This window comes from Pseudomonas sp. WC2401 (genome assembly GCF_041200115.1).
Lineage (GTDB): Bacteria > Pseudomonadota > Gammaproteobacteria > Pseudomonadales > Pseudomonadaceae > Aquipseudomonas > Aquipseudomonas fragi.
Genome location: NZ_CP165623.1, coordinates 3,233,838 through 3,291,508, shown reverse-complemented (window position 1 = coordinate 3,291,508; position 57,671 = coordinate 3,233,838). Strand labels below are relative to the sequence as shown.

47 protein-coding genes (2 of these 47 cut by a window edge) are annotated in these 57,671 nt (G+C 59.1%); 29 read left to right on the top strand and 18 right to left on the bottom strand.

All coding sequences use genetic code 11. The features are described 5' to 3' along the window. Nucleotides 1-613, bottom strand: the 5' portion of a protein-coding gene (locus AB3G35_RS15015; RefSeq protein WP_106115871.1) for an endonuclease. The gene continues 353 nt to the left of window position 1, outside the view; 613 of the gene's 966 nt are visible here — the first part of the coding sequence; the start codon lies at nucleotides 611-613; its stop codon lies beyond the left edge, outside the window. Between the two features lie 135 nt (nucleotides 614-748). Then, entirely contained in the window at nucleotides 749-2,572 is a 1,824-nt protein-coding gene (locus AB3G35_RS15010; protein ID WP_369781707.1) for an NAD(P)/FAD-dependent oxidoreductase, read from the bottom strand. Between the two features lie 244 nt (nucleotides 2,573-2,816). On the opposite strand from AB3G35_RS15010, the gene AB3G35_RS15005 reads away from it, so the two are divergent. From AB3G35_RS15005 to AB3G35_RS14995, 3 genes are all read left to right on the top strand, one after another. Beyond that, on the top strand, nucleotides 2,817-4,712 hold the full coding sequence (locus AB3G35_RS15005; protein WP_369781706.1) for a sigma-54-dependent Fis family transcriptional regulator: 1,896 nt from the start codon (nucleotides 2,817-2,819) through the stop codon (nucleotides 4,710-4,712). Between the two features lie 223 nt (nucleotides 4,713-4,935). Beyond that, entirely contained in the window at nucleotides 4,936-6,306 is a 1,371-nt protein-coding gene (locus tag AB3G35_RS15000) for an amidohydrolase family protein (protein WP_369781705.1), read from the top strand. Between the two features lie 27 nt (nucleotides 6,307-6,333). Further along, nucleotides 6,334-6,981 carry a glutathione S-transferase family protein gene (locus tag AB3G35_RS14995; RefSeq protein ID WP_169870128.1) on the top strand — a complete coding sequence of 216 codons (648 nt, stop codon included), beginning with the start codon at nucleotides 6,334-6,336 and terminating at the stop codon, nucleotides 6,979-6,981. A gap of 98 nt (nucleotides 6,982-7,079) precedes the next feature. Here the strand turns inward: AB3G35_RS14995 and AB3G35_RS14990 are convergent, their stop codons facing one another. From AB3G35_RS14990 to AB3G35_RS14980, 3 genes are read right to left on the bottom strand one after another with little or no spacing between them, the layout of a single operon-like run. Next, complete coding sequence (locus tag AB3G35_RS14990) at nucleotides 7,080-8,663, bottom strand: aldehyde dehydrogenase (NADP(+)) (protein ID WP_369781704.1); 1,584 nt, start codon at nucleotides 8,661-8,663, stop codon at nucleotides 7,080-7,082. A gap of 12 nt (nucleotides 8,664-8,675) precedes the next feature. Further along, nucleotides 8,676-9,668 carry an AraD1 family protein gene (gene araD1, locus AB3G35_RS14985; RefSeq protein ID WP_369781703.1) on the bottom strand — a complete coding sequence of 331 codons (993 nt, stop codon included), beginning with the start codon at nucleotides 9,666-9,668 and terminating at the stop codon, nucleotides 8,676-8,678. 16 nt (nucleotides 9,669-9,684) lie between these two features. Beyond that, the gene (locus tag AB3G35_RS14980; protein ID WP_016780975.1) at nucleotides 9,685-11,007 is read right to left on the bottom strand and encodes an MFS transporter; all 1,323 of its coding nucleotides are present in this window, start codon (nucleotides 11,005-11,007) and stop codon (nucleotides 9,685-9,687) included. Between the two features lie 189 nt (nucleotides 11,008-11,196). On the opposite strand from AB3G35_RS14980, the gene AB3G35_RS14975 reads away from it, so the two are divergent. The 8 genes from AB3G35_RS14975 (at nucleotide 11,197) to AB3G35_RS14940 (ending at nucleotide 21,162) form a co-directional block, all read left to right on the top strand. After that, nucleotides 11,197-12,933, top strand: coding sequence for an IlvD/Edd family dehydratase (locus tag AB3G35_RS14975; RefSeq protein WP_095003772.1), 1,737 nt, complete (start codon nucleotides 11,197-11,199; stop codon nucleotides 12,931-12,933). 107 nt (nucleotides 12,934-13,040) lie between these two features. After that, a complete protein-coding gene (locus AB3G35_RS14970; protein ID WP_016780973.1) occupies nucleotides 13,041-13,754 on the top strand; it encodes a FadR/GntR family transcriptional regulator in 714 nt (237 codons plus the stop codon). Nucleotides 13,755-14,038: 284 nt separating this feature from the next. Next, nucleotides 14,039-15,526: an MFS transporter gene (locus AB3G35_RS14965; RefSeq protein ID WP_369781702.1), complete on the top strand. Its 1,488-nt coding sequence runs from the start codon at nucleotides 14,039-14,041 to the stop codon at nucleotides 15,524-15,526. Between the two features lie 164 nt (nucleotides 15,527-15,690). Then, the gene (locus AB3G35_RS14960) at nucleotides 15,691-16,179 is read left to right on the top strand and encodes a GNAT family protein (RefSeq protein ID WP_315246259.1); all 489 of its coding nucleotides are present in this window, start codon (nucleotides 15,691-15,693) and stop codon (nucleotides 16,177-16,179) included. Nucleotides 16,180-16,709: 530 nt separating this feature from the next. After that, nucleotides 16,710-17,135: an N-acetyltransferase gene (locus AB3G35_RS14955; protein WP_134048509.1), complete on the top strand. Its 426-nt coding sequence runs from the start codon at nucleotides 16,710-16,712 to the stop codon at nucleotides 17,133-17,135. Further along, nucleotides 17,132-17,644, top strand: a complete 513-nt coding sequence (locus tag AB3G35_RS14950) for a MepB family protein (RefSeq protein WP_340079108.1) — start codon at nucleotides 17,132-17,134, stop codon at nucleotides 17,642-17,644. Before AB3G35_RS14955 ends, AB3G35_RS14950 begins: the two co-directional genes overlap by 4 nt. A 332-nt stretch (nucleotides 17,645-17,976) precedes the next feature. Beyond that, entirely contained in the window at nucleotides 17,977-18,495 is a 519-nt protein-coding gene (locus AB3G35_RS14945) for a cysteine hydrolase family protein (RefSeq protein WP_016780967.1), read from the top strand. A 246-nt stretch (nucleotides 18,496-18,741) separates the two neighbouring features. Further along, complete coding sequence (locus AB3G35_RS14940) at nucleotides 18,742-21,162, top strand: glucose/quinate/shikimate family membrane-bound PQQ-dependent dehydrogenase (RefSeq protein WP_369781701.1); 2,421 nt, start codon at nucleotides 18,742-18,744, stop codon at nucleotides 21,160-21,162. Nucleotides 21,163-21,384: 222 nt separating this feature from the next. Here AB3G35_RS14940 and AB3G35_RS14935 read toward each other — a convergent pair whose 3' ends face one another. After that, complete coding sequence (locus AB3G35_RS14935; protein WP_169846004.1) at nucleotides 21,385-22,935, bottom strand: TerC family protein; 1,551 nt, start codon at nucleotides 22,933-22,935, stop codon at nucleotides 21,385-21,387. Between the two features lie 261 nt (nucleotides 22,936-23,196). Beyond that, on the bottom strand, nucleotides 23,197-24,093 hold the full coding sequence (locus tag AB3G35_RS14930; protein WP_016780964.1) for a LysR substrate-binding domain-containing protein: 897 nt from the start codon (nucleotides 24,091-24,093) through the stop codon (nucleotides 23,197-23,199). 156 nt (nucleotides 24,094-24,249) lie between these two features. Between AB3G35_RS14930 and AB3G35_RS14925 the strand changes: the two genes are divergently transcribed. Both AB3G35_RS14925 and AB3G35_RS14920 read left to right on the top strand, forming a co-directional pair. Continuing rightward, nucleotides 24,250-25,551, top strand: coding sequence for an FAD-binding oxidoreductase (locus AB3G35_RS14925; protein WP_169885056.1), 1,302 nt, complete (start codon nucleotides 24,250-24,252; stop codon nucleotides 25,549-25,551). Between the two features lie 50 nt (nucleotides 25,552-25,601). Continuing rightward, a complete protein-coding gene (locus AB3G35_RS14920) occupies nucleotides 25,602-26,690 on the top strand; it encodes a polyamine ABC transporter substrate-binding protein (protein ID WP_369781700.1) in 1,089 nt (362 codons plus the stop codon). Between the two features lie 145 nt (nucleotides 26,691-26,835). Here the strand turns inward: AB3G35_RS14920 and xerC are convergent, their stop codons facing one another. After that, the gene (xerC, locus tag AB3G35_RS14915; RefSeq protein ID WP_369781699.1) at nucleotides 26,836-27,804 is read right to left on the bottom strand and encodes a tyrosine recombinase XerC; all 969 of its coding nucleotides are present in this window, start codon (nucleotides 27,802-27,804) and stop codon (nucleotides 26,836-26,838) included. Nucleotides 27,805-28,073: 269 nt separating this feature from the next. Here xerC and AB3G35_RS14910 point away from each other — a divergent pair, with 269 nt between their 5' ends. Further along, nucleotides 28,074-28,550 carry a hemerythrin domain-containing protein gene (locus tag AB3G35_RS14910; RefSeq protein ID WP_016780960.1) on the top strand — a complete coding sequence of 159 codons (477 nt, stop codon included), beginning with the start codon at nucleotides 28,074-28,076 and terminating at the stop codon, nucleotides 28,548-28,550. A gap of 21 nt (nucleotides 28,551-28,571) precedes the next feature. Here the strand turns inward: AB3G35_RS14910 and AB3G35_RS14905 are convergent, their stop codons facing one another. Further along, nucleotides 28,572-29,210 (bottom strand): LysE family translocator, encoded by a 639-nt coding sequence (locus tag AB3G35_RS14905; protein WP_106115885.1) that lies wholly within the window; start codon nucleotides 29,208-29,210, stop codon nucleotides 28,572-28,574. 129 nt (nucleotides 29,211-29,339) lie between these two features. On the opposite strand from AB3G35_RS14905, the gene AB3G35_RS14900 reads away from it, so the two are divergent. Beyond that, nucleotides 29,340-30,743 (top strand): PLP-dependent aminotransferase family protein, encoded by a 1,404-nt coding sequence (locus AB3G35_RS14900; protein ID WP_340079103.1) that lies wholly within the window; start codon nucleotides 29,340-29,342, stop codon nucleotides 30,741-30,743. On the opposite strand, the gene AB3G35_RS14895 is transcribed toward AB3G35_RS14900, so the two are convergent. Next, the gene (locus tag AB3G35_RS14895) at nucleotides 30,730-31,365 is read right to left on the bottom strand and encodes a response regulator transcription factor (RefSeq protein WP_086797158.1); all 636 of its coding nucleotides are present in this window, start codon (nucleotides 31,363-31,365) and stop codon (nucleotides 30,730-30,732) included. The genes AB3G35_RS14900 and AB3G35_RS14895 overlap by 14 nt on opposite strands. A 2-nt stretch (nucleotides 31,366-31,367) precedes the next feature. Beyond that, nucleotides 31,368-33,173 carry a PAS domain S-box protein gene (locus AB3G35_RS14890; protein ID WP_169910209.1) on the bottom strand — a complete coding sequence of 602 codons (1,806 nt, stop codon included), beginning with the start codon at nucleotides 33,171-33,173 and terminating at the stop codon, nucleotides 31,368-31,370. 180 nt (nucleotides 33,174-33,353) lie between these two features. Here AB3G35_RS14890 and AB3G35_RS14885 point away from each other — a divergent pair, with 180 nt between their 5' ends. Together AB3G35_RS14885 and AB3G35_RS14880 are read left to right on the top strand one after the other, a co-directional pair. Next, nucleotides 33,354-34,976, top strand: a complete 1,623-nt coding sequence (locus tag AB3G35_RS14885) for an acyl-CoA synthetase (RefSeq protein WP_369781698.1) — start codon at nucleotides 33,354-33,356, stop codon at nucleotides 34,974-34,976. Between the two features lie 138 nt (nucleotides 34,977-35,114). Then, on the top strand, nucleotides 35,115-36,887 hold the full coding sequence (locus tag AB3G35_RS14880; RefSeq protein WP_369781697.1) for an acyl-CoA dehydrogenase C-terminal domain-containing protein: 1,773 nt from the start codon (nucleotides 35,115-35,117) through the stop codon (nucleotides 36,885-36,887). A gap of 66 nt (nucleotides 36,888-36,953) precedes the next feature. On the opposite strand, the gene AB3G35_RS14875 is transcribed toward AB3G35_RS14880, so the two are convergent. Next, nucleotides 36,954-37,250 (bottom strand): putative quinol monooxygenase, encoded by a 297-nt coding sequence (locus AB3G35_RS14875; protein WP_083369520.1) that lies wholly within the window; start codon nucleotides 37,248-37,250, stop codon nucleotides 36,954-36,956. Nucleotides 37,251-37,276: 26 nt separating this feature from the next. Next, nucleotides 37,277-37,513 (bottom strand): YdcH family protein, encoded by a 237-nt coding sequence (locus AB3G35_RS14870; protein ID WP_016780952.1) that lies wholly within the window; start codon nucleotides 37,511-37,513, stop codon nucleotides 37,277-37,279. 542 nt (nucleotides 37,514-38,055) lie between these two features. On the opposite strand from AB3G35_RS14870, the gene bcsE reads away from it, so the two are divergent. Genes bcsE through bcsC form a run of 9 tightly spaced genes read left to right on the top strand, consistent with a single transcriptional unit; the run spans nucleotide 38,056 to nucleotide 51,914 of the window. Next, nucleotides 38,056-39,603 carry a cellulose biosynthesis protein BcsE gene (bcsE, locus tag AB3G35_RS14865; RefSeq protein ID WP_134048491.1) on the top strand — a complete coding sequence of 516 codons (1,548 nt, stop codon included), beginning with the start codon at nucleotides 38,056-38,058 and terminating at the stop codon, nucleotides 39,601-39,603. Beyond that, nucleotides 39,600-39,800, top strand: coding sequence for a cellulose biosynthesis protein BcsF (gene bcsF, locus AB3G35_RS14860; protein ID WP_016780950.1), 201 nt, complete (start codon nucleotides 39,600-39,602; stop codon nucleotides 39,798-39,800). Before bcsE ends, bcsF begins: the two co-directional genes overlap by 4 nt. Beyond that, nucleotides 39,787-41,433, top strand: coding sequence for a cellulose biosynthesis protein BcsG (gene bcsG, locus AB3G35_RS14855; RefSeq protein ID WP_169885068.1), 1,647 nt, complete (start codon nucleotides 39,787-39,789; stop codon nucleotides 41,431-41,433). Before bcsF ends, bcsG begins: the two co-directional genes overlap by 14 nt. Then, nucleotides 41,403-41,639, top strand: a complete 237-nt coding sequence (gene bcsR, locus AB3G35_RS14850) for a cellulose biosynthesis protein BcsR (protein WP_020467787.1) — start codon at nucleotides 41,403-41,405, stop codon at nucleotides 41,637-41,639. The genes bcsG and bcsR overlap by 31 nt, the downstream gene beginning before the upstream one ends. Further along, nucleotides 41,636-42,358, top strand: coding sequence for a cellulose biosynthesis protein BcsQ (bcsQ, locus tag AB3G35_RS14845; protein ID WP_095041173.1), 723 nt, complete (start codon nucleotides 41,636-41,638; stop codon nucleotides 42,356-42,358). Before bcsR ends, bcsQ begins: the two co-directional genes overlap by 4 nt. Next, a complete protein-coding gene (gene bcsA, locus AB3G35_RS14840) occupies nucleotides 42,355-44,955 on the top strand; it encodes a UDP-forming cellulose synthase catalytic subunit (protein WP_106115894.1) in 2,601 nt (866 codons plus the stop codon). The genes bcsQ and bcsA overlap by 4 nt, the downstream gene beginning before the upstream one ends. Beyond that, nucleotides 44,952-47,279: a cellulose biosynthesis cyclic di-GMP-binding regulatory protein BcsB gene (gene bcsB / locus AB3G35_RS14835; protein WP_134048489.1), complete on the top strand. Its 2,328-nt coding sequence runs from the start codon at nucleotides 44,952-44,954 to the stop codon at nucleotides 47,277-47,279. Before bcsA ends, bcsB begins: the two co-directional genes overlap by 4 nt. A gap of 4 nt (nucleotides 47,280-47,283) precedes the next feature. Next, nucleotides 47,284-48,396: a cellulose synthase complex periplasmic endoglucanase BcsZ gene (bcsZ, locus tag AB3G35_RS14830; protein WP_369782747.1), complete on the top strand. Its 1,113-nt coding sequence runs from the start codon at nucleotides 47,284-47,286 to the stop codon at nucleotides 48,394-48,396. Then, on the top strand, nucleotides 48,384-51,914 hold the full coding sequence (bcsC, locus tag AB3G35_RS14825; protein WP_369781696.1) for a cellulose synthase complex outer membrane protein BcsC: 3,531 nt from the start codon (nucleotides 48,384-48,386) through the stop codon (nucleotides 51,912-51,914). The genes bcsZ and bcsC overlap by 13 nt, the downstream gene beginning before the upstream one ends. A 103-nt stretch (nucleotides 51,915-52,017) precedes the next feature. Here the strand turns inward: bcsC and gorA are convergent, their stop codons facing one another. Together gorA and galU are read right to left on the bottom strand one after the other, a co-directional pair. After that, nucleotides 52,018-53,376, bottom strand: a complete 1,359-nt coding sequence (gorA, locus tag AB3G35_RS14820) for a glutathione-disulfide reductase (RefSeq protein WP_369781695.1) — start codon at nucleotides 53,374-53,376, stop codon at nucleotides 52,018-52,020. Between the two features lie 134 nt (nucleotides 53,377-53,510). After that, nucleotides 53,511-54,350, bottom strand: a complete 840-nt coding sequence (gene galU, locus AB3G35_RS14815) for a UTP--glucose-1-phosphate uridylyltransferase GalU (RefSeq protein WP_016780941.1) — start codon at nucleotides 54,348-54,350, stop codon at nucleotides 53,511-53,513. A 226-nt stretch (nucleotides 54,351-54,576) separates the two neighbouring features. Here galU and AB3G35_RS14810 point away from each other — a divergent pair, with 226 nt between their 5' ends. Together AB3G35_RS14810 and AB3G35_RS14805 are read left to right on the top strand one after the other, a co-directional pair. Further along, nucleotides 54,577-54,759, top strand: coding sequence for a hypothetical protein (locus AB3G35_RS14810; protein ID WP_016780940.1), 183 nt, complete (start codon nucleotides 54,577-54,579; stop codon nucleotides 54,757-54,759). 31 nt (nucleotides 54,760-54,790) lie between these two features. After that, nucleotides 54,791-55,072: a hypothetical protein gene (locus tag AB3G35_RS14805; protein ID WP_016780939.1), complete on the top strand. Its 282-nt coding sequence runs from the start codon at nucleotides 54,791-54,793 to the stop codon at nucleotides 55,070-55,072. Between the two features lie 41 nt (nucleotides 55,073-55,113). Here AB3G35_RS14805 and AB3G35_RS14800 read toward each other — a convergent pair whose 3' ends face one another. From AB3G35_RS14800 to AB3G35_RS14790, 3 genes are all read right to left on the bottom strand, one after another. Continuing rightward, a complete protein-coding gene (locus AB3G35_RS14800) occupies nucleotides 55,114-56,037 on the bottom strand; it encodes a c-type cytochrome (protein ID WP_369781694.1) in 924 nt (307 codons plus the stop codon). Further along, a complete protein-coding gene (locus AB3G35_RS14795) occupies nucleotides 56,034-56,684 on the bottom strand; it encodes a cytochrome c (RefSeq protein ID WP_169844289.1) in 651 nt (216 codons plus the stop codon). Before AB3G35_RS14795 ends, AB3G35_RS14800 begins: the two co-directional genes overlap by 4 nt. A 173-nt stretch (nucleotides 56,685-56,857) precedes the next feature. Continuing rightward, nucleotides 56,858-57,211, bottom strand: coding sequence for a hypothetical protein (locus AB3G35_RS14790; protein WP_016780936.1), 354 nt, complete (start codon nucleotides 57,209-57,211; stop codon nucleotides 56,858-56,860). Between the two features lie 209 nt (nucleotides 57,212-57,420). On the opposite strand from AB3G35_RS14790, the gene AB3G35_RS14785 reads away from it, so the two are divergent. After that, on the top strand, nucleotides 57,421-57,671 hold the 5' portion of the coding sequence (locus AB3G35_RS14785; RefSeq protein WP_016780934.1) for a DUF1883 domain-containing protein. The gene runs 52 nt beyond the window's last position; only the first 251 of its 303 coding nucleotides appear in the window; its start codon is at nucleotides 57,421-57,423; its stop codon lies beyond the right edge, outside the window.

Below are 57,671 nucleotides of genomic sequence, written 5' to 3'. Positions count from 1 at the left end.
TGTCCCAGGCCATCAGTAGCTGTTGCTGCTGACGAGACATACTCAGCCGGTATCTGTCGAACATGTAAAAGGTGGTTCTGGCGACCAGTCCCTTGACCTCGTCACGCGGCTCCGCAGCACGTTGATCGAAATCAACCCGCGTCTTGCATTGCCCATACTGTGGCGCTACCCCGGTGGCCATGCCGTAGTTGAAATTACTGCGATCGCCGTTCACCTCGCCAACAGAGGGGTAGAGGTTGAACAGATCGGCTTCCATCGCCCGGAATACGGGATCATCATCCACGCACTGTTTTCGCCCACCGTTCTGCCAGCATTGGCGTTGGTTACCGAAAGTCCAGGCAGGAACGATATGCTCCCATTCTGTGCGTTGCGCGCGGCTTTGTTGTTTCCTGGTTTGATAGCCGCAAGACTCGGCATCGATTCGGCCACCTGACTTGCCTACCCATGTCCATTTGCAGCCGCAATACAGCTCACCCGTAGCACTGTTGGCCTGGTCGAGGTAGATCTTCTGCTTTGCGATGACCTTGGCTTCGGAAAATGTCGATGGAGGGCTTGAAAAGGCAGGGGTAATGACCGCGAGGGACAGCGCTACTACAGCAAGCAGTTTTTTCATTGGACAGCTTAAGTGTTTGAGAGAAAACACATTATACGCACGACTACATTGCCACCGATGGACAACGAGAGGGCCTGGATGCGCTGTCCGAGGTATTGTGCAGAGGCGCCCGGCCACGGTCGGGCGCCATTTGATTCACCCCGTGTGGTGGCTCTTGGCAAGACCGTAGACGCAGGGGTTGAGCCCTTCGAAACGCGCTTTTAACTGCAACGCCAGATACAGCGAATAATGCCGTGACTGATGCAGGTTGCCACCGTGGAACCAGAGGTTTGCCTGCTGCGTCGGCTTCCACATGTTGCGCAGTTCGCCCTCGTAAGGGCCGGGATCATTCGTGGTTCCAGAACCCAGGCCCCAGCAACGGCCGACCTTGTCCGCTACTTCCCGGGAAATCAGCTTCGCCGCCCAGCCATTCATTGAACCGTAGCCCGTGGCGTAGACGATCAGGTCTGCCGGCAGTCGACTGCCATCGGTGAGTACGACGGCATCGGCTTCGATACATTCGACGCCAAGGCCAGGTGCGCTCTTGAGCTTGATCGTACCGTCAGCAATCAGTTCGCTGGCGCCGACATCGATGTAGTACCCGGAACCACGGCGTACATATTTCATGAAAAGCCCGGACTCGTCGTCACCGAAATCTAGCATAAAGCCAGCCTTGGTCAGGCGCTCGTAGAAGTCCTTGTCGCGCTCCTTGATCGCGGCAAAGATGGGTTGATGAAAGCCTGGCATCACCTTGTAAGGGATCGAGGCGAACAGCATGTCGGCCTTGTCCGTGGTCAAACCCGATTCCAGGGCATCTTCCGAGTAGAGCCCGCCGAACACCAGTTCCATCAAGCTGTCGGAGCGTACGATATGGGTGCTGGAGCGTTGCACCATGGTCACCTCGGCGCCGTTCTCCACCAGGTCGGCGCAGATGTCGTGAGCCGAATTGTTCGCGCCGATGACCACCGCGCGCTTGCCGCGCCAGGCGTCGCCACCGGGATGGCGGCTGGAATGATACTGCTGGCCATTGAAAGCCTCGGCACCCGGATAACTTGGCACATTGGGTACGCCAGACATGCCGGTGGCGAGAATCAACTGGGTCGGTTGTAACGTCACACGTTCGCCATCACGCAGCACTTCAACCGTCCAGGTGCCGCTTTGCTCGTCAAAGCTGGCGCTCACGCATTCCGTACGCGGCCAGTAATTAAGCTCCATGACTTTGCTGTACATTTCCAGCCAGTCGCCAATCTGGTCTTTTGGGGTGAAAACCGGCCAGTGATCGGGGAAGGGCAGGTATGGCATATGGTCGTACCAGACCGGGTCGTGCAGGCACAGCGACTTGTAGCGACCGCGCCATTGATCGCCAGGCCGGTCAGCCTTGTCGACGATCAGGGTGGGTACGCCCATTCGCTTGAGCCGCGCAGCGAGCCCCAGCCCCCCTTGGCCGCCGCCCACGATCAGGCAGTAGGGTTGCGTGGAGATACCCAGCGTTGCTTCTTCATCGCTTCGGCGCTCCAGCCAGTTGCGTTTGTCTGCGTGGGCGTGACCATGGCTGGCACCCATCGGGCGACGGCGACCGCTGGGCTCTTCAAACCCCTTGAGTTCCCGCATGGTCGTCAGCAGCGTCCAGCACAGGCCATCTTTCAGGCGTACATAGCCTTTACCTCGAGCCGCTTGTGTTTCCAGGCTGATCCAGCCTTCGAGCACACCGTTATTGAGCGTCGCTTCGCCTTCCACTTGCCACCGCTCAGGGCGCGTCTGGTCGAGGCGTGTTTCGAGCATCTCGCGGATGGCAGGCTTGCCCTCCAGGGTCAGCAGGTTCCAGCTGAACAGCAGCAGGTCACGCCAGTGACACTCGCTGGCGAACAATTCCAGCGTAGCGTCCAGATCACGTTGGGCAAGACGCTCGTTGAGGCTTTCGACCCAGGCCGCAAGCTGAGCCGTTGGCGTGTGCAGAGGTGTTTCGACAGCGATGTTCATGGGGTTTCTCCCGATCTTGTTGTTTTGGTAACAACCAGACCAGAGCAAGGCCCGGGCCATCTTTGTCAAAGCCCCGTTGCAGAGCGGCGGCTGCTGTACTGCTCAGGCCCGGACGCGGATCTCTGTCACGTTTTTGGAAAGGGTGGATGACAGAGTGTCACCCGGTACGAAAAGCGCCCGTTGCGAGCTTTTGATATAAGCTGCAAACAGCCCCGTATCCTGACCGTAACGGAGAACAAGAATAATGAAACCGGCCTTGATCAACGCCCATGCACAACAAGTGCTACAAGCCGTGCAGGGCACTATCGCCAGCCACAGCCCCGATGCTGACCTGGCCATCACCCGATCCTGGCGCCGCTGCCTGGATCAGCATCAGCTCGACCCTGCCAGCCGCCGCGCCCCCAACGTGCTTGAGCATCCACGCTTGCAGGACCACCGCGCGCCCCTGGAACACATCATCGCTGGCGCGCATTGGCAGATGGGCAACCTGCACCAGCAACTCGGCCGTGATGGCCACGTTGTGCTTCTCACCGATGCCCGCGGCGTAGCAATCGACAGTGTGTTTAACGAAACCGAGCGAGTGCAGCTTCAGCGTTCCGGGTTGTGGCTCGGATCGGTATGGAGTGAAGAATATGAAGGCACCAATGGGGTCGGCACCTGCCTGGTCGAGCGACAGCACGTCACCATCCGCCGTGATGAACATTTCCGTGGCAAGCACGTCGGTCTAACCTGTTCGGCGAGCCCGATATTTGATGCCAGTGGAGAGTTGCTGGCCGTGCTTAACCTCTCCTCTGTGCGGGATGACCTCAGCCTTCAGCAACACTTCCAGGCCGTGGCATTGACCCACCTGTCAGCCCGGCTGATTGAGAGCTGTTTTTTCCTGGGCCAGGATCCGCAGCGCTATTTGCTGCGTTTTCACCCTGAAGCTGGCTTCGTCGGCCTGCTGGGTGAAGGGCTGCTCAGTTTCGACGAGAGTGCCCGTATCTGTTCCATCAACCCTGCTGCGCTGGATCTGCTGGGCCTCAGCCGTGACCAGGTGGTTGGGCAATCCCTGACCATGCTGTTGGAAACACCCGTCGATCAGTTGATGAGCCAGGCCAGCGCCCAGTCGAGTGTCTGTTGGCCCATGCGCCTGGTAGACGGACGCCTGTTCTACGCACAGTTGCGCGAGCCCACGCAGCCGGCGCCTTTGGTCACGTCACCAGCGCCCATGATCAACGACGTGCACGTGTGCCTGGAAGACCCGCGCCTGCAACGCGGCTTTACCCGTGCATTACGTGTTCTGGAACATGACGTACCGGTGTTTTTACAAGGCGAAACCGGTACCGGCAAAGAAGCTTTTGCGGCAGCGCTGCACCGAGCCAGCGGCAGGGCGAAGCAGCCGTTTGTGGCGATCAACTGCGCGGCCATTCCGGAAACGCTGATCGAGAGCGAGTTGTTCGGTTATCGCGGCGGCAGCTTCACTGGCGCACGCAAGGACGGGATGATCGGCAAACTGGAGCAGGCCGATGGCGGCATCCTGTTTCTCGATGAGATCGCCGACATGCCACTGGCGTTACAGACTCGCCTGTTGCGAGTACTGGAGGAACGCCAGGTGGTGCCGCTCGGTGGCGCGACGGCACGTCCTCTTGACCTGCGCCTTATCAGTGCCAGTCACCAGGATCTGCATGCCTGTGTGGCCGAAGGGCGTTTTCGTGAAGATCTTTTTTACCGCATTGCCGGGTTCACCGTGCAGCTACCGCCGTTGCGCGACCGAGCAGACAAGGGCCGTTTGCTTGACCTTCTGCTGCTCGAAGAGAGCAAAGGTTCAAAAATTCGGCTGGAGGCGGGCGTCAGGGAGCGCCTGCTGAAACAACGCTGGCCGGGCAATGTCCGGCAACTGCGTACATGCCTGCGCACGCTGGTCGCCTTGTCGCTGGAGGGGCGTGTCACTCAAGACGACTTGACGGAGTTGCTACCGGCAGTACCCGTGACAGTCGCATTGGCCGAAGATCCACTTGGCGTATCCGAACGGCAGACGCTGCTGGCGTTGATCGAGGCAGAGCATTGGCATATCGCCCATGTGGCAGCGCGCCTGGGGATTAGCCGCAATACGCTCTATCGCAAACTGCGCTACCACGGAATTTCACGGCCCGGTTGAAAGCAGCGTGACCTTGCCGCGTTAACAAGGAATGTGCGTTTTTCGATCCGTGTTTTTAATTCGATCTATAGTCTCTGTTCCCGAAAATGCTTACGGAACGCTCGATATGAGGCTTAAATCGGCCAGGGCCAATGCGCGTTTTACACCCTGTCATCCTGTTGAACCTGAAGTACATGACCTGTGCACCTGTAGCTCGCCGGCTATACAGGATTTCCACGCCAGAATGATGCATGATCTGTCTCGACGTGACGTTTATAGCGGTATCAAACCCAAAGCTGCGCAGCTTTCTGAAGTGCGCCCATCGAGTACTTCAGGGCAAGGTAACAACGCTGAATCCAGCGCGAGCACGCTGTTGCTCAAGAATCTTCGCTTGTTCAACGGCAGCGCTGTGCTCGACGATAGCGTCTGCATCCTGATCAAGGATGGCGTGATCGACTCACTGCTCCCCGCCAATACAGAGGTTGCAGGCGCCGTGGTTATCGACTGCGAGCGAAGGGTGGTGATGCCGGGGTTGATCGATGCCCATTGGCACACTACGTTAGCGGGCATCACGCAACTTGACGCGATGAGTGCAGACCCGGGCTATATCCATCTAATCGCCGCCCGCGAAGCAGAAAGCACCTTGATGCGCGGCTTTACCACGGTACGCGACCCTGGGGGGCCTTCGTTTGCATTGAAGCGTGCCATTGATGAGGGCGTTATTGCAGGGCCTCGCATTTATCCTTCCGGCGCCATGATTTCACAGACCTCTGGCCACGGTGATTTCAGGATGCGATCCGAGATTCCCCGCGGCTCACTCAGGCCACTGAGCGTGACTGAGCAACTGGGGGCTGCAGCCATAGCCGATGGCGATGCCGAAGTGCTCAGGCGGGCCAGAGAGCAGCTAATGCTCGGTGCATCACAGCTGAAACTGATGGCTGGGGGTGGCGTCGCGTCTACTTATGATCATCTCGATAGCACCCAGTTTCTGGAGTCTGAATTAAGAATGGCGGTTGAAGCCGCTGCCGATTGGGGCACCTATGTGATGGTGCATGCGTATACGCCCAGAAGTATCCAGCGTGCCATTCGCGCCGGGGTGAAATCGATCGAGCATGGCCAGCTGGCTGATGAAGAAACCGTGCGCATGATGGCCGACAACGATATCTGGTGGAGTCTTCAGCCTTTCCTGCAGGATGAAGATGCCAATGTTTACCCTGATCCTGTACGGCGAGAGCGCCAGCGCGTGGTGGCTGAGGGCACCGCGAGAGCTTATGAACTTGCTCAGCGCTTCAATATAAAAACGGCCTGGGGGACTGATGTTTTATTTAATCCGCAAAAAACATCCACTCAGGGAAGACAGCTTGCAAAGTTGACCCGGTTTTACGCTGCGCACGACGTCGTGAACATGGCGACAAAGATGAATGGGGAACTGTTGGGGCTGTCGGGAGCCCGCAATCCATATCCCGGTAAAATTGGCCGGATAGAACCAGGTGCGTTGGCCGATCTGTTGGTTGTCGAGGGTGACCCCACGGTAAGCCTGGCGTTTCTGGAGGACCCGGATGCAACCATCAGCCTGATCATGAAAGGCGGGAAAATATATAAAAAGAACTTCTAATCATCCACCCTAATCAGAGAGACTTTCATGATCACACTTCACCACCTCAACGCGTCCCGATCGCTGCGTATTCTTTGGCTTCTCGAAGAAATGGGAGAGCCTTATACCCTGGTTCGCTATCAGCGCGATCCTGCCACTCGTCTTGCTCCGGCTTCACTGAAAAACATTCACCCGCTGGGCAAGTCACCGGTGATTGAGCTGGACGGGCAGGTGCTGGTTGAATCCGGCGCCATCGTCGAATACCTGATCCGCCGGTTTGCGCCCCGGCTGGAACCCGCGTTCAGCTCACCGGATTACCTTCAATACCTGCAATGGATTCACTTTGCAGAAAGCTCGGCGATGGTGCCGGTGCTACTCAAGCTGTTCACCCAGTTTGAGACCAATGCAGGGACTCAGCTCAAGTTCCTGGACGGCTACACCCGGACTGAGTTTGATAAAGTCCTGGGGTATCTGGACAGTGCGCTTGTGAACAAAACCTTTATTGTGGGGGACACATTGTCAGGGGCTGACTTTATGCTGGCCTTTGTTGCCATCACGGTGGTCGAGCAGATGAAGTGCGGGGCGCAGTACCCGCATCTGCAGGCTTACCTGCAACGTCTGGCTGAACTGGACAGCTGGAAACGTGCATTGAAGCTTGAGCGTGAACTCGACGAACAGTCAGGGGGCTCGGAGTAGAAACTCTGGCCCGAGCAGGCACGCAGATGTAACGCAGACACCCTGGCATCTGCGCACATCATTGTGTGGTCTCGGCGATCCCCTCTGTTATGCCAGGATCAAACCAGCGAGCGGTCAGACAACTGGCCATCCACCAGGCGGTGAAGGCCCAGAGGGTTGGCGTTTTTCAATGCGTCAGGCAACAGGTTGTCGGGGTAGTTCTGGAAACACACCGGGCGCAGGAAACGATCGATCGCCAGGGTGCCCACGGAAGTGCCCCTGGCATCGGAGGTGGCCGGGTACGGTCCGCCGTGGACCATCGAGTCGCAGACTTCCACGCCGGTCGGGTAACCATTGAGCAGGATGCGTCCGACTTTCTGCTCCAGTAGCGCAGTCAATTCGCCGAACTGCTCTATGTCAGTCACTTCGCCGATCAAGGTGGCCGTCAGTTGGCCATGCAAGCTGTTTATCGCGGCACTGAGCTGAGTCTGATCCTCAACCTCAACCACCACGGTGCTTGGCCCGAAGACTTCTTCCTGCAACACTTCATCCCCTTCGAGCAACAGGCTGACATCAGCCTTGAACAGCTGCGGCCATGCCTGGTTGCCCTGCTGGGCCTGCCCGGCCAGGTGTTGGATGGCGTTATGGGCAAGCAGCTTGTCCAGGCCCTGGCCGTAGCTGCGCAAGGTGCCGGGGTTAAGCATGGTCTGCGCGGGTTGCTCGCTGATTTGCCCGGCCAACTGGTCAATAAAGGTCGTGAATGCTGCCGAGCGCAGACCAATGACCAGCCCCGGATTGGTACAAAACTGCCCGCAACCCTGCACAACCGAGGCGCACAGTTCGCGGGCGATGCTGGCGCCGCGTACCACAAGGGCCTGGGGCAGGACGATCACCGGGTTGATGCTGGACATCTCGGCAAACACCGGGATAGGCCGGGGGCGTGCCGCTGCCATGTCACACAACGCGCGGCCGCCCTTGAGCGAGCCGGTAAAACCGACGGCATGAATTGCCGGGTGCTTGACCAGCGCCTCACCCACGCCAGCGCCGTAGATCATGTTAAAGACTCCGGCGGGCATGCCGGTGCGTTCGGCGGCACGCAGCAAGGCATCGGCAACCCATTCTGCAGTAGCCATGTGCCCGCTATGGGCCTTGAACACGACCGGGCAGCCGGCTGCCAGTGCCGAGGCGGTGTCACCGCCCGCTGTGGAGAACGCCAAGGGAAAGTTGCTGGCGCCAAACACCGCCACCGGCCCCAGGCCAATGCGGTACTGACGCAAGTCGGGACGAGGCAGGGGAGTGCGATCCGGCAGTGCCTGATCGATGCGTGCGCCATAAAAATCACCACGGCGCAGCACCTTGGCGAACAGGCGCATTTGTCCGCTGGTGCGCCCGCGCTCACCCAGAATGCGACCCGCAGGCAATGCCGTTTCCCGGCAGACAACCGCCACGAAGTCATCCCCCAGGGCATCCAGCTCATCGGCGATCGCGTCCAGGAAGCTGGCGCGGCGCTCCGCACTCAAGCCGCGGTAGGCCGGGTATGCCGCTGCGGCAGCCGTGGCGGCATGGTCAACCTCCTCGGCGGTGGCCTGGTGAAAGTCGTAGGCGAGGGCCTCGCCGGTGCTGGCGTCGACACTCTTGACGATGACGCTGCCCAGGGCGCTGCGTTGGCCACCGATGTAGTTGTGACCGAGAATCTGAGTCATTGGGGGTCTCCTTTAAAGTGTGCCCATGCCGCCGGGCGCGAACACCCCATCGACCGGGGTGATACCGTTGATCAAAGGCGCGCCGAACTCGGCCTGGCTGATTTCGAAGCGATCCCCCGGTTGTGTGCGAATGCCGTCGGCGAACGACAAGGTCGCCGTGCCGAAAAAGTGGATATGCACATCACCCGGGCGCAGGAACTGGCTGTACTTGAAGTGATGGTATTCAAGGTTTTCCAGGCTGTGGCACATGTTGGCTTCGCCACTCAAGAACTCGTTATCCCACAGCACCTCGCCATCGCGCAGGATCCGGCTGCGGCCCGACAAATGCTGGGGCAGTGCACCGACCCGCAGTTCCGGACCAAACGAGCAACTGCGCAATTTGGAATGTGCCAGATACAGGTAGTTCTTGCGTTCCATCACGTGATCGGAGAATTCATTACCTACCGCGAACCCCAGTCGATAGGGTTTTGCGTCATGGCCGATGACATACAGGCCGCCGATTTCCGGCTCCTCGCCCGCGTCCTCGGCAAAGGGTGGCAGCGCAAATGCAGCGCCAGGCCGTACGACGATGCTGCCATCGCCCTTGTAGAACCATTCCGGTTGCACCCCCGCTTGACCGGCGGCGGGCTTTCCGCCTTCCACTCCCCATTTGAAAATTCGCATGGTGTCGGTCAGCGCCGCTTCGTCACCGGCTTGCTGGTGCATTTTATCTCGCGCAGACGCGCTGCCCAGGTGGGTCAGGCCCGTACCGCTAATCAGCATATGGGCCGGGTCCGGGTGATCCAGAGGGGGCAGGATGCGCAACTCGGCCAACAATGCCGGATAGTCATGGGTAATGCCCAGGCCGTGCTGGTCGACCTGCTGTGCCAGGCTCACGCCCGCTTCGATGGCAGCGAGGGCCAAATCACGCACGCTGTTGGCCCCCGACACTTCATGTACCAGGTTACCGTCTACCAGGCCGACGCGGCGCTCGCCGGTGGTGAGTTCAAATTGTACTAAACGCATAACGGGTGTCCCTTGATTAAAGATGGGTCGCCGCGCGGGCGCTGGCGGCAAATTCGCTCGACTGGAGCACGTGTTTACGCTCGAGGGTGCGATACACCACGAACGTCAGGAAGAGCCCGAACAGCATCACTCCGCTCAGGAAGTACAAGCCCGAAGCCAGGTTGCCGGTGTATTCCTTGAGCGCACCGATCACAAACGGTCCGATGTAGCCACCCAGGTTGCCCACCGAGTTGATCAGGGCAATGCCGGCGGCGGCGCTGGCACCGGCGAAGAAGCGTCCCGGTAAGGTCCAGAAGATGGCGGTACAGGAAAACAACGAGAACGCCACCAGGCTCAAGGCCGCCAGTTGCAGCATTGGCACCGTCAGCCAGGCGCTGAAGAACAACCCGATAGCACCCAGCACATAGAGCACAGCCAAGTGGCCATAGCGATCATTGAGGCGGTCGGAACTGCGAGGGATGATGAGCAAGCCGATAATGCCGAAGACATAGGGCACCGAAGACACGAACCCGGTGCTCAAGTCACTGCCGCCAAACTGTTTGATCAACGTTGGCAGCCACAGCCCCAGCCCGTAAATACTCAGGGTGACGGGCAGGTAGAACAGCGCAAGCAGCAATACGCGCTTGTCTTTCAGAGCATGCAACGGGTTGCCATGACGGGTCTGGCCGTAGGCCTGCAAGTCTTTTTCCAGCTCGCCTTGCAACCAGTCCTTTTCACCCTGATCCATCCACTTGACCTGTTGCGGGCCGTCCGGCAAGTAACGCAGTACGGGCCAGGTCAACAGAATGGCGGGCGTGCCGATCACAATAAACAGCCATTGCCAGCCATGCAGGCCAAGGATGCCATCCATGCCAAGCAAACCGCCGGACACGGGCCCGGTGATCATCATGGCGATTGGTTGCGAGAGGATAAACAGACCCAGGATCTTGCCGCGATGACGGACCGGAAACCATTGGGTGATGTAGTACAGCACGCCAGGAAAGAACCCCGCTTCTGCGACCCCCAGCAGGAAACGCATGACATAGAAGCTGTGCGGCCCCTGCACAAAGGCCATGCCAATGGTGATGGCGCCCCAGGTGACCATGATCCGGGCAAACCAGCGCCGGGCGCCGAAACGCTCGAGCATCAGGTTGCTGGGGATTTCCATCAGGAAATAGCCAATGAAAAACAGCCCGGCGCCCAGGCCATAGGCGGCATCGCCAATGCCGATATCCGCGCCCATGTGCAGCTTGGCAAAGCCCACCGCCGAACGATCTACATAAGCAATCAGGTACAGCAGGATCAGGAAGGGGATGAGTTTAAGCGTAATGCGACGAATAAGCCGGAGTTCCTGGCTCATGAGACGGTCTCCCATTGTTTTTGTTATGGCACCTCTGGAGTGGCCTCAAGCGGGTATCGCCAGGATCAGCTCTCAGTGAAAGCGACTATATAGTATTACTATTTAACCAACAACACTTCCACAATGGCTTTTTTAAGGCTAATTTAGCGGTACGGAAAATAATTAGTCATACAATAAGAGCCCGCCATAATGTCAGACAAATTTCCTCCCCTGCGTTCTGCCCAATGGTTCGGCAGCGCTGATAAAAACGGTTTCATGTACCGCAGCTGGATGAAGAACCAGGGCATTGCCGATCATCAGTTCCAGGGCAAACCCATCATCGGTATCTGCAACACCTGGTCGGAACTGACGCCTTGCAATGCGCACTTTCGGACCATCGCCGAGCACGTCAAACGCGGTGTGATCGAGGCCGGTGGTTTCCCGGTCGAGTTCCCGGTGTTTTCCAACGGCGAATCCAATCTGCGACCTACCGCCATGCTGACGCGCAATCTGGCGAGCATGGATGTGGAAGAAGCCATTCGCGGTAACCCGATCGATGGCGTGGTGCTGTTGACCGGTTGCGACAAAACCACCCCGGCGCTGTTGATGGGCGCGGCCAGCTGCGATGTCCCGGCCATTGTGGTTACCGGCGGGCCGATGCTGAACGGCAAGCACAAAGGCAAGGACATCGGCGCCGGCACCATCGTCTGGCAGATGCACGAGTCTTACAAAGCCGGCACCATCAGCCTCGACGAATTCCTCTCGGCCGAGGCTGGCATGTCGCGCTCGGCGGGCACCTGCAACACCATGGGTACGGCCTCGACCATGGCCTGCATGGCTGAAGCCCTGGGCACCTCGCTGCCCCATAACGCGGCCATCCCGGCGGTGGATTCGCGCCGCTATGTGCTGGCCCATATGTCGGGCATGCGCGCCGTCGAGATGGTCCGCGAAGATTTGCGCCTGTCCAAAGTGTTGACCCGGGAAGCCTTTGAAAATGCGATCAGGGTCAATGCCGCCATTGGCGGTTCGACCAACGCCGTGATTCACCTCAAGGCCATCGCCGGGCGGATCGGCGTGGACCTGGAGCTGGATGACTGGACCCGCATAGGGCAGGGCACACCGACCCTGGTGGACTTGCAGCCGTCGGGTCGTTTCCTGATGGAAGAGTTCTACTATGCCGGAGGCCTGCCGGCCGTGCTGCGGCGCCTGGGTGAGAACGGCCTGATACCCAATCCACAGGCGTTGACCGTCAACGGCAAGAGTTTGTGGGAGAACGTTAAAAACTCACCGATCTATGGTGACGACGAAGTTATCCGGGCAATCGATAACCCGCTGGTGGCCGATGGCGGTATCTGCGTATTGCGCGGCAACCTGGCGCCTCTGGGCGCGGTACTCAAGCCATCCGCTGCGACCCCGGCCCTGATGAAGCATCGCGGACAGGCCGTGGTCTTCGAGAACTTCGACATGTACAAGGCCCGCATCAATGACCCTGAGCTGGCAGTCACTGCCGACTCGATTCTGGTGATGAAGAACTGTGGGCCAAAGGGTTACCCGGGCATGGCCGAAGTGGGCAACATGGGCCTGCCCGCCAAGCTGCTGGCTCAGGGCGTGACCGATATGGTGCGCATTTCCGATGCTCGCATGAGCGGCACGGCGTATGGCACAGTGGTGCTGCACGTAGCACCGGAAGCCGCAGCCGGCGGGCCACTGGCGGCCGTGCAGGAAGGTGACTGGATTGAACTGGACTGCGCCACTGGACGCCTCCACCTGGATATCTCCGAGGCCGAACTGACCGCTCGCCTGGCCGATATCGAGCCGCCAAAAAACCTGTTGATTGGCGGCTATCGCCAGCTCTACATCGACCATGTCATGCAGGCTGACCAAGGCTGCGATTTCGATTTCCTGGTGGGCTGCCGAGGATCGCAAGTACCCCGTCATTCCCACTGAGTGGCGCCACCGGCCAAGCGCGCCCGGCATGACAATCATAGCGGGCGCGATTCAACCCGCGCCTGCTATGATCCGCGCTTTCAACCGAAAGGATCGACCTGCGCCCCATGGATTATCGTCAGCCCTCCGACCGCAAAAGCATGCATACGCGCATCGTTCAGGAACTCGGCCTGCAGATTGTCTCCGGGCGCTTCAAACCCGATGACAAACTGCCTGCCGAAGCCTTGCTCTGCGCAGAATATGCGGTCAGCCGCCCGGTATTGCGCGAAGCCACCCGGGTCCTGGTTGCCAAAGGCCTGGTGTACTCCAGGCCGCGGGTGGGTACCGTGGTCAAACCACGGCGCGAGTGGCACATGCTCGACCCTGATGTGTTGCACTGGTTGCTGCAGGCCTCGCCCCAAAATGAATTTTTTGGCTTGCTGACCACCGTGCGCAGCATTATCGAGCCCGCCGTGGCAGCGCTCGCAGCCCAGCATGCAACTGCAGAGGATGTGGCATCGATCCATGAAGCCTACCAACGCATGGAAAGTGCCTCCAGCCCTGAAGAGCTGCTGCAACCCGACCTGGACTTTCACAGCCGGATTGCCGACGCAACCCATAACGACTTGCTGGCCAACTTGTGCAACATGCTGTCCTTGGCCTTGCGCGAAGCAATGAAGCACTCCAACCGTCGACCCAACCTGCACGAACTTGCACTGCCACGGCACAAGGCAATCTTGACCGCGATCGAAAGCCGCGACGCTTTGGGCGCGCGCCAGGCCACACTGGTACAGCTCGAAGACGCGCGCATGGCGCTGGATGTGGTGCTGAGCCAAGGGTGAGGGCGGTTGATTTGACCCGTCAGCATTTGACCGAGGCATAGAGGGCAGGGCGCGGCCTGGGCCCAGTATGGACCGTCCTGATTCATACCTGCGACTTCACAAAGCTTCACATTTGCACGGCGGGAAAGGGCGGGGATATGGGTTAGCATCGCGGCGCTGCCTTGGGGCGCAAGCGTGCTGGCAGCAACGGCTTAAAATGCCTGACAAGCGTTTGAAAGCCGGGATCCCGGTTAAAAGGTCTCTTTATTGTGCGTACAGGCAAGTCAAACCGTTGGTTAGTCCTTATGTCGGTCATTCTGGCTTTTATGCCGATTGTCCTGGATTACACCATTCTCCATGTCGCGGTTCCGTCACTGACCCTTGCGTTGCAAGCAACGGGTACCGAGATTCTGTGGATCATCGACATCTACCCGTTGTTGATGGCCAGCCTGCTGATTCCCATGGGCACGCTTGCGGACAGGGTCGGCCATCGCCGAATGCTGCTGGCTGGGCTGGGGATCTTTTGCGCAGGCTCCGTACTGGCGGCCTTTTCTCCCAATGTCGCAGCGTTGATCGGGGCACGGGCGTTCATGGCATTCGGCGGCGCCATGATCATGCCCAGTGTCCTCGCGATTATTCGACAGACGTTTGAAGATCAGAGCGATCAAGCCGTAGCGCTGGGTATCTGGGGCGCTGTTGCCTCCACGGGAGCCGCCATCGGGCCCTTGGTAGGGGGCGCATTGCTTGAGCACTTCTGGTGGGGGGCGGTCTTCCTGATTAATGTGCCCGTGATGCTGCTGGTCATACCCCTGGTGATCGCCTGGATACCGCGACGCAGTGTGGTCGGCGATGGAAACTGGACCATCGGCCAGTCCGTGATTCTGATCCTGGGTGTCATGGCAAGTGTCTACGCCCTTAAATCGGGTTTCAAAACCAACAGCTCTCATTTCGTAACCGGTGCCTGTTTTGTATTCGGAGCACTGATGCTTGCGTGGTTTGTACGCAAGCAACGTCATACCTTGACCCCGATGCTTGATCTGAGCCTTTTTGCCATTCCGGCGGTCAGCACGGGTATCGTCATGGCGCTGGTCACCATGGGTGCGCTTGCCGGGTTCGAATTGCTGCTGGCTCAAGAACTGCAGTTCGTCATGGGCCGTACCCCCCTGGAGGCCGGCATTTTCATGATGCCGCTGATGATTGCAGCTGCAATCGGTGGGCCTCTTGCAGGCGTTATCCTGCGGGCGATTGGCCTGAGGTGGGTTGCCAGTTGCTCGTTGCTGGTGTCCGCTGCAAGTCTGGTCGGATTGGCCCAAATACACCTGGGCAGCGCCGGGGTGGCCGTTATTGTGATGCTGGTGGCTCTGGGGCTTTCACTCAGCATCGGCTTGACCGCCTCGTCGGTGGCGATCATGAACAGTATTCCAATGGAGAAAGCGGGCTCGGCCGGAGCCCTTGAGGCCACCAGTTACGACCTTGGCACCGGATTGGGCATAACCGTTTTCGGAATTCTGCTCGTATCCACCTATGAAAAATCCATACAGCTGCCTGACGGCATTCCATCGGCCATTGCCGAGACAGCCGTGCGGTCTATTGGTGAAACGATGATTGCGGCAAAAGCACTGGGAGGCATACAAGGCCAGCAGCTTGCTGCAGCGGGGCAAAAGGCGTTTAGTGCCTCTCACAGCATGGTTTTACTGACGGCGGCTGCACTGGTCGGCGCATTGAGCCTGTTGGTCTGGTTTGTGTTGAGGCACCACAAAAGCAAATCGGGTCATGCCCGTGCTGGCAGTTGAAAAACTTGCCTGTACGGGAACTGAATCGTGCGCCTGTCGACTCAGCGGGCAAGTGAGATTGCGGAGCTGCTGCCGCATCAAAGGGTGCCCCGATAACCAGGCAAGGTGCTTGAGCAAATAGTAGTGAGCTAGAATGCCGAATGCATAGACCTCAAGGACGCGCGATGACATTGCAACACAGGCCAGTGAAGGCAGATGACATCAAAACTATCTGTAGCTTTCCCCTTAACGCTCAGGAACTGTTTTATATGTTCCCGAAAGCTCAATACCCCCTGACTGAAGCTCAGCTGTCTAACGCTATTACTCAACGATTCGACTCGACGGTTGTCGAAGCGGGGAATAGCGTCGTCGGTTTTGCTAACTTTTATCGGGCTGAAACGGGTGGGGTTTGCTGTATCGGCAATGTCATCGTTGCCCAAGAGGCACGAGGTAAAGGTGTGGCGACCTTCATCGTGGAGACGATGACTGCTCTGGCGTTCGACCGCTACGACGCCACAGAGGTGCAGATCTCGTGCTTCAATGAAAATACAGCAGGCTTGTTGCTATATCCAAAACTAGGCTTCTTGCCCTTTGCTGTCGAAGAGAGAAGTTCTCTGGATAGTCGTAGATCAGCACTCATCCATATGACCCGCAGCAGAGCAGCCCGACCATAGCCTCACCTTGAAAGCCCGGTTAATGCAGCTGCTTTAGGTATTCAGCTCCCAACAGTCTCAATTGTGAGGCTTGGAGGTCTCTAGAGAATCCGCGGCTATTCAAAGTATGGGCAACGGTGTTGCATTACCGGTCTGCACGAGCAGCGGTACACGCTGACCTGAAGAGAAACGGCACTGAATCAGCTTCATCGGCAGCCACCTCATTGAATGACTCGCCATGAACGCGAAGGACATGGCCCGTTGAGAGACTGGATGACAGAAGCTAGTTTGTCGAATCAATACCTTATGAACGTTATGAACGTATCTGACATAGCACCTGATTTAACATAATATACATTATGCGTAATTACGCATACCCATATCAGGGCCAGTGGAGGTCAGATTTCAAGGCGTCGAATCGCGATTCAGTTCAACCCTGAATCTGTCGCAAACCCTACCGAATAATTCGCCCATTCTGTACCGATCCCTGATTGATTGCGTTACGGCATAATCACCACCTTCGTACTGCACCCGCCACAATGGAATGACAAATGATCAGAGCATTTGAACAACACGACATGGAGCGTGTTTTGGAAATCTGGCTGAGCGCATCGATCAAGGCCCATGACTTTATCGACGCGGCTTACTGGCAATCCCATACAGCAACGATGCGTGATGTTTACATCCCTGCATCAGAGACTTATGTGCTCGAAGATCAATCCGGTGTCCAGGGGTTTTGCTCCTTGCTGGGCAATCAACTGGCCGCGCTGTTTGTTGACCCGGCCCATCAAGGCAAAGGTCTGGGCAAGCAGTTGCTTGAGCACGCGAAAAACCTTCGTGGCGAGCTGACCCTTGCGGTTTATAAAGAGAATGCGCCCAGCCTGGCCTTTTATCGCTCACAGGGTTTTGCGGTGCTGCGCGAGCAAGTTGACGCGCAGACAGGCCATGCTGAATACCTGATGGCGTTAAGTAATTGATCCTCCCACAACCTTTGCTTGCAGCCATCGAGACCCTGTTTTTGCCCGCAGCATTGGCGTATCCGGCTGATTACTCGGTAGAAAGTGCCGCCCGGGAATATGGCGGTGTGCGCTTTACCCTTGCAGGTCGCAAAGTCGTCTTCAGGGTCGCCAAAGTCACGCCAACCAAGGTCGGCCAGTTCGTCACCTTGTGGAAACGGCCCTGTCCAGGCGGCGAAATTACGCCGCTGGATAGCGCGGATGATATCGATTTCGTGGTGGTTCATGTCTCTTCTGAAGGACAATGCGGGCAGTTCATTTTTGATCGTGAAACCTTGTTGTCACGCGGTGTCTTTGCCATCAATGGTCGCGGCGGCAAGCGCGCTTTGCGGGTTTATCCGCCCTGGAGCCAGCCTGCAGCCCGCCAGGCCGTGCAGTCTCAAAAATGGCAAATCGAGTGTTTTGTGGCGATGACTCCATGGGAACCGGCCTCAATATTGCGTATTCGCGACCTTTTCCGCTGCGTGTAGCCTTGGTTTGATATGCGCTTTTGATATAACTAAACTAAAGAACTATTTAGTATAGTTATTAATAGGGGGTTTTTAGTGCGCTGATTCTCACCCTGCACACTGGCCAAAGCCACCCCCTGCCCACTGCGGCTTGCCTGTGCTCGACGACATTGCTAGTGTCGGGCAATGACTTCTTATCGCCTCACCTCGACCACTACCACCACGACCGCTGAATGCGGAGCGTGCGAAGTGTCGTGAGCCGATGGCAAACGATTTTCAAAGGCCCGCCAGCGATGGACAGGGCCTTTTTTTATGCCCTTGCCTCGCTGGTTCTAACGCAAGGAGATGCACCCATGTACGCCCTCTTGGTTCTTGATATGCAGGTTGGACTTGTTCACGGCCCGGACCGCCCCTGGCGCGGCCCTGAGTTGCTGGAAACCGTTAATGCCCTGCTGCATAAGGCGCGCAGTGCCGGTGCGGGGATTTTTCTGGCTCGGCATATCGGTCCCGTTGGCTCGCCCATTGAGCCAGGCAGCCCGTTGACCCTGCTGGCACCGGAGCTGACGTTGCTGGGCAGTGAAGTGGTCTTTGAAAAACACAGGCCCAATGCCTTTGCCATGACCGGGCTGGCCGAGCAGTTGCGTGCTTGCGGCGCTACCGGTGTGGTGATTGCCGGGATGAAAACCCAGTATTGCATCGACAGTACCTGCCGGGCGGCTCGAGACCTGGGCTTTGATGCCGTGCTGATAGCTGACGGTCATACATGCTCGGATACCGCCGAGCTCAAGGCCGAACAGATTGTTGCTCATCACAATGCCAGCCTTGCCGGGCCCTTCTGCCAACTGGTCCAGGCACAGGACTGGCGATTCTAGCCCCACTCCCCCTCTGGCACGCCCTGCACTGACAATTTGTCGCAGGGCTGTGTTTTTGTTAAAGTTATAAAACTAACCGTTTAGTACATTCCGATTCCGGACGTTTTCCGCTCTGTCGTTACTGCCTGCATAAGGCCTGGGCGGCGGGCAGAAACGCCGGCTGCGTCTAGGGCTGCGCTGCAAACAGCTACAGTCAAAGACGATGCCCTCCTTCCAACCGTTCATGTATCAATAGGGTCATGCACCATGAATAAGCCTCAACCTTCGGCAGCCGTAAGCCGTTGGCCCATCTGGGTCGCAGCTCTCGGTGTGCTGGTCTTCGGATTGCTCTTTATCGCCGGTGGTGGTTACCTCGCCACGCTCGGTGGCAGCCTGTACTTCCTGATCGCAGGCCTGGGCATGCTGGTCTCGGCCGTGCTGCTGTTCAAGCGCCGCCTGGCGGGTGCCTGGCTGTTCGCAGTCGTGATGGTTGCCAGTCTTGTCTGGTCGCTGGTCGATGCCGGGCTGGTGTTCTGGCCGCTGGTGTCGCGTCTGTTTGCCCTGGCCGTGCTCAGCCTGGTCGTGGCGCTAGCTTACCCGACACTGCGCAAGGCCAATGGCCTGGGCGGCAACGGCGGTTATGCGCTGGGCGCGGTACTGGCCGTGGCCATCGCTGCCGGTTTCTGGGGCATGTTCCAGCCTCACGCTTCGATCGCCCCCACCGGTGACGGCCCAGGCCTGACCCAGGTCGACCCGTCCAAGGCCCAGAAAGACTGGGCACACTACGGCAATGACGAAGGTGGCAGCCGTTTTGCTGCATTGGACCAGATCAACCGCAGCAACGTGTCGAAGCTGGTACCGGCCTGGACCTACCAGACCGGCGACGTCGCTATCAGCGATGGCAACGGTGCCGAAGACCAGATGACCCCGCTGCAAGTGGGCGACAAAGTATTTATCTGTACGCCGCACAACAACCTGATCGCACTGGATGCCGACACCGGCAAAGAGCTGTGGAAGAACAACATCAATGCCAAGGCCGCCGTCTGGCAGCGTTGCCGTGGCCTGGCGTACTTTGATGCCAGCGCCCCAGTCGCCGCACCTACCGATGGCAGCACCCCGGCCGCAGCTGTCACCGTTGCCCCGGGCGCAGCCTGCCAGCGTCGCCTGCTGACCAACACCATCGATGCTCGCTTGATTGCTGTCGATGCGGACACCGGCAAGTTCTGCCAGGACTTCGGCAGCAATGGCCAGGTTGATCTGAAGGCTGGCCTGGGCAATGTGCCTGATTCCTACTACCAGTTGTCGTCGGCACCCTTGATGGCAGGCACCACGGTGGTAGTTGGCGGCCGCGTGGCTGACAACGTGCAAACCGATATGCCAGGTGGTGTGATCCGTGGTTTTGACGTGGTGACCGGCGCCATGCGCTGGGCCTTCGACCCGGGCAACCCGCAGGACAAGCAAGCACCGGCAGACGGCAAGACTTACGTTCGCAGCACGCCCAACAGCTGGGCGCCGATGTCCTATGACCCGCTGATGAACACCGTGTTCTTGCCAATGGGCAGCTCGTCCACCGACATCTATGGTGTTGAACGTACCGAACTGAACCACAAGTACGGCGCCTCTGTGCTGGCACTCAATGCCACTACCGGTGACGAAAAGTGGGTCTACCAGACCGTTCACAATGACCTGTGGGACTTCGACCTGCCGATGCAGCCCACCCTGATGGACTTCACCGTCGCCGACGGCAGCAAAGTGCCAGCGCTGGTGATCGGCACCAAGGCCGGGCAGATTTTTGTGCTTGATCGCCATACTGGCCAGCCGCTGACCAAAGTTGAAGAAGTACCGGTCAAGGCCTCGAACATCCCGGACGAGCCCTACTCGCTTACCCAGCCAAAATCCGTGGGCATGCCACAGATTGGCGCGCAGACCCTGACCGAATCGGACATGTGGGGCGCCACCCCGTTCGATCAGATGCTGTGCCGTATTTCCTTCAAGAAAATGCGTTACGAAGGTCTGTACACCGCGCCTGGCACTGACGTGTCGTTGAGTTTCCCGGGTTCGCTGGGTGGCATGAACTGGGGCAGCCTGTCGACTGACCCGGTACACGGTTTTATCTTCGTCAACGATATGCGCCTGGGCTTGTGCGTGCAGATGGTACCGCAGCAAAAAGACGCCAAGGCCTCTTCCGGCGGCGAAGCGCTGAACACCGGTATGGGTGCAGTTCCGCTTAAAGGCACGCCTTATGCCGTGAACAAGAACCGCTTCCTGTCGATTGCTGGCATCCCTTGCCAGGCGCCGCCTTTCGGCACCTTGACCGCCATTGACATGAAGACCCAGAAAGTCGCCTGGCAAGTACCGGTCGGTACTGTGCAGGACACCGGCCCGCTGGGTATCAAGATGGGCCTGCAACTGCCGATTGGCATGCCGACCCTGGGCGGTACGCTGTCCACCCAAGGTGGCCTGATCTTTATTGCCGGCACTCAAGACTTCTACCTGCGCGCCTTTAACTCGGCCAACGGTGAAGAAGCCTGGAAAGCCCGTTTGCCGGTGGGCAGCCAGGGTGGCCCGATGACGTTTGTATCGCCCAAAACAGGCAAGCAATATGTCGTCATCACCGCCGGTGGTGCCCGTCAGTCGCCGGATCGCGGTGACTATGTGATCGCTTACGCGTTGCCTGACAGCAACTAAGCACTGCCCTGTGGCAGCAGGCTTGCCCGTGATGGCAGCACCTCGGTCATTCAGACAGACCGGGTTGCCTGCATCGCGGGCAAGCCCGGCTCCCACAATGATCGCGCAAGCTTTTTAGCCTGGGTACACCCCCTAATACTGTGGGAGCTTTTTACCCTGGGTACAGCCTCTGAAACTGTGGGAGTGGGCTTGCCCGCGATGGCAGCACCGCTACCACAGCTTCTAACCAGCCTTGCTCAGCAACACCCGCGTCACCCTCCGCTCTTCTACCTCGACTACGGTCAAGGTCCAGCCTTCCCACGTTAGCTTGTCGCCAATCATTGGCAGACGATCCAGCAAACTCATCACCATACCGGCAAGTGTCTGATAGTCATCCGTGGCCTTGGCTGCAAAGCCAATGTGCTGGCGAATCTGGCTCAGGTTCAAGGCGCCGCTGACCAGATAACCCTCTTCCTGGGCAACGATATTGGGCCCCTCTATCTCGCTGGCATCCGGCAGTTCACCAGCGATCGACTCAAGAATGTCAGTCATGGTCAACAGCCCGATAAAGTCACCGAACTCGTTGATGACGAACGCAATGTGCGTCGACTCTTTGCGCATCTGCTCCAGAGCATTGAGTATCGTGAAACTGTCCAGCAGGTTGATGGCCTTGCGGGCCATGGCTTCCAGATCAGGTTCGTGACCTGCCAACAGCTCTTTGAGCAATTCCTTTTTATGAATAAAGCCCAGCGGCTCGTCAACCCGGCCTTCGCGGATCAGCGGCAGTCGAGAGTACGACGAGTGCATCAGCGTCGTACGAATGGTGTCTGCTGAATCCGCGAGGTCGATATGATCGATCTCGGCCCGAGGCGTCATCACGGTACGAATCGGGCGCTCTGCCAGTTGCAGTACGCCACTGATCATCACGCGTTCGCGTCGGTGGAAAACTTCCTTGTCTTCGCCGCCTTCAAGCATGTCAGCAATGTCTTCGCCCACTTCATCTGCATTCAAGGTACGACCGCCCAGCAAACGCAACACTGCATGAGCCGTACGCTCGCGCATCGGGCGCAGCCCCTGCACGCTTTTCTTGCGACGCGCACGGGCAATCTGGTTGAGCACTTCAATCAGGATCGAGAAGCCGATGGCCGCATACAGGTAGCCCTTGGGAATGTGGAAGCCCAGGCCTTCGGCGGTCAGGCTGAAGCCGATCATCATCAGGAAGCCCAGACACAGCATGATCACCGTCGGGTGACTGTTGACGAATTTGGTCAGGGGTTTGCTGGCAATGATCATCAAGCCGATCGAGAACACCACCGCGATCATCATCACCGACAGGTGTTCAACCATGCCCACAGCAGTTACTACCGCATCCAGGGAGAACACGGCGTCGAGCACCACAATCTGCGCCACGATCGGCCAGAACATGGCGTAGCCCATGTTTGATGTACGTTCGGCCACATGCCCTTCCAGTCGTTCATGCAACTCCATCGTCGCCTTGAACAACAGGAACAGACCACCGAACAGCATGATCAGGTCGCGACCCGAGAACGATTTATCGAACACTTCAAACAACGGCGCCGTCAGCGTGACGATCCACGAGATGCTGGCCAGCAGGCCCAGGCGCATCACCAGTGCAAGCGTAAGACCGATCACCCGGGCACGGTCGCGCTGCTCCGGCGGCAACTTGTCCGCCAGGATGGCGATAAACACCAGGTTATCAATGCCCAGTACCAGTTCCAGCACAATCAACGTCAACAGGCCGAGCCAGGCCGTGGGATCTGCAATCCATTCCATAGGTATCAGTCAATCTCACGAAGGTTCAGGGTTAACGACGAGCGCGCGCGGGCAAGCGTAGCAGCGGATGTGCTAACGCAAAACGGAGGGCTGGAGAAAGGTAAAGCACGCTCGACAGAGGTGATCAAGCGAAGAAGGGGCGCAGGTTCAGAGCTGCGACTGGGTGGTTCCTGAAGGGTGTTCATACAAGCCTTTAGTGAATTGGGGATGCAATCCTACAGCGATTAACCTCAATTCCTGCTAGCGGACTTATTACAAAATTTAACAAGTCCTCCCTGCCCCGCCTTGCTCGACCTGCCTGGCAAACCATTGCAACACCGCGGCACACGCCGGGTGCGAGGCTGCAGCAGGTTGCAGGCACAACGAATAGTTGCCACCGGTTTTCAACGGTTCGCCAAACGGAATCACCAATACCCCGCGTTGAATGGACTCGGCCGCCAGGGTCATGTCCGTGACTGCAACCCCCAGGCCACGCGCGGCAGCGTCGAGGGCCAGTTCATCGAGATTGAACGGGATATGCCGGTAACTGTGCAACGGCTTGCCGTCATTGGCGGCGAGCCAGTCGATCCAGGCTTGCTGGTCGGCCGAGCGATGCAACAACGCGAAGCACACCAGATCCGCCATTGACGTCAGCGGCCCCAGATCAGGTGCACACACCGGTACCAGAGCCTCGTCGAATAAAGCCATGCAGGCCGGATCAGTGGAGGGTCGAGGCAAGTACAGGATATAGGCATCGCTGTCGCTGGCCGGTTCGACTATCTCGGTGGCCACCGTTTCAATCGACAAGGCGATGTCCGGGTGCTGCAAGTAGAAGTCACTGAGCTTTGGCAGCAACCATCGCACGGCCAGCGACACATGCATGCGGATACGAAACGGCCGCTTTTGCGGCGATAAACGATCTTCCAGCAGCTTCAACTGCTCAAGCATGCTGCGGGCGCTTGCCAGTACCTGCTCGCCTTCGACCGTCAGGCGCACGCTGCGACTGGTTCTGGCCAACAACGTCACACCAAAGTGAGCTTCCAGTTGCTGGATTTTCCGGCTGATTGCGCTTTGCGTCAGGCACAGCGTTTGCGCAGCCAGGGTGAAGCTGCCCGATTCGGCAACCTCAATCAATGCCTGCAAACCCTGCAAAGACGGTACATGACGAACCTTATCCATGTGTTTTATGCATCAATCAATGAATTAATAGCGTTGGTTATATCACTTGCCACAGCATAAATTCTATCCATAACCCGTGCCAGCAGCGGCCAGCCATGCAAATAGCGCATGTATGCAGACGCCGCGCTGCATCCTGACCGGCAAATGAGGTGAAACGTGAAAAATGAATGTGGCTGGATTGCCCTGGCAGGAAGTTCCCCTGTCCGTGATCACCTCAAAGGCGTTGAAAAAACCGACTGGTTGATTATCGGTGCGGGCATTACCGGTCTCAGTGCGGCCCATTCCCTGGCGCAATTGCACCCTCAAGCTCGTATCGTGATTGTCGACAGGCAACGGGCTGCCCAAGGGGCATCGGCACGCAACTCCGGCTACGCGGTGGCCCATGAAAACCCGGCTGATGACGAACTGATCGGCAAGAGCGGTTTTGCCGGCTATGCCGTGGACTCGACCATCGGCCAGGCGGCCGCTGATGAAGTGCGCATGCGCATTGCGCGCCACGGCATTGACTGCGAGTACCGGGATTCGGGCTACTACTTCGCCGTCAACGACCCGGGCAAATTGACCCAGGTTGAGGCCAAACTTAAAACCCTGCAGGCAGTGGGCGCATCTGCGCACTTTCTGGAAGGCGCGCAACTGGCACAGACCCTCGGTACCCGCCATTACCAGGCGGCCATCTGGTGCGGCAATGGCAATGCGTTGTTACAGCCGGCGAAATACGTCAAGGGCCTGCTGGATGCCTTGCCGGCCAATGTCAGTCTGTTTGAAAACACCGACATCAGCGGGCTTGAACGCCTGAGTGGCGGGCGCATCCGGGCCAGCGGCAGCCAGGGCAGCATTGAAGCTGCGCAGGTACTGGTCTGCCTGAATGCCTTTATCCCCCGCGCCGGGATCGACACTGGCGCAACCTTCCCGATGGAACTCAGCGCCAGCCTCACCCGCCCACTGACAGACAAGGAGTATGAGGCCATCGGCAGTGTCGAGCCCTGGGGGGTACTGTCGACCCGGCCGCTGGGCGCCACAGTGCGCTTGACACCCGATCGCCGGGTAATGATCCGCAACACCGCGGAATACCGCACCAGGGACCTGTCCAACCGTGACCTGTTGCAACGGCGCAAGCACCATGTGCTGGGCTTGCAACGGCGTTTTCCAGGGCTTGACGAGCAGGATATTGCCTACACCTGGACCGGCCATCTAAGCGCCAGCCGTAGCGGCCAGCCCTACTTTGCCAAGGTCGAAGAAGGTATTTATGCCGTGGCCGGCTGCAATGGCTCCGGAGTCGCACGCGGCACGCTGTGGGGTCGTCTGCTCGCCGAGCTGGCATCTGGCGCCAGCTCTGCCCTGTTGCAGTCGGTTATGGCGCGAGCCAAACCGGGCTGGCTGCCACCCCGTCCGTTCTTTGATATCGGCGCCGTACTGCGCATGCGCATGGAAGCCGTCAGAGCCAAAACAGAAATCTGAACACTCTCACAGCACAGAAGAATAAAAGCTCCTTGAAAAGGTGATTGAACATGCACATCAACACGCTATCCCTTGCGGTCATGCTCGCAGCGTTTTCGGTGGTCAGCCAGGCCGACGAGAGTGTGAATATTTCCAACTGGAACGGCTATATCGCCGACGACACCCTGACCAGCTTCACCAAGGAAACAGGGATCAAGGCTACCTACGATATTCACGACAGCAACGAAGTGCTGGAATCCAAGTTAATGACCGGCAATACCGGCTATGACGTGGTCAGCCCTTCGAACCACTTTATGTCGCGCCTGATCAAGGCCGGTGCCATCCAAAAGTTGGACAGGAGCCAGTTGCCCAACTGGCAAAACCTGGACCCGGTGTTGATGAAAAAGCTGGAAGTCAACGACCCCGGCAACCAGTACGGCTACCCCTATATGTGGGGTACGGCGGGGATCGGCTACAACGTCGAGAAGATCAAGGCGATTTTTGGCACCACGGATGTCACCCAGTCCTGGAGCTTGTTTTTCGATGAAAACAACATCAAAAAACTGAGCCAGTGCGGTGTGGCGATCATCGACAATCCGACGCAAGTGCTGCCGATCACGCTTAATTACCTGGGCTTGCCGCACCATAGTCATGAGCCTGAGGACTACAAGAAAGCCGAAGCGGCGCTGCTGAAAATACGACCTTATGTTCAGTATTTTCATGCATCCAAATACATCAGTGATCTGGCAAACGGCAATATTTGCGCGGTGATCGGTTTTAACGGTGATGTGGTCCAGGCTGCGGCCAGTGCCCGGGAAGCCAGGAACGGGATCGATATCGCCTACTCGATCCCCAAGGAAGGTTCGACGTTATGGCTGGATATGGTGGTCATGCCTAAAAGCGCGCCCCATGAGAAGAATGCCTACAGCTACATGAATTACCTGCTGACCCCGCAAGTGATTGCCAATATCAGCAATCATATCCACTACGCCAACCCCAACCAGGCGGCAGACGCGTACCTGGCGCCGGAGGTGAAACAGGACCCGGCGATCTACCCGTCCAGTGCCGTGATCGACACCCTGTTCACCGTGGAAGACCTGCCGGCCAAAATCGCCCGTCTGAGCACCCGTTTGTGGACCAAGCTCAAGACCAATACCTGACAGACCGCGCCGGGATCATTGTGGGAGCGGGCTTGCCCGCGATGCAGGCGCCTCGGTTTGTCTGAATGACCGCGGTGTACGCCATCGCGGGCAAGCCCGGCTCCCACACTGCGTCTGCTAATTCAGTGCCCCACCCCCGCGAGGGTCACAACAAGAAACGGTCTGTCACATTGCGCCGCTCATTGTCATCACGCACGTCATAGCTGACCGTGGTAGCAATGTTGGCGTGGTGCGCCAGCTTTTGTGCGATCGACACGTCGTACTCTTCGATCACCCGGGTAATAAACGAACGACGAAAGTCGTGCGGCATGATGTCGACACCCACCTGCCTGCCCCTCTGCTTGGCAATGTAGTAAATGGCGTGTTTGGTCAGGCGGTCACGGGTGATGTGATTGCCACGTCGGATGCGATTGAACAGGAAGCTGTCATCCTCGACTCCATCTGGCAGATTGGCCCGGCGAAATGCCAGCCAGGCTTCAAGTTTTTCAAAGGCCCAGGCCGGGGCGAACTTGATCAGCTCCTTGTTGCCCTTGCCCAGCACCTGCAAGCTGCGCTGTTCTACATCGACCTGCCACAGGTCCATGTTCACCGACTCGGACTTGCGCATCCCCGAGCCATACAGAATCGCGATGATTGCCGCATCCCGCAGCCCCTGGGGACGCGGGTCTGCCGCACAGGCATCCATCAATTCGCGAATCAGGTTACGCCGCAGGTTACGCCCCTTGACCAGCCGCGAACCGCCCCCCGCCTTGACGGCGCGGATCTTGAGCAAATGATCCTGGGTGATCAGGTTTTGTTGCCAGGCCTGGTTCATCACCCCGCGAATGGCATTGACGTACAGCGACGAGGTATTCGGCGCGTAGCCGTCCTCACGCAACGCTGCCACTAGCGCGGTGATATGCCCCGGTTGCAATTGATGCCAGGGGAATTCATCAATCGCCACATCTTCGGCGCCCAGGCGATCCGCCGCTTCCTGCAAGACATAGCGCATGGTCTGGCGGCTGGAGGGGGCAAGTCGCTGAAGGTAAAGCGCCACGGGGGTTTGCACCGGGTTTAACAGCGAGGGCGAAAGCGACGGTAGCGGGGAGTCAATCGTAGACAAAACCAATCTCATTACAGGCAGAAACAGTTCGCAATATACCCCATGCGCCGGGGATTTCCGCGTTTAGCGCATCAACGCCCACCCACTCGCGATTTGCATGGCCCGGTCATGGCATACATGCATTCTGCACGAATAAAAATGTCAGCCTTAAAACCTAACCAATTGATTTTTATTGATTTCATATCGTTCATTCAAGTTGGTACAGCTAATGCAACGTTCATCCCTGAGGGTCGCATGCAAAAAGGCCCATCCCTATCCGTGAAAGAGACAGGTGAGTGAATATGAATGCCATCGATTTGCTGTTGGAAGACCACAAGCGCGTCAAGGCCATCTTGAACCAGCTAAGTGATTCCACCGAGCGCGCCGTGAAAAAACGCACTGAACTGCTCAACAAGCTGGAAATGGAAATTACTATCCACACCCGTCTTGAAGAGGAAATCCTCTACCCGGTCTTCAAGAAAGCCGGTGGTAAAGAGCAAGCCGTCATGTACCACGAAGCGAAGGAAGAACACCGTACGGTGGACTCCCTGGTATTGCCTGACCTGAAGAAAACCGCTCCCGATTCTCTGGAATTCTCCGGGCGGGCAAAGGTGGTCAAGGAGCTGCTCGAGCACCATATCGAAGAAGAGGAAACCGAGATGTTTCCCCAGGCCCGCAAGTTGCTTGGCAAGGCAGTGCTCGAGGAACTGGGCAAACAGATGGAGGCGATGAAAGCCGAGTACAAGAAGTCCCTGAACAGCAAGCCCCTGGCGGCGTGATGGCACCAGCGCCTGGCAAAGTCAGCTCTGGCTGAAACCTCGCGCCAGCATTACTGCAACCCCCAGTAACATGCAGGCTGTAGCCCGTTGCAACAACACCTGTCGCGACGGGCTTTGCAGCACCCGGCGAATACGCTGGCCGAAGTAGCAATACAGGCAACCGCTGGCGAACTGCAGCAGCAGAAAGGTCAGCCCCAGTACCAGCAAGTCCTGCGCGTGGGTGACACTGCCCTGCCCGGCAAACTGCGGGAACACGGCACTGAACATGACGATGGTTTTCGGGTTGGAAAACCCGGTGAGCAAGCCTTTGCCAAAGCGCCCCCGCAAACCACTGTCCAGGGTGGCGGTACGCTCCAGCGCCAGCCCGCTGCTGTTCCATTGGCGCCAGGCCAGATACAGCAGGTAGGCAACCCCGATGTACTGCAGGGCGCGACTGATCAACGGATTACCCTTGATCAGCTCGGCAAAGCCCACGGCAAAAATCAGCATCGATACCAGATACGCTGCGCTGGCACCCAGCTGTACCGGCATTGACCGTTTCAAGCCTTCCTGCATGCCAAACCCCATCAGCAGCAGGGTCATGGGGCCGGGACTGAAGGTCATGGTGGCGCAGAACATCAGAAAATACAGAAATGAAGCGAGTGTCAGTTGCGTGGCCATTACCGTGGTTCAATCCAGTCAATTCGGTCACGCAGTCTAGGCAGGCCCTGCCGATCATTGGCAGATCAAGCACCGGCAAACTTTACCGACCTTTACTGGTAGCATGACCGGCAAAGTACGAGGCCCTGCATGCACCTACCTACCGTTGTGTTCCAACCCGGCCTGTCCAAGGTCCAGCAGATTGTGAATGCCTTGAGCCAGGCTATCGATCAGGGCCAGCTTGGCCCCGGCAGCAAGTTGCCCTCTGCGCGTGAGATGACAGCGCACTGGGGGGTCAGCAAGTTCACCCTGATCGAGGCGCTGGATCGACTGCGTGGGCAGGACAGGATCACATCCAGTCAGGGCCTGGGCTACTTTGTTGCAACGACCACGCCGCCAGCCAGGCGCGCCGTCGGCCTGGACCTGCTGCCACAAGACTTGAACAGCGTCTTGCGGCGCTCCCTGACCGGTGCCAGCGGGGCCCTGCGACCCGGTAGCGGGCATTTGCCGGAGAACTGGTTGGACGCCAGCGCCCTGCGCACCAACCTGCGTCAGCTCAGCCGCTCGCCGGCCTTGCGCCTGACCGGCTATGGCGACCCGGCGGGCTATCTGCCGCTGCGTCAGGCCTTGCAGCAAAAGCTCCTGGGCCAGGGCCTGGATGTGGGGGTCGAACAGATCATCACCACGGCCAATACCGTGCTTGCTCTGGACATGCTGTTACGCCTGCATTTACGCCCCGGCGATACGGTGCTGCTGGACACGCCCTGCTACTTCAATTTTCACGCCAATCTGGCATTGCATGGCGTCAACGTGGTGACTCTGGCCCGCACTGCCCAAGGGCTGGACCTGCATAATCTGGAAGCACTGTTGATCCAGCACCGCCCCGCGCTCTACCTGACCACCGGGCTGCTGCATAACCCCACCGGGCACTCCTTCACCCCCGGCCAGGCCTACGGGCTGCTGGAGCTGGCCAAGCGCTACGGCTGCTCGATTATCGAGGACGATCTTTACGGTGACTTGCACCCTGAGCCGCCACCCCGGCTGGTAGCGCTGGCAGGCGTTGAGCAAGTGACTTATCTGAGCGGTTTTTCGAAAACCCTCAGTGCCAACCTGCGCGTCAGCTTTGTCGTGGCACCGCCGCAGCGGGCCGCCGAGCTGACCCAGATGAAGCTGATCTGTGGCGGGATTACGTCGGAGATGCTCGAACAGGTGGTGTGTTCGATGCTCACTGACGGCACCTATCACAAACATCGCAAGCGCGTGGTGCAAGGCCTGCAGGCCAGTGGCGCACGGGTGTCGAGCTGGCTGCAGGGCCTGGGCTTCACCCTGGATGTGCCTTATACCGGCGGCATGTTTATCTGGGCCACATTACCTGCCGGGCTGGATGCCGAAACATTGGCGCAGCAGGGGCTTGCCCGTGGCCTGGTACTGGCGCCGGGGATCCTGTTCGGCCTCGATCCCCATTTACGCAACTGCATGCGCTTCAACGTTGCCCACACTGACACGCCAGCCGTCATGGCGGGCGTCGAGGCGCTACTGGCTAACGCAACCTGAGCGGATCAACCAGTCCGGCAGCAATGGCCATGCCCACCAGATCAGGCAAGTGCTGGGCCTGCATGCGTTTCATCACCCGGGAGCGGTACAGATCGATGGTCTTGACACTGACCCCCAACAACAGGGCAATTTCCCGGGTGGTGTAACCCTTGACCAAGGGCATCAACACATCGCGCTCGCGGGGGGTCAGGCTGTGCAGGCGGGCGTCAAGTTCGGTCTGTTCCTGACTGGCCGTGTGCCGCGCACTGCCGCCGCTCAAGGCCTCTTGCACACTGTCGAGCAATAACTGCTGGTTGTAGGGCTTTTCGATAAAGTCATGGGCCCCTGCCTTGAAGGCGCGCACCACGATGGGCACATCGGCATGCCCGCTGACAAAGATCACCGGCATCTTGACTCCGCGTGCTTGCAGTGCCTGCTGCACATTCAGGCCGCCCATGCCCGGCATGCGTACATCCAGCACCACACAGGCACTGAGCGCCGGATCGCAAGCGTCCAGAAAGGCCTGCCCGCTGGTGAACGCCAGCGCATTGAGGCCCACGGACTCCAGCAGCCAGACAGTCGAATCGAGCATGCCCTGATCGTCATCCACCACATACACCACAGAGCGGGTCGGGGTTGTCATCGTTATTCTCTTGTTGGGTTGAGTGAAGCCATCACGGGAAGGCAGCAGCACATCAGCAAGCCGCTGGCTTGTGGTCGGGCATTGAGTTCACCGCCAAAGCCTTCAACGATGCTGCGGCTCATCGACAAGCCCAGGCCGAGGCCATCGGCCTTGCTGGTGTAAAACGGCGTGAACAAGTGCTCAAGCTGCCCGGCGCTGACCCCGGGGCCCTGATCCTGCACGCTGATTTGCAGGGTGACGGCGTCAAGGGCTTGAGCCTGCAGGAGGATCCGTGAAGGCTGGCCCGGCAGTTGTTCGTTATTGGCGTCTATAGCATTACGCAGCAAGTTGAGCAGCACCTGCTCCAGCAACACCCGGTCGGCGTAGACCCGTGGCAGCGAGCCGGGTAATTGCAGTTCAATGGTGACATGCCGTTCCCCGGCTTCCCAGGCACACAGGCTGACGGCCTGGCGTGCCACCTCACTGATATCCAGCGCTTGCAGGTTACGCCGCCCCTTACGCAAAAAGCCGCGCAGGCGCTTGATCACTTGCGAGGCGTGATTGGCATGCAGATTGATCCGCTCCAGCCCTTGGGCTACGCGCTCGACCGCCGCAGGATTACTGCCCAGGGTTTGCAAGTAACGTTGGCTGGCATTGGCGTAATTGACCACTGCCGCCAACGGCTGATTGATTTCGTGGGCAATCCCGGAAGCCAGCTCACCCAAGGTCACCAACCGCGCTGTATGGGCCATTTCATCCTGGTGATGGCGCTGCTGGGCTTCGCGTAATTCGCGTTCGCGCATATCCCTGGCCATCAGTGAGAAAAACCGCTCTCCTGCAGTCGAACGATGGGCCAGCAGCAGTAACGACACCGGCACCGAAGGCTCGCCATTCATGGGCAGCAAGCGGGTTTCGAGACTCCACAGGCCCTGCTCCTCAGCACTGCGCCAGCCACTGCTCTCCAGGGTGGCCAGGACTTGCGCGCTGAAAAAATCGGCCAATGCCGGCATGCCCTGTACGGGCAGCAAGCCCAGCAGGCGGCGTGCTGCCGGGTTGAGATACGACACCCCGCCAGCCGGGTCGATAAACAGCACCGGATCCGGGTTGGCCTCGACCACATCCGCCAGCCGCCGCTTGTTCTCTTCAGCTTGAATACGCGCGGTGATATCCCGCGATACGCTGACCACCTCGACCACTGCCCCGGTATAAGTTTCGCGTATGGCCCGGCTGGCCGTTTCAAACCACAGGTAGTGCCCTGCCTGATGGCGAATGCGGCAGGTCATGGTGTGATAGCCGTCCAGTTGCAGGGCATCACGGGCCTGACGCAGCGCTAGCTTCATATCATGACCGTGGAACAGGCGCTGGGCCAGGGTCCCGCGCAGGGTTTCGGGCCAGTAACCGAGCAAGGTCCAGGACGCCGGCGAGGCATCCAGAAAACGCCCGTCAGGGGTATGGCGCGAAATCAGGTCCGTGGTGTTTTCGGTAATCAACCGGTACAGGCGCCGGGCCTTGGCCGCCTCACGCCCGGCCAGCAGCTCGCCACTCGCTTCACGCCCGCGAGCCACCACGCATTGGCTGTCGGGGTCGGGGATCAGGGTCCAGAGCCACACCTGCTGACCGCATTGCGCCTCTACCTGCTCGATTGCCCGGTTCTGCCCGAGGCAGGCACGCACCAGCTCCGGCAAATTGCCGGGCAGTAACGCACGGGCGTGATCCAGCGCCTTGCCGCCCAGTAAACGGCTCAGCGCAGGATTTACCATACGCGGCGAGCCGTCTGCGTCGAGCACTGCAGTGGGTTGTGGGTCATGCGTGAGCAGTGCAAGCGACATTCGGTATCCAGGCGTTTGGGCAAGGTTTATTTATATAGTACAAGTACTATAGTGCTTAGGTATTACTTCCATATCAAACACTGACTGAGCTATAAGTCAGACCGGACATAAAACTGACCCGCTCGCCACCGGCAGAGCAGGCAGCCATAGAGCTAACAATCAGCCACCGGAATGACCTTCATGTCGATTTTTGAGCACGGCCTTGAGCCGACTGCCGTAAACCATATTGCCCTGTCCCCGCTGAGTTTTATTGAGCGCACGGCCAGCGTCTACCCTGATTACCCTGCCGTGATTCATGGTTCCATTCGCCGCACCTGGGCACAGACCTACAGCCGTTGCCGCCGCCTGGCCTGTGCCCTGGCAGGACGCGGGATTGGCCAGGGCGATACGGTCGCCGTCATGCTGCCCAATATCCCGGCCATGCTCGAAGCCCACTTTGCCGTACCCATGATCGGTGCGGTGCTCAATGCCCTCAATGTGCGCCTCGATGCCGAAGCCATCGCCTTTATGCTCGCCCACGGCGAAGCCAAGGTGCTGATTGCCGACCGTGAATTCCATGATGTGGTGCATGCCGCCGTGGCCATGCTCGATCACCCGCCGCTGATCATCGATGTGGATGACCCCGAATACGGTGAAGGCCAACCGGTGAGCCTGCTGGACTATGAAGCGCTGCTGGCTGAAGGCGACCCCGACTATGACTGGCAATGGCCCGCAGATGAGTGGCAGGCCATTGCCCTCAACTACACCTCCGGCACCACCGGCAACCCCAAGGGTGTGGTGTATCACCATCGCGGTGCTTACCTCAATTCCCTGGGCAACCAGTTGGTCTGGGCCATCGGTAATCACCCGGTGTATCTGTGGACCTTGCCGATGTTCCACTGCAACGGCTGGTGCTACCCGTGGATTATCACGGCGCTGGCCGGTGTGCATGTGTTCCTGCGCCGGGTTGACCCGCAAAAAATCCTCACGCTGATTCGCGAGCATCAGGTCACTCACCTGTGCGGTGCGCCGATTGTGCTCAATGCCCTGGTCAATATGCCCGAGTCCGCCAAGGCCGCCATCGACCACCCGGTGCATGCGATGGTCGCAGGCGCGGCGCCGCCGGCCAAGGTGATTGGTGCGGTGGAAGAAATGGGCATCAAGGTCACCCATGTGTATGGCCTGACCGAGGTCTATGGCCCGGTGACCATCTGCGCCTGGCATGCCAAGTGGGATGAGCAGCCTCTGGCCGAACGCGCACAGATCAAGTCCCGCCAGGGCGTACGCTACCCGACGCTGGAAGGCGTGATGGTGGCCGACCCGAAAACCCTGCAGCCCACCCCGCGCGACGGCGAAACCATGGGCGAGATATTCATGCGCGGGAACACGGTAATGAAGGGTTACCTGAAGAACCCCAGTGCCACGGCCGAAGCCTTCGAAGGCGGCTGGTTCCATACCGGGGACCTGGCCGTATGCCACCCGGACGGTTATGTGGAAATTCGCGACCGGCTCAAGGACATCATCATTTCCGGTGGCGAGAACATTTCCACCATTGAGGTCGAGGGCGTCCTCTATCGCCACCCCGGCGTGATGGAAGCGGCCGTGGTGGCGCGGCCCTGCGAAAAATGGGGCGAAACCCCCTGTGCCTTTATCACCCTCAAGGCCGACCACCAGCAGGTGCGCGAGACCGAAATCATCGCCTTTTGTCGCGATCACCTGGCCGGATTCAAAGTGCCGCGCACCGTGGTGTTTACCCTGTTGCCCAAGACCTCCACGGGCAAGATCCAGAAGTTTGTGCTGCGAGATATGGCCAAAGCGCTGTAACTGCCCCCTATAGACCCACTGTGGGAGCGAGCTTGCTCGCGAAGGTATCGCCTCGGTTACCCAGACAGACCGCGGCGCCAAAATCGCGAGCAAGCCCACTCCCACAGGATGCCTACCGCTGTAACAAAGAGGTTTCTCATGCCTGAATTCAACGCTCCCCTGCGCGATATGCGCTTTGTCCTGCACGAAGTTTTCGAGGCCCCGGCACTGTGGGCCCGGCTGCCAGCCCTGGCCGACCATGTGGATGCCGATACCGCCGACGCCATTCTCGAAGAAGCCGCCAAGGTCACCGGCCAACTGATCGCCCCGCTCAACCGCAGCGGCGACGAGCAAGGCGCGCAGTGGCATGCCGGCAAGGTCACCACTCCCGAAGGTTTCAAGGCGGCCTACCACACCTATATCGAAGGTGGCTGGGTCGGTCTGTCGGGCAATCCCGAGTTCGGCGGCATGGGCATGCCGAAAATGCTCGCTGTGCAATTTGAAGAAATGCTCTACGGTGCCAACTCAAGCTTTGCCCTGTATTCAGCGCTAACTAGCGGTGCTTGCCTGGCCATCGACGCCCATGCCAGCGAAGAGCTTAAAAGCCGCTACCTGCCGCCCCTGTATGAAGGCCGCTGGGCCGGTTCCATGTGCCTGACCGAGGCGCATTCCGGCACTGACCTGGGAATTATCCGTACCCGTGCCGAGCCGCAGGCAGACGGCTGTTTCAATATCACTGGCAGCAAGATTTTCATCACCGGCGGCGATCAGGACCTGACCGAAAACATCATCCATCTGGTGCTGGCCAAACTGCCGGATGCGCCACCCGGGCCACGCGGTATCTCACTGTTCCTGGTGCCCAAGGTGCTGGTCAATGACGATGGCTCGCTCGGCCAGAACAATGCCGTGAACTGCGGCTCCATCGAGCACAAGATGGGGATCAAGGCCTCGGCCACCTGCGTGATCAATTTTGACGGTGCCCGGGGCTGGCTGATTGGTGAGGCCAATAAAGGCCTGGCCGCGATGTTTACCATGATGAATTACGAACGTCTGTCGATCGGTATCCAGGGTATCGGCTGCGCCGAGGCCTCCTATCAGAATGCACGCAGCTACGCCCGCGAACGCCTGCAAGGTCGCGCCGCCACCGGGGCGGTGGCAACTGACAAAGTCGCCGACCCGATTATCGTGCATGCCGATGTGCGGCGCATGTTGCTCAGCATCAAGGCCATGACCGAAGGGGGCCGGGCCTTTGCCAGTTATGTGGGCCAGCAACTGGATCTGGCCAAGTTCTCGACCGGGCCACAGGAACAACAGCACGCCGCGGCGCTGGTGGCCTTGCTCACCCCTGTGGCCAAGGCCTTTTTTACCGATACCGGGTTTGACAGTTGTGTGCTGGGCCAGCAGGTGTTCGGTGGCCACGGCTATATCCGCGAATGGGGCCAGGAACAACTGGTGCGCGATGTGCGCATTGCGCAGATCTATGAAGGCACCAACGGCATTCAGGCTCTGGATTTGCTGGGCCGAAAAGTCATCGCCAATGGCGGTGAGAGCCTGCGCCTGTTTACCGGGCAAATCCGTGAGTTCGCCAGCCAGCCCGGCAAACCTTACGCCAGCGAACTGCTGGACGCCGTAGCGCGTCTTGAACAGGTCAGCGACTGGTTGCAGGTGCGGGCCAAGGCCAACCCCAACGAAACGGGTGCTGCCTGCGTCGAGTACCTGCACCTGTTCGGTTATGTGGCATATGCCTGGCTATGGGCACGCATGGCCGATGTGGCGCAGCGCTCGCACAGCGCCGACCCCGGATTTTATGGCGCCAAGCTGGCCACCGCACAGTTCTACTTCAGTCGCCTGTTGCCCCGCACCTTGAGCCTGGAGCAAGGGATACGGGCTGGCAGCGAATCACTGTTCGAACTGGACGCCAGCCACTTTTAAACCCGCCCATAAAAAACGGCGGCCCGTTCAGGGCCGCCGCAGGCTGTTGCACTTGAGAACCGTGGCTTAAACGCTCACTTCGTCCAGCAGCAACACTTCGCGATGCGCCAGAAGATCACCCACGGCCTGGGCCATTGCCTGGTAGTGCGGGGTGGTTTTGTGATGCTCAATGGCCTCCATGTCGGCCCAACCTTCAATAAACACAAAGCGCTCGGGGTCGGTACGATCCACGTGCAAGTCATAGAAGCGGCAGCCCGGCTCGGCTCGCGAACCTTCGACACAGGCGCGCAGGGCCTGCTCGACGGTTTTGCCCTGGCCTGGCTTAGCACGCAATGTGGCAACAATTTTGATGATTTGGGACATATCGACTTCCTGCAGCTTGCGGTGACTTAGGCGCTCAAGATTTGCGCAATCTTATCCTTGATCTGCAACCGCTGCTCCTTGAGCGCGCGCAATGCATCATCCGGTACGCCGATGGCATCGTTGGCTTCTGCTTCAACGACTTCGGCATCTTTTTCGCCGTACTGGACAAACAACTGATTCAGATGCGGGTTTTCGCTGCGAAACTTGCTGACGGCCTCTTTAGTGAGCCCCAAGTCCTGTAACAAGTCGTGCTTGACTGGCATATCTGCACCTCATGGATAGTTCAGTGGCGGGGTCAGGTTCTGAGGGCGAACCTGATCAAAACTGCTCAGTTCACTATGAACACCCGTAAGCAATAGCACGCAATGGGTTTATCAGAAAGCCAGGCGTGTACTTTCCTGCTCCTGCCGGCGGTTTTCTCATGGGTTTTACAGGTCCGACACCTGGGGCCAAGTGCCTGGCCCTTTTGCGTCGCCCTCTCCCGCCTGCGTGCCAATTTAATGACTAGTATCAAGCTGGTGCTATTTTTTTGACATTTATTCGCTGAATGCCATGTGTTTGGCAATTTTCCGGTGATAAGCTGCGCACTTTCTTACATGCATTCTAGTGTAGTACTACGCTTGTTCTAGATGATGCAGACCGCACAGTACAAGAATAAACAGCCGGGACGTGAAGGGTTAGATGTTGACAGTCATTCTATTGGCGCCCTAAAAGGTTAAACCTGAGGGCGGCAAAGAGTGATTGTTTATTCATGACAGCACCCAAACGCCTTACGACAAGCTTTACCCAGGGGGGGACGTTACGCTTGGTTCATATCAGTTTGGCCATAGGCGGATTGCCGGATCAACACATCGTGTTGCGCGCAGGCGGCTTGTATTGGGTCACGGTCGACCACTGTGCTGATGCAAAACTGCTTGCCCGGCAATTTCTCGAATCCATACCCGCCAGCGTGCCGGCCACGCTGATTGCCAGCAGCGGTTGCGTGCAAGATCTGGTCAGCGCGATGGCGCCGGATCGCGGGCCGGAAAAACTCAAGTTGTTCGAGATCGCGCCACGCGTCATCGAACCCGGGTTGGCCACCTTGACCCGCGACTTTGCCCGTGCCGGCGTCGCCCCCTCCAGCCAGATCCTGTTGTTCCTGCCTGCAAGCAGCTGGGCCGAAACCACCACGGCCGCGCAACTGCAACGCTGGGTCGAGCGCATGCGCGCCTGGTTGCAGGAGCGCAATGCAACCTTGCTGGTGATCATCCACGACGAAGCGGCGCTGTTGCACGCGCAGTTGTTGCAAATCAATCAGACGCTCAGCGGCTTAAGCCGCTTGTATCGCTATAACGGTGACCTGCGCTATCAGTTGCACTTTTGGCACAGTGATCTGGGTGTTTCTGCCGGCCAGGAATTCAAGCTGTCGGACCAGGGCGCCACCTTGCGCCTGATCCCGCAATCCGAGGTCGACACCCAACCGCGGGTGGCCGACGATCAGCACGTCTACCTGGCCGAACGCGCCGTGCTGGAAGGCGCGCCGTCAATGTCCAAGCATTGGTACCTGTTCGAAAACCGTGATGCATTGCTCGAAGCGGCCCAGTCCGCCAGCGCCGCGACCGTGATTGTGGGCATCGACAACAGCTACCAGTTACTTGAGCTTGCCCAGCAGTTGCACGATTTGCGCGAGCATTGCGGCCCGCAACTAAAGATCGTGGTGCGTGAAATGGAGCCCTCGGTGCGTTACCGCGATGAACGCCTGCTACTGGCGTGCGGGGCCAACCTGATCGTGCCCGACGGCACCCTGCTCTCACGTTTCCTGAGCATGATCGAAAGCATCCAGGGCCAGCGCTGGCAGTACACCCAGAACATTGATTTCAAGACACTCCTTGAACGCCAGCGGCCACCGCAAATTCGCGGGCTGGTAAGCCCCCGTGAGTTCTTCGAAGCGGTGGCGCAGATCTACCGGGACAGCTCGGGCGAAGTGACCCACCAGTTAATGAAGTTCGAACCGATGCCTGGCATCAGCGAAGAACTGTTCCTCAATCAGATGTGCCTGCGCCGCTTCGGCGATTTTGCCTGCCTGCTGGACGGTGAGCTGTATCTGTTTCTGTTTGCCTGCCGCGCTGACGGCCTGGAACCGGCGCTGGGCAATGTGTGCCGCCTGCCCTGGCGCGATATGTTCAGCCAGCGGCGCATGCTCAGCGGCTTGTCCGATCTGCCGGCCGAGGCCTTTATGAAAGCAGGCGCCGTGCCTGCACACCTGCATATCCCCGTCGAGACCCATGCCACGCAGGCGGTATCGGCTACGGGCGAACGTGCGCCGTTAAACCCGCAAAGATTCATCCTGCCTATCAGTGAGCCACAGTCATGACGTTCCTTGAGCTACTCGATGTCATTGCATTGACCTGTGTGGTGACCGTGCTGCTGACGCTGTTTTGGCAGCGCATGCGCCTGTACTTGAAAAATCATTTCGAGCAGTACCTGTCACCCCGCTATTTGAAATCGTGTGGCGTTCGCCGTCGCATGCCAGCCAGCCCTGCTCAGAGAACGCCTGATGAGTCTGTTTAAGTCCGACGCACCGGCGCAAAAAATTGCCGGATCCTGGAGCGGCCTGGGCGCCTGGAACCTGTATTTCCTGGCCAAGTTCCTGCTGGCCTGGACGGGCCATCTGAATATCCAGATTTTGCCCAACCTGATCTTTGCTGCCGTGTTGCTGATCCCGATCGCCAGCCCGGCGCTGCGCCGCCTGCGCACCTTGATTGCCATCCCGGTGGCCGTGGCCCTGCTGTATCAGGACACCTGGTTCCCGCCCTTCAGCCGCCTGCTGGCACAACCGGGTGTGCTGAACTTTTCGTTCGACTATATCGTCGAGCTGTTGGGCCGTTTTATCGACTGGCAAGTGTGCGCACTATTGCTGCTGTTATGTGTCGCCTATCTGTTCCTTAACCAGTGGCTGCGCCTGACCACCCTCACCCTGCTGGGTTTTGCCTGGCTGGGCATGGGCAATCTGCAATGGCTGTTGCCACCGTCCGTGCAACCGCAAATGGCCGGCACGCAGACTGCCACGGGCGGGCCAGCTATCAGCGTGGGCGAGCCGGACGATGCAACGCTCAATGGCTACCTGGAGAAGTTCTATCTCAACGAATCCACGCGCAAGGTCGAGTTCAAGGAACCGGCCGTCAAGCCGCCGCCGTTCGATCTGCTGGTAATCAATATCTGCTCGATGGCCTGGGATGACCTGGATGCCGTGGGCCTGCGTGACAATCCATTATTCAGCCAGATGGACGTGATCTTCGACAACTTCAACTCGGCCACCGCCTACAGCGGCCCGGCAGCGATTCGTTTGCTGCGCGCCAGTTGCGGCCAGACGTCCCATACGCAGCTGTACAAGCAACCGGCCGACCAGTGCCTGTTGTTCGATGACTTGCGCAAGCTGGGCTTTGCCAATGAACTGATGCTCAACCACACCGGCGAATTCGACGGCTTCCTGCAGGAAGTGCGCGAACAGGGCCAGTTGCCGCCCCCTGCCCTGGGAGTGGTGCCCGCCGGGCTGCCACGCACCTATGTCGGTTTTGACGGTTCACCGATCTGGCGCGACCGGGATGTATTGAGCAAGTGGTGGCAACACCGCATGGCTGAAGACACACCCAATATGGCGTTGTTCTACAACACCACCAGCCTGCACGACGGCAACCGCCAGGTACAGTCCGACGGCGGCACCCAGGCGGCGGACTACCGCAGCCGGGCACAGGTCCTGCTCGACGACCTTAATGCCTTCCTTAAAGAGCTGGAAAAAAGCGGCCGTCGCGTAGTGGTCGCCATCGTGCCCGAACACGGCGCAGCGTTGCACGGTGACCGCATGCAGATCGCCGGCATGCGCGAAATCCCCAGTGACTCCATCACCCATGTACCGGTGGGCATCAAGCTGATCAATATGGGCGACAACGCGCAAACCCAGCCGATTCATGTCAGCGAGCCAAGCAGCTACCTGGCCGTGGCAGAGATCATTGCCCGCCTGTATGCCGACCCGGCGCTGAGCAATGGGCAGACCGTGGACTGGTCGAAACTGCTGACCGATTTGCCAAAAACCCCGAAAGTCTCGGAAAACTCAGGGACCGTGGTACTCGATTACAACGGCAAACCCTATGTGCGAATAAAGGAGAACGGCGGATGGCTGCCTTACCCACAGCGGTTCAAATAAGCGCCGATATCCTTTCGCGCAAAGAGCGGGCCGATGATATTGCCCGGCTTAAATCGATGATGGAGCTGCACGCCCTGGAATATGTCGATGTGTCGGCACATATGGAGCTGTTGCAGGCCTTCGAGCGCTGGCCGTTGCTGGCCTATCTTGAGGCGCAGTATAAGCAGCCCCTGGATCTGGCCAAAGACCCGGAGCAAACCCCATGATCGCCATGAGTTTGCGTGGTGTTCGCGGTGGCGTGGGCACCAGCTCCACGGTGGCGGCCCTGGGCCATGCGCTGCATGCGCTGGGGCAGAAAGTGCTGCTGGTGGATATGTGCCCGGAGAACTCCCTGGGCCTGCACTTCAATATGGACCTTGCCCCCCGCGAAGGCTGGGCACGGGCGACCCTGGACCAGCAACCCTGGCACGAACATGCCTGGGTGGTGGAACCAGGCCTGTGCGTGCTGCCCTATGGGCAATTGAAGCCCAGCGAAGTGTTTGCCCTCGATGCCCTGTTGATCGAGCAGCCCAAACTCTGGACCCAGCGCAAGGCTGCCCTGGCGAACGGCTTCGACTGGATTATCTTCGACTTGCCACAACGCTTGCCTGGCCATATGAGCAACCCGCACTGCAGCCTTGCGATGATGGTGATCAACGCGGACGCGGCCTGCCATGTGCTGTTGCAACCGCAACTGGCGCAGACCCCGCTGTTTCTGGTCAATCGTTTCGATGCCGCCAGCCAGTTGCAACGCGATCTGCTGCTGATCTGGCAACAGCGTTACGCCCACGCCCTGGTACCCGTCAACCTGCATGCCGATGAAGCGATGGGCGAAGCCCTGGCCAGAAGCGAGCCTGCCGGGCGTTATGCGCCCGCCAGCCTGATTGCCCTGGATATCATCAGCCTGGCCAGTTGGTGCCTGCTGCGCGGCAGGAGGCTCGAATGATCAGGCACTGGTTCCCCTATACACGCTTGCGCCGTGAGCAGAACTGCACCCGTTTTACCGCTTTCACCCTGGCCTTGATTCAAGCCCTGGGCTGGATGTTCCTGCGCCTGGAATCCCCCCGCTGGCAAGCCTTGCGGGCACAGCATCGGCGCCTGTATCCGCACCTGGCCGACAAGCCCTCGACCATTGGTGACCCGCTGCGCTACACGGTGCAAACCCTGTGGCTGCTGCTGGTGCGCACGCCCAACCAGAACCAGATCGGCCGCCAGCGCTTTCGCCAGCGCACCGCGGGCCTGCTATCGGCCCTGCTGATGATCGTGCAAAAGCCGTGGAACCTGCTGTCCAATGCCTTTGCCCATTTGCCCACCACCCTCAGCCCGCAAGTGACCAAAGGCTCGCACTGGTGGGACAACATTCACTGGCCGCTGCGCAAGGGCCTGTATATCGCCATGGGCGTGCTGGCCCTGGCGCTGATTGTGCTGTGCATTACCGAACCCTTCGGCTTCCTCGCGCAACTGGTGTTTGTGGTGTTGCTGTGGATGCTGGCGATGCTGGTGCGGCGCATGCCGGGGCGCTTCCCGACCCTGTTGCTGATCGTGTTGTCGGTCATCGTGTCGTGCCGCTATCTGTGGTGGCGCTACACCTCGACCCTGAACTGGAACGACACCTTCGACCTGGTTTGCGGCCTGACCTTGTTGGTGGCTGAAACCTACACCTGGCTGATCCTGCTGCTGGGGTATGTGCAAACCTCATGGCCGCTCAATCGCAAACCGGCCCAACTGCCGGCAGACACCAGCCAGTGGCCGGTGGTCGACCTGCTGATTCCCACCTACAACGAAGAGTTGTCCGTAACCCGTGGCACGGTGTATGCGGCGCTGGGTATCGACTGGCCGAAGGACAAGCTGCGCATCCATTTGCTCGACGACGGCAACCGCCCAAGCTTCAAGACGTTTGCCGAAGAGGTGGGCATCAACTACATCGCCCGCACCGACAACCGTCACGCCAAGGCAGGTAACCTCAACCATGCGCTGAAATTGCTCGACGGCGATCTGGTGGCGATTTTTGACTGCGACCACATGCCCGCCCGCTCCTTCCTGCAACTGACCGTGGGCTGGTTTCTGCGCGACCCAAAACTGGCGCTGGTGCAAACCCCGCACCACTTCCTTTCGCCGGACCCTTTCGAGCGTAACCTGGGCACTTTCCGTAACCGTCCCAATGAAGGCGAGCTGTTCTACGGCCTGATCCAGGACGGCAACGACATGTGGAACGCAGCGTTCTTCTGCGGCTCTTGCGCCATTTTGCGGCGTACCGCGATTGACTCGATTGGCGGTTTTGCGGTGGAAACCGTGACCGAAGATGCCCACACCGCCCTGCGCCTGCACCGCAATGGCTGGACTTCGGCCTACCTGCGCATTCCGCAGGCGGCAGGGCTGGCGACCGAGAGCCTGTCGGCGCATATCGGCCAGCGCATCCGCTGGGCGCGGGGCATGGTGCAGATTTTCCGCACCGACAACCCGCTGCTGGGCAAGGGCCTGACGATCTTCCAGCGCATCTGCTACACCAACGCCATGATGCACTTTCTGGTGGGGCTGCCGCGGCTGGTGTTCCTCACCGCGCCCCTGGCCTTTCTGTTCTTTCACGCCTATATCATCTACGCACCGGCCGTGATGATCCTGCTCTACGTGTTGCCGCACATGATCCACGCCAGCCTGACCAACTCGCGGATGCAAGGCGCCTATCGCCAGACCTTCTGGGGCGAGGTGTATGAAACCGTACTGGCCTGGTATATCGCCCGGCCCACCACGGTGGCCTTGTTCAGCCCGTCACGGGGCAAGTTCAACGTCACCGCCAAGGGCGGCATGATGGAAGAAAACCAGTTCGACTGGCAGACCGCCAAGCCGTACCTGATTTTGTCAGTGCTGAACGTGCTCGGCCTGGGCTTTGCCGTATGGCGCCTGTTCTATGGCCCCCGGGATGAAATCTTCACCGTGATCGTCAGCGTGCTGTGGGTCATCTACAACCTGCTGATCATCGGTGCCGCGGTGGCGGTGGCCGCCGAGGTGCGCCAGGTTCGCAACACCCACCGCGTACTCGCGCGCTTGCCGGGGGCGGTGAAACTGGCTGACGGGCACAGCTACCCCTGTGAACTGGTGGACTACTCCGATGGCGGCGTCGGCCTGCAATTGAGCCAGGCCCTGCAACTACCCGTAGGCAGCCCGGTGTCGCTGATCCTGCAACGCGGCAATCGCGAGTTTGTGTTCACCGGCACCCTGACCCGGGCCAACGAGCGCTTTATCGGCTTGAGCTTTGCCCAGTTGCCGGCTGAAGAAAAGATTGCCTTTGTGCAATGCACCTTTGGCCGCGCCGATGCATGGCTTGACCACAACAGCGGGTTTGAAGCCGATAAGCCGATCCAGAGCCTCAAGGAAATCCTGGCCCTGGGCATCAAGGGCTATTACCGCTTGTATGAATACCTGCCGGCGTGGATCCGCGTATTGGCAAAACCCTTTTTGCACATCTTTCAGTGGCTGGGCAGCTTCCTGCCGCGCATGCCCACCTCCACCCCTCTTACTTCCCGGCCAGTGAGCAGATCATGAGTCGTATAACCAAAAAATCTATATTCGCCAGCCTTGCGCTGATGACCTTTGCCTCACAGCTGATGTCGGCCACCCTGCCTTTACCAGGGAGTTCGCCGGTGGCCGAAACGCTACCCAAGCCTGCGTTCGCCCAAACCGATCAGGTGCTGCCAAGCTGGCCGGTGACCTATACCTTTGAGCAACTGGGGCGCCCCGGTGATTCATTGCTGCTGGGTATCAACAGCGCCGACCAGGTGGAATTTGGCATGCGCCGCGACCGCATTGCCAGCGACGCCAGCCTGCAGCTGGAATACACGCCTTCGCCTTCGCTGATCCCGACGGTTTCCCATATCCGGGTCTACCTCAACGATGTGCTGATGGGCGTGCTGCCGATCGAGAAGGACCAGCTGGGGCGTAAAACCACGCAAAAGATGGCCCTTGATCCGCGACTGATTTCGGACTTCAACCGCGTGCGCCTGGAGTTTGTCGGCCATTACACCGAATTCTGCGAAGACCCGGCCAACAGCACCCTGTGGGTCAATATCAGCCGTGGCAGCAGCATCACCCTGCAAGAACAGGCGCTGAGCCTGCAAAACGACCTGGCGTTTTTCCCGCTGCCGTTTTTCGACCCGCGTAACAGCGGCAAGCTGGAACTGCCGTTTGTCTTCGCTGCCAACCCGACCCTGGGCGAGCAGAAAGCCGCTGCGATCCTGGCCTCCTACTTCGGTAGCCAGTCCAACTGGCGCGGGGCCAATTTCCCGGTCGTGTTCGATACCCTGCCCAGCGTGCAGGACAAGGACGCCGTCCAGCCCACTGTAGTATTTGCCACCAACGATCACCGCCCTGCGTTCATGAGCGACCTGGAGAAATTCCCGGCCGTGACTGCGCCGGTAGTGGAGATGATCAACCACCCGGATGCGCCTTACAGCAAAATCCTGCTGGTCATGGGCCGCAACGAAGAAGACCTGGCCACGGCCGCCAAGGCCCTGGCCCTGGGCGGCAACCTGCTGCGCGGTTCGCGCGTGACCATCGACAAGGTCCAGGAGCTGCAGCCACGCAAACCCTACGATGCACCGGCCTGGATGCGTACCGACCGCCCGGTTCGTTTTGCCGAACTGGTCAGTTACCCGCAACAACTGCAAGTCAGCGGGCTGGTGCCACGCGCCATCACCCTGGACGTCAACCTGCCGCCTGACCTGTTTGTCTGGCGCAACCAGGGTATCCCGCTGCGCACCCAGTACCGCTACACCGCACCGTCGGCCAATGATGATTCGCGCCTGAATATCAGCCTCAACGACCAGTTCCTCACCAGCCTGCCGCTGCTGCGCAAAGACACCAGCAATCTGGAAGAACTGCGCCTGGCGGTCCTGTCCAATGACTCGGCCAACGTCAACGACAAGCTGATCGTGCCTTCACTGAAAATCGGCGACCGTAACCGCCTGCGCTTTGACTTCAACTTTGCCAGCACGATGGGCAGTTCGCAGAAAGATCGCTGCCAGACCATCCTGCCGGCCAACACCCAGGCAATTATCGATGAAGACTCCACCATCGATATGTCCGGCTACTACCATTACATCAGCATGCCCGACCTCAAGGCCTTTGCCCGCAGTGGTTTCCCGTTCAGCCGCATGGCCGACATGTCTGAATCCATCGTGGTCGTCCCCAAAGACACCACGCCGACCCAAATCAGCACCCTGCTGGAAACCGTGGCCAGCATTTCTGCACGCTCCGGCTACCCGGCTTTCGGCCTGCGCCTGACCGATGACTGGCAAGCAGCCTCCAAGGCCGATGCCGACCTGCTGGTACTGGGACAAATGGCGCCTGACCTGCGTGACAACCCGGACTTGAGCGTGCTGCTGCAACGTCAGCGCGACATGCTGGTTCAACCTCATGGCACCAGCGGGATTGACGCCAACAACCGTCGCACGCCGTCAACCGACGCGCGCAACGTGCCAGCCAACAAAGTGGAAGTCACCGCCCAGGCGCCGATTGCCGCTATCTTGGGCATGCAGTCGCCCACCCATAACCAGCGCAGTGTCGTGGCACTGCTGGCCAATGATGATGCGGACTACAACCTGCTGCGCGAAGTCCTGTCCGACAGCGGCAAGCTGGATGCCGTGGCGGGCTCGGCGGCCCTGATCCGCAGCAGCGGTGTGTACAGCCAGCTGGTCGGTGATCAGTACTTTGTCGGTAACCTGCCGTGGTACCTGCTGCTGTGGTACCAACTGTCCGAGCACCCGGTACTGCTCACCGTACTGGCCGTGATCAGCGTTCTGCTCAGCGCCTTCCTGCTGTGGCGTGCCCTGAGTTGGGCAGCCAACCGTCGTCTGAACAAGCATGACTAAGGCCATGAAGCGGCTGGCGGTGATCGCCATCACCTCCACCCTGGGGCTTTTGCCCCAGGGTGCGAGTGCACAATCCTGTAACTGGCCCGCCTGGGATAGCTACAAGAAAGCCATGATGAGCAGCGACGGGCGCATTATCGATGGCTCGTCGGGGCAAATGATCACCACCTCGGAAGGTCAAAGTTACGGCTTGTTTTTTGCCTTGCTGGGCAATGACAAAAAAAGCTTTGCCCGCATTCTCGAATGGACCCGCAACAACCTTGCCGGTGGCAGCCTGGAGGCACACCTGCCGGCCTGGCAATGGGGCCTGGCGAAAAACGGCAAGTGGCAGATCCTGGACAGCAACAATGCCAGCGATGCCGACCTGTGGATCGCCTATAGCCTGCTCGAAGCCGGGCGGCTGTGGCAGTGGCCCGAATATGTGGCACTGGGGCAGAACATGCTCTGGCGCAGCGCGGCACAAAGCCTGCGCAAACTGCCCGGGCTGGGCCTGATGCTGTTGCCCGGCGATGTTGGCTTTGACAACACCAAGGGCTGGCGCCTGAACCCCAGTTATTTGCCACCGCAACTGCTGGCCCGCTTTGCCCGGATCTCACCGATCTGGGCCGAACTGGCGAGCAACCAGCAACGCATGTTGATCGAGACCTCACCCAAGGGCTTTGCCCCGGACTGGCTGGTGTGGAAAGCCGCTGGCGGTTGGGCTGCGGACAGCAAGGAAGGTTCGCTGGGCGACTACGATGCCATTCGTGTCTACCTGTGGGTTGGCATGCTGGCCCAAGACGCGGCTAATCGCCAGACCCTGCAACAGCACTTTGCACCGATGGCCAGCCTTACCCAGACCCTGGGGTATGTGCCGGAAAGCGTCAATGCCGTCACCGGCAAATACACCGGCACGGGGCCGGTAGGGTTCTCTGCCGCCATGCTGCCACTGCTGGCCAGCCTGGAGTCTCCCGCCCTGGCCACACAAAAAGCCAGGATTGAGCAACAGCCGCCTGCGGCCGATGCTTATTACAACCAGTCGCTGCTGCTGTTTGGCCAGGGCTGGGATGAACAACGCTATCGCTTTGACAAGGATGGACAGCTTCTACCTTCGTGGATCAAAACATGCCAAAAATAACAACTTGGGCGTTCCTGCTCGGTGGATTGTCCACTGCAGCCATTGCACAACCGACCACGGTGCAGGAACAGCAACAATGGCTACTGGAGCAGGTGCGCATCGGCGAAGCCATGTACCGCGAAGATCTGGTACGTGACTCGCTGGCACGCCTGCAATTGATCTCACCCAACAACCCGCAAGCGCTGGTGGCGTCCATACGCCAGGCCTTGCTGGAGAAAAATCCCGAGCTGGCCAAGCAGCGCCTGGCCCAGCTGCAAAGTGTCGCCCCGGAGTCGGCGGCATTGCGTCAGGCCCAGAGCCTGATGAAGCTGCAGGACCCGCAAAGCCAGAAAGACCTGCAACAGGCGCGCCTGTTTGCCGCTGCCGGCCGCCCTGAAGAAGCCGCCGCGATCTTCGAGCGCCTGTTTGGCAATGCCCCGCCGGATTTCGCCACGGCACTGGAATACCTGCGTATTCGCAGCAATATCCAGGGCCAACGGCCGCAGGTTATCGAGCAATTGCGTACCCTCGACAAGCAGTACCCGGGCAATCCCGGCCTGCGTCAAACCCTGGCCGACCTGCTGTTTCGCGAAGACCGGGCGCCAGAAGCCCTGGTCGTCCTGCAGCAACTGGCCAAAGACCCGGTCGCCAGCAACCAGGCAGCCGAGCGTGAGTTCACCTACCTCAGCACCCTGCCGGTGGACCGCAGCTCGGCGCAGGCCTGGAAGGGCTTTATCGACCGCTACCCGAACTCGCCACTGATCGCCCAGGCCAATCAGAACCTGAAAAAGCAGGAGCAGTTGCTCAATGACCCGGCGTGGACCGCCGGGGCCCAGGGCAAACAGATGATCGATCAGTCGCGCAACCCGGCGGCAGCCGAGGTGCAGTTGCGCCGCGCCCTCAAGCAATACCCCGACGACCCGACCCTCTACGGTGCCCTGGGCATGGCCCAGTTCCGCCAGAGCCGCTATGCCGAAGCCAACGCCAACTTCACCACGGCACGCGCCAAGGAGCAGGACACCTCCAATATCAGCAAGTGGCAAGACCTGATGGACGCTAGCCGCTACCGCATGCTGCTCAGCCAGGGTGACAAGGCCCTGGAGCAGAACAACCTGACGGCGGCGCGCAACGCATTTGCCCAGGCCCGCAAGGCCAAGCCTGGCGATGCCGACCCGCTGATCGGCCTGGCCGGTGTCGCTCGCGCCGAACACGACGATATCCAGGCCGAAGCCCTGCTGTTGCAGGCCCGGCGCCTGGAGCCGAACAATGGCAGTGCCGTGCGTGGCCTGGTGCGCTTGTATAGCGCGCAAGACCCGCAGAAGGCCAAGGCATTTCTCGCCAGCCTGCCCGCCTCCAGCCAGAAGGAATTCGCCGGGCTGCGCCAGAGCATGGAACTGGACGACCTGAACAAGCAAGCCGACGCCGCCACCGAGCGCAAGGACTGGCCGCAAGTAGTGGCCTTGCTTGGCAAGATTCGCAACCTGAGCCCCGACGAGCCCTGGGTGACCTACCGCCTGGCCAACGCCCAGCGCCAGATCAACCAGCCCGCAGCTGCCGACGACAGCTTCAAGCAACTGATGGCCCGCCAGGGGAAAAACCCTGAAGCGGTGTATGCCTACGCCCTTTACCTGTCTTCCAGCGACCGCGATGCCAGCGCCCTTAACGTTATGGCGCAACTGCCCCGGGCGCAATGGACCGACTCCATGCGTGAACTGGACGCGCGCCTGCAGCGCAACGTTCTGGTGGCCCGTGCCGAAAGCCTGCGCGCCGCTGGCCAGGAACCCCAGGCCATTGCCTTGCTGATGCAGGACAACAGCCCTGACGACCAGATGACCATTGCCGGCTGGGCCCAGGAGCGCGGTGACTATGTTCAGGCGCAAAGCCTGTACAGCCAGGTGCTGAAAAAAGACCCGGGCAATACCGAGGCGCAACTGGGGCAGATCGAAACCCTGATTGCCAGCAAGCAGTTGCCTGCAGCGCGCCAGCAGTTGGTGCAGTTCAGCCCTGCCCCCGCCACGCCGTTGACCCCTTCCCAGCAACGGCGCGTGGCCAATGCCTGGGCTGGCGTAGGCGAACCCGACAAAGCTCAGGCCATCTACGCTCAGCTGCTGCAGTCACCCCAGGTTGACCCGCTGATGTACCGCGATGTCGCGCGGCTCAATGCCGCCAAGGACCCGCAACAAGCGCTGGATTACTACGCCAAAAGCATGGCTGCCGCCGGCCTGATCGAGCCCGGGCAGGCCAACCCCCGGGACAACCGTGCCATGACCCTGGCCAGTCGCGAAAAAGACGATGACCAGTGGCTGGCCCGCAGTCTGCGCAGTGACGTGGACGAGCTTTATCAGCGGCAAACCCCGACCCTGCATCTGTATACCGACTATGGCTGGCGCTCGGACAACGCTTCGGCCGGTACGTCGGACACCGACACCCGCACCACCATTCTGCAACTGGACTTGCCGGTGGCCGATGGCACCGGGTTTCTGCGTGCAGAACAGCTGAATATGGATGCGGGCAAGTTCGATGCGGATCCTGACGGGCTGGTGCGCGAGAACTACGGTACCTGTGCAGTAGCGGTCAAACGCAAGGGCACCGATGGCCCGGACTTTTCAGGCTGTGAAGACCGCTCGCAATCGGTCAACGGCACGATGATGGCTGCGGGCTGGAAAAACGAGGTGTGGAATGTCGATATCGGCCGCACCCCGGACAACTTCAAAGTGCCCAACTGGCTCGGTGGCGTAGCCTACAGCAGCAAGATCGGCTCACTGGGCTGGACCCTGACCGGTTCACGGCGCCCTTTGAGCAATTCGATTCTGTCTTATGCCGGTGCCACCGATCTCAATACCGGCGTCACCTGGGGCGGTGTCACCTCCAACGGCGTGACCCTGAGCCTGAGCCACGACGAAGGTGGCGTGGACGGTGTATGGGCCAGTTTCGGTCAGCACTGGTTGCGCGGCAAGAACGTCGAAGACAACCACAAGAGTACGGCCATGGCCGGTTACTACTATCGCTTGGTGGAGCGCGCCGACGAACGTTTGCGCACCGGTCTGACGCTGATGTACTGGGGGTATGACAAGGACTCAAGTGAATACACCTTGGGCCAGGGTGGTTACTACAGCCCGCAAAAGTACTACTCGATTGGTGTACCGCTCAACTACGCCTTCCGCACCGCTAACTGGTCAGTGGCACTGGAAAGCTCGGTCAGTTGGTCGTATGCGAAAACCGATGCCAACGACCTCTACCCGCTGGACGGGCTGAACAGCAAACTGTTGCAACGCCTCGATGATGCTGGCTACCAGTTGTCCGACGGTCTGGGGCAGACCTCCAGCGGCAGCAGCACGGGCATCGGTTATCGCGTACAGGGACTGGTAGAGCGCAGGCTGTCGGATCACCTGGTACTGGGCGGCGGAGTGCTCTATCAACACAGTGATGACTACGCGCCAAGCAGGGCCATGCTGTATCTGCGTTACACTTTCGACGTGTGGCAAGGCAACTTGCCGATGCCGGTGCAGCCTTTGATCCCGTATGCGGATTTCAGGTAATCGTTAACTGTAGGAGCGGGCTCGCCCGCGATTGGATCGACGCGGTTTAACCGATAGACCGCGCCGCCTGCATCGCGATGCAAGCCCGCTCCCACAGTGAAAGTCAGCGTTTGACGGGGGTGCGCATGGTCACAAATTCTTCGGCAGCCGTCGGGTGAACCCCGATGGTTTCGTCGAAATGTTGTTTGGTCGCCCCGGCCTTCAGGGCAATCGCCAGCCCTTGCACGATCTCCCCCGCCTCCGGGCCGACCATATGGCAACCCAGCACCTTGTCGGTGTCGGCATCCACCACCAGTTTCATCAGCGTACGCTCCTGGCACTCGGTGAGTGTCAGTTTCATCGGCCGGAAGCTGCTTTCGAAAATCTGCACCTTGTGCCCCGCTTCAACAGCCTGCTCTTCGCTCAGGCCTACGGTGCCAATGTTGGGCAGGCTGAACACTGCCGTCGGGATCATCCGGTAATCCACCGGGCGATATTGCTCGGGCTTGAACAGGCGACGGGCCACGGCCATACCTTCAGCCAGCGCCACCGGCGTCAGCTGCACACGACCAATCACATCGCCAATGGCCAGGATCGACGGCTCGGCGCTCTGGTACAAATCATCCACTTCGACAAAACCGCGCTTGTCGAGTTTGACCCCGGTGTTTTCCAGGCCCAGGTTATCGAGCATCGGTCGGCGCCCGGTGGCGTAGAACACACAATCGGTGATCAGCTCTCGGCCGTCCTTGAGCGTGGCCTTGAGGCTGCCATCGGCCTGCTTGTCGATCCGCTCGATATCGGCGTTGAATTGTACGTCCATGCCGCGTTTGATCAGCTCTTCATGCAAATGCTTGCGCACCGCACCGTCAAAGCCGCGCAGGAACATCTCGCTGCGATACAGCAAGGATGTTTTCGCACCCAGGCCGTGGAAAATACCGGCGAATTCGACGGCAATATAGCCACCGCCCACCACCAGCACACGCTTGGGCAGTTCCTTGAGGAAAAACGCCTCGTTGGAGCTGATGGCGTGTTCATGGCCCGGGATTTCCGGGATCTGCGGCCAGCCGCCAGTCGCGATCAGGATATGCTTGGCAGTATGGCGCTGACCGTTGATTTCAACTTCATGGGGGCCGGTAATTTTCGCGTGGCCCTCGATCAGGCTGACGCCGCTATTGACCAGCAGGTTGCGATAAATACCGTTGAGACGGTTGATCTCGCGGTCCTTGTTGGCAATCAGGGTCGCCCAGTCGAAATCGGCCTCCCCCAGGCTCCAGCCAAAACCCGAAGCCTGTTCGAAGTCTTCGGCAAAGTGTGCGCCGTACACCAATAGCTTTTTCGGCACGCAACCCACGTTGACGCAGGTACCACCCAAGTAACGGCTTTCGGCTACGGCCACTTTTGCGCCAAAACCTGCGGCAAAACGTGCAGCACGCACGCCACCGGAACCCGCACCAATTACAAATAGATCAAATTCGTAGGCCATTTCACTCTCCTAAGCAGTTCATCAGCATAATCGCTCCAGCGCGATTGACCAGCGCAGGAGGTTGCCGACAGCAAAAAAACGAAAAAGCCACCCGAGGGTGGCTTTGTCTTGAAGCGTTCTACAACGGGCTGCTATCAGTAAGCTTTGCCGGTTTTGTAGAAGTTTTCGAAGCAGAAGTTAGTTGCTTCGATGTAGCCTTCGGCGCCGCCGCAGTCAAAGCGCTTGCCCTTGAACTTGTAGGCAATCACGCAACCGTTTTGCGCCTGTTTCATCAGCGCGTCGGTGATCTGGATTTCGCCGCCTTTGCCCGGTTCGGTCTGCTTGATCAGGTCGAAGATGTCCGGGGTCAGGATGTAACGGCCGATGATGGCCAGGTTGGAAGGTGCATCTTCCGGAGCCGGTTTTTCCACCATGTTGCGTACACGGTAGAGATCGTCGCCAATCAGGTCGCCAGCAATCACGCCGTACTTGTTGGTTTCAGCCGGGTCAACTTCCTGGATCGCGATGATGGTGCAGCGGTACTGGTTGTACAGCTTGACCATTTGCGTCAGCACGCCGTCGCCTTCCAGGTTGACGCACAGGTCGTCTGCCAGAACTACGGCAAAGGGTTCGTCACCGATCAGCGGGCGGCCAGTCAGGATCGCGTGGCCCAGGCCTTTCATTTCGGTCTGGCGAGTGTAGGAGAACGAGCACTCGCTCAGCAGACGGCGAATTCCAACCAGGTACTTCTCTTTGTCAGTACCTTTGATCTGGTTTTCCAGCTCGTAGCTGATGTCAAAGTGGTCTTCCAAGGCGCGCTTGCCGCGGCCCGTTACGATGGAAATTTCAGTCAAGCCAGCGTCCAGTGCTTCTTCAACCCCGTACTGGATCAGTGGCTTGTTCACCACCGGCAGCATTTCTTTTGGCATGGCCTTGGTCGCTGGCAAAAAGCGAGTGCCGTAACCGGCTGCTGGGAACAAGCATTTCTTGATCATATGAGTCCTTTAAAGGGCTGTACGTTCCAAATTTGGCGCAGTCTAATCAGGCAGCATCGACGTTACAATGCTTCTCGATAGCAAACTGATGCCAACCTAGATAAATATTTTGCCCGTTAGTTCCTTGGCGATTGAATTTGATGGGTACTCCATCGTGTTTAGCACTACCCGTGATGCCCTTGCGCTATTATCACGCCATTAATCCAGCCAATCAGGCAGCTTTTCGATGTCAGCAACAATCAGCGTTAACGGTTACGAGATCAAACCCGATGCATCGGGCCAATGGTGCGTATTTTCAGCCAGCGGCGAAAACGTTGCCGGGCCTTTCAGTTCGCAACAGGCCGCAGCAGAAGTTGCCTCGGTGTTTCAGGACCAACCTGAGCCAGCAGCACGCCGCGGTAAAAACTAATTTCAACTCCACTTATGTAATGGTTACCCCGATGAACAAAGTTCTGACACTGCTCGCATTGGTAACCTTGGGTGGCTGCGCGACTGCTTCCAATACTTACCTGGCCGACGGCAAACAAGGGTTGAGCATAGACTGTTCGGGCGAGGCCATGTCCTGGGCCAAGTGCTACGAGAAAGCTGAAGCGTCTTGTGCCGGTACGGGCTACAACATCATTGCCACCGATGGCACGCCTGCGCTTGCAGACAGCGAAAAAACCCTGGGTGCAGATGTAGGCAATTTCAAAAGCCGCACGATCGTGGTGGCCTGCAAGTAAGTGGATACCGCTAAAGCGCTTGGCTTTAGCGGTATAGACGGTTACTCGGTGCCCTGGCCGATCAACACTCCATTAACGGTTTGCCCGTAGACGTTGACGCCGTCATTGGCGTGGAACTTCACCCGGGTTTTTTCCACTGAACCCTCGACCAGTCGCGGGTCCTGTGGCCGTTCGTGGGTGTTGAGGTAGGCCGCCACATCCCACGCCTGCTCATCACTCAAGCTGTTGGCCTTACCCAGTGGCATGTTGTGTTTGATAAACGATGCAGCTGTGTTGATCCGGTGCATGCCGGCGCCCCAGTTGTAGGAATCCTTGCCCCACAGCGGCGGCATTACGTAATCCGCCCCCGCCTTTTGCCCCTGCCCGTTGTCGCCATGACAGATGGCACACTGATCCTTGTACAGCGCCGCACCACGGGTCAGGTTGTAGCCACCTTTGGGCGCGGGCACATCGGGATAGCCCCGTCCCGGCAACTCAACCCCTGTAGGCGCCTTGGTCGACAACCAATAGGCATAGGTTGAGAGCGCCGTAATCTCACGGCTATCGGCAGCCGGTGGGGTGCCGCCATTCATGCTGAACTGAAAGCAGCCCTGCAGACGTTCGGCAAAGGTATTGACCTTGTCGTTTTTCTTGCGGTATGCCGGGTACATGGGGTACGCCCCCCACAGCGGGGCCGAGTTGGCCAGCCGACCCTGATCCAGATGGCAATTGGTGCAGTTAAGGCCATTGCCGACAAACTGTGGCGCCTGGCGCTTGGTGTCGACAAACAGGGCGTAGCCATCCAGCACCATTTTGCCGTAGGCGTTGTCAGGCAAATCACTTTGTTGCGGTGGCTGAAAGTAGGTGATGTGCTCGGCAGGCGCAGGCACTTTTATCTGCGATTGGTCTTCCATCGCGATGGTCGCCGCATGAACTGCGCCACTGAGGAGCACGGACGCCGCGCAGGTAAGTATCAGACGCTTCATGGCTTGGCCTCCGTGTGCCCCACAGTGCTGAAATAGTCAGCAACCGCCTTGACTTCATCCTCGGTCATGGCCTTGGCGATATGCCCCATCAGGTCATTGGGATCGTTGTGCCGGGTGCCGTCGCGCCACGCATTGAGCTGCGCCGTCAGGTACAGGGCCGGTTGATTGGCCAGTGGCGGGAAGGCGCTCCCCACGCCCACCCCGCCCGGGCCATGACAGCTGACGCACTCGGGGATCTGGCGATCCCAGGCGCCGCGCAGGGCCAGCTTTTCACCCAGGCCTGCGGGCAGGCTGCTGCGGTTGATGGCTGGCACTGCTGGGGCCGGCATGGCGGCAATGGTGGCCGTGACCGAGGCTATTTCCTGATCGGAAAGCGCCTTGGCCAGCGGTTGCATCACCGGGCTGACCCGCTTGCCACTTTGAAAGTCGTGCAGCTGCTTGCTCAGGTAATCGGCAGAAATACCGGCTAATCGCGGAAACCCGGCGGGTGCCAGCCCCATGCCATCTGCCCCGTGGCACGCCACGCAGGCCGTGGCGCCAGGCTGCGCCCCGCCTTGCAGGTAGATGTTGGGGGAAGGCTGCGCTTGGGCGTTGCTCACGGCGAGCAGCACAAAGCTGCTCAATAGCGTTCGCTTGAGTGGAATCATGACCAGCTCCATTATTGTTATATGCTTAGGCCTATAAAATATAAGCCTATAGATCCTAGGAGAATTCCCACTCGGTCACAACACTACTTTGGATCCGATACCGATATCGGGGCGAAAAAAAACCTGACGTTGCGCAGGGCAATCGTCAGGTCGGGGGGTGACCGAGATAAGCGTCAGTCACCGGAAATGCAGTGTGTGGCGGCTTTGCGAATATCGCCCGGGCGCACCGGTACATTGGACATGCTTTCGTAGACCTTGATGCTGCTGCCGCCGGAACGTTCTTCAATATCAATGACCGCCGTTGGATTGGAGGTCAGCTTTTGCGGCACGATAATCCGAAAACCGTCTTTATGCGGTTCAATCTGCGGCGCCCTGCGTGTGCTGGACAGTTGTTGCACCACGCATTGTGCATAGGCATCGGGTTTCTTGCCCGAAATCACACTCATGGTCGGCAGCGTCTGCTCAATATCCGTCACTGATGCACAGCCACCCAAGGCCAGCAACGCCGCCAATAAGCCCCACTTCATAGACATTCTCCGTTAAAGACACTACGACAATGGATATCCGAAATTTCTCCCGGGCCATCGTGAATAAATACTCAATAGTGGCGGATTATCCACGTTTTACGTCAAACTCACCCGCATCACGGCATAATACCCGGCTTTAGCCCCCTGACAGGGCTAAAGCACATGCTATCGTGCTGATTATTCAGCAGATTCACGTTTTTGGAGACACCATGAAATTTATTCACCAGCGCGAGCACCTCAACGAAGACGACATTGTCGTCATCGAGTGCTCCCAGCCTTGCAACATCCGCCTGATGAGCGATGCGCACTTTCGCAGCTTTAAAAATGGTGGCCGCCACTCCTATCATGGCGGTGCCTTCAAGGACTTCCCGGCCCGTATCACTGCGCCGAGCACCGGTTTCTGGAACATCACCATTGATACCGTGACCACCCGGGCCATCAGCGTCACCCGCAAGCCCAG

Bases quoted from the DNA above. Each gene is read 5' to 3' on its own strand.
- AB3G35_RS15010 (WP_369781707.1), bottom strand. From the start codon at position 2,572: ATGAACATCGCTGTCGAAACACCTCTGCACACGCCAACGGCTCAGCTT.
- AB3G35_RS15005 (WP_369781706.1), top strand. From the start codon at position 2,817: ATGAAACCGGCCTTGATCAACGCCCATGCACAACAAGTGCTACAAGCC.
- AB3G35_RS15000 (WP_369781705.1), top strand. From the start codon at position 4,936: ATGATGCATGATCTGTCTCGACGTGACGTTTATAGCGGTATCAAACCC.
- AB3G35_RS14995 (WP_169870128.1), top strand. From the start codon at position 6,334: ATGATCACACTTCACCACCTCAACGCGTCCCGATCGCTGCGTATTCTT.
- AB3G35_RS14990 (WP_369781704.1), bottom strand. From the start codon at position 8,663: ATGACTCAGATTCTCGGTCACAACTACATCGGTGGCCAACGCAGCGCC.
- araD1 (WP_369781703.1), bottom strand. From the start codon at position 9,668: ATGCGTTTAGTACAATTTGAACTCACCACCGGCGAGCGCCGCGTCGGC.
- AB3G35_RS14980 (WP_016780975.1), bottom strand. From the start codon at position 11,007: ATGAGCCAGGAACTCCGGCTTATTCGTCGCATTACGCTTAAACTCATC.
- AB3G35_RS14975 (WP_095003772.1), top strand. From the start codon at position 11,197: ATGTCAGACAAATTTCCTCCCCTGCGTTCTGCCCAATGGTTCGGCAGC.
- AB3G35_RS14970 (WP_016780973.1), top strand. From the start codon at position 13,041: ATGGATTATCGTCAGCCCTCCGACCGCAAAAGCATGCATACGCGCATC.
- AB3G35_RS14965 (WP_369781702.1), top strand. From the start codon at position 14,039: ATGTCGGTCATTCTGGCTTTTATGCCGATTGTCCTGGATTACACCATT.
- AB3G35_RS14960 (WP_315246259.1), top strand. From the start codon at position 15,691: ATGACATTGCAACACAGGCCAGTGAAGGCAGATGACATCAAAACTATC.
- AB3G35_RS14955 (WP_134048509.1), top strand. From the start codon at position 16,710: ATGATCAGAGCATTTGAACAACACGACATGGAGCGTGTTTTGGAAATC.
- AB3G35_RS14945 (WP_016780967.1), top strand. From the start codon at position 17,977: ATGTACGCCCTCTTGGTTCTTGATATGCAGGTTGGACTTGTTCACGGC.
- AB3G35_RS14940 (WP_369781701.1), top strand. From the start codon at position 18,742: ATGAATAAGCCTCAACCTTCGGCAGCCGTAAGCCGTTGGCCCATCTGG.
- AB3G35_RS14935 (WP_169846004.1), bottom strand. From the start codon at position 22,935: ATGGAATGGATTGCAGATCCCACGGCCTGGCTCGGCCTGTTGACGTTG.
- AB3G35_RS14930 (WP_016780964.1), bottom strand. From the start codon at position 24,093: ATGGATAAGGTTCGTCATGTACCGTCTTTGCAGGGTTTGCAGGCATTG.
- AB3G35_RS14920 (WP_369781700.1), top strand. From the start codon at position 25,602: ATGCACATCAACACGCTATCCCTTGCGGTCATGCTCGCAGCGTTTTCG.
- xerC (WP_369781699.1), bottom strand. From the start codon at position 27,804: ATGAGATTGGTTTTGTCTACGATTGACTCCCCGCTACCGTCGCTTTCG.
- AB3G35_RS14910 (WP_016780960.1), top strand. From the start codon at position 28,074: ATGAATGCCATCGATTTGCTGTTGGAAGACCACAAGCGCGTCAAGGCC.
- AB3G35_RS14905 (WP_106115885.1), bottom strand. From the start codon at position 29,210: ATGGCCACGCAACTGACACTCGCTTCATTTCTGTATTTTCTGATGTTC.
- AB3G35_RS14900 (WP_340079103.1), top strand. From the start codon at position 29,340: ATGCACCTACCTACCGTTGTGTTCCAACCCGGCCTGTCCAAGGTCCAG.
- AB3G35_RS14895 (WP_086797158.1), bottom strand. From the start codon at position 31,365: ATGACAACCCCGACCCGCTCTGTGGTGTATGTGGTGGATGACGATCAG.
- AB3G35_RS14890 (WP_169910209.1), bottom strand. From the start codon at position 33,173: ATGTCGCTTGCACTGCTCACGCATGACCCACAACCCACTGCAGTGCTC.
- AB3G35_RS14885 (WP_369781698.1), top strand. From the start codon at position 33,354: ATGTCGATTTTTGAGCACGGCCTTGAGCCGACTGCCGTAAACCATATT.
- AB3G35_RS14880 (WP_369781697.1), top strand. From the start codon at position 35,115: ATGCCTGAATTCAACGCTCCCCTGCGCGATATGCGCTTTGTCCTGCAC.
- AB3G35_RS14875 (WP_083369520.1), bottom strand. From the start codon at position 37,250: ATGTCCCAAATCATCAAAATTGTTGCCACATTGCGTGCTAAGCCAGGC.
- AB3G35_RS14870 (WP_016780952.1), bottom strand. From the start codon at position 37,513: ATGCCAGTCAAGCACGACTTGTTACAGGACTTGGGGCTCACTAAAGAG.
- bcsF (WP_016780950.1), top strand. From the start codon at position 39,600: ATGACGTTCCTTGAGCTACTCGATGTCATTGCATTGACCTGTGTGGTG.
- bcsG (WP_169885068.1), top strand. From the start codon at position 39,787: ATGAGTCTGTTTAAGTCCGACGCACCGGCGCAAAAAATTGCCGGATCC.
- bcsR (WP_020467787.1), top strand. From the start codon at position 41,403: ATGGCTGCCTTACCCACAGCGGTTCAAATAAGCGCCGATATCCTTTCG.
- bcsQ (WP_095041173.1), top strand. From the start codon at position 41,636: ATGATCGCCATGAGTTTGCGTGGTGTTCGCGGTGGCGTGGGCACCAGC.
- bcsA (WP_106115894.1), top strand. From the start codon at position 42,355: ATGATCAGGCACTGGTTCCCCTATACACGCTTGCGCCGTGAGCAGAAC.
- bcsB (WP_134048489.1), top strand. From the start codon at position 44,952: ATGAGTCGTATAACCAAAAAATCTATATTCGCCAGCCTTGCGCTGATG.
- bcsZ (WP_369782747.1), top strand. From the start codon at position 47,284: ATGAAGCGGCTGGCGGTGATCGCCATCACCTCCACCCTGGGGCTTTTG.
- bcsC (WP_369781696.1), top strand. From the start codon at position 48,384: ATGCCAAAAATAACAACTTGGGCGTTCCTGCTCGGTGGATTGTCCACT.
- gorA (WP_369781695.1), bottom strand. From the start codon at position 53,376: ATGGCCTACGAATTTGATCTATTTGTAATTGGTGCGGGTTCCGGTGGC.
- galU (WP_016780941.1), bottom strand. From the start codon at position 54,350: ATGATCAAGAAATGCTTGTTCCCAGCAGCCGGTTACGGCACTCGCTTT.
- AB3G35_RS14810 (WP_016780940.1), top strand. From the start codon at position 54,577: ATGTCAGCAACAATCAGCGTTAACGGTTACGAGATCAAACCCGATGCA.
- AB3G35_RS14805 (WP_016780939.1), top strand. From the start codon at position 54,791: ATGAACAAAGTTCTGACACTGCTCGCATTGGTAACCTTGGGTGGCTGC.
- AB3G35_RS14800 (WP_369781694.1), bottom strand. From the start codon at position 56,037: ATGAAGCGTCTGATACTTACCTGCGCGGCGTCCGTGCTCCTCAGTGGC.
- AB3G35_RS14795 (WP_169844289.1), bottom strand. From the start codon at position 56,684: ATGATTCCACTCAAGCGAACGCTATTGAGCAGCTTTGTGCTGCTCGCC.
- AB3G35_RS14790 (WP_016780936.1), bottom strand. From the start codon at position 57,211: ATGAAGTGGGGCTTATTGGCGGCGTTGCTGGCCTTGGGTGGCTGTGCA.